This window comes from Corynebacterium genitalium ATCC 33030, from assembly GCF_000143825.1.
GTDB lineage: Bacteria > Actinomycetota > Actinomycetes > Mycobacteriales > Mycobacteriaceae > Corynebacterium > Corynebacterium genitalium.
This window is the reverse complement of record NZ_CM000961.1, coordinates 1,199,448-1,256,173: the sequence shown is the minus strand read 5'-3', so window position 1 is coordinate 1,256,173 and position 56,726 is coordinate 1,199,448. Positions and strand designations below refer to the sequence as shown.

The window sequence follows — 56,726 nt, the reverse complement described above, 5'->3', positions numbered from 1 at the left end:
TTGCCAGGATACCGCTCCTGCTGCGCCACGGCGTGCATAGACAAAAAGAACTACGCTAGAAGATGTAGACGTGCGGTGCCCCCGCAACCCGGGAAAGGCGCCGTGACGTGCAGCAAGAATCCCGTATCGGAGGTATGGACATGGCTGAAAACGACGTAGAAGTAACTGCTGGGAACGACTCCCAGCACGCGATCATTCGCGATGGAGTTGCTTCCTACATGCACGACCCGGACCCGGAGGAAACGAAGGAATGGATGGATTCCTTCGATGGGCTCCTGGAGAACTCTGATCCTGAGCGTGCGCGCTACCTCATGCTGCGCCTTTTGGAGCGTGCCGACGCAAAACGTGTTCCCCTGCCGTCGCTGACAACGACGGACTTCGTCAACACCATCCCGACCACGCTCGAGCCGGAGTTCCCCGGCGATGAGGCGATGGAGAAGCGCTACCGCCGTTGGATCCGTTGGAACGCTGCCATCATGGTGCACCGCGCGCAGCGCCCGGGCATTAAGGTCGGCGGACACATTTCAACCTACGCGTCCGCAGCGGCGCTCTACGAAGTGGGCTTCAACCACTTCTTCCACGGCAAAGACCACCCGCAGCACGGCGACCAGATCTTCGTTCAGGGCCACGCCTCCCCCGGCATCTACGCCCGTGCGTTCCTGGAGGGCCGACTGTCCGAAGATGACATGGACGGCTTCCGCCAGCAGCACTCCCGCGAGCAGGGCGGCCTGCCGTCCTACCCGCACCCGCACGACATGCCGGAGTTCTGGGAGTTCCCGACTGTGTCCATGGGCTTGGGCCCGATGAACGCGATCTACCAGGCACGCTTCAACAAATACCTGCAGGACCGCGGCATCAAGGACACTGCTGACCAGCACGTCTGGGCGTTCCTCGGTGACGGTGAGATGGATGAGCCGGAATCCCGCGGCTGCATCCAGATGGCCGCCAACTACGAGTTGGACAACCTGACCTTCGTGATCAACTGCAACCTGCAGCGTCTCGACGGCCCCGTCCGCGGCAACGGCCAGATCGTCCAGGAGCTGGAGGCCTTCTTCAAGGGCGCCGGCTGGGAAGTCATCAAGGTCATCTGGGGCCGCGAATGGGATGAGCTGCTGGAGAAGGACGAGGACAACGCTCTGGTCCACATCATGAACCAGACGCCGGACGGTGACTACCAGACGTTCAAGGCCAACGACGGCGCATGGGTCCGCGAGCACTTCTTCGGCCAGGACGAGCGCACCAAGAAGCTCGTCGAAGACATGACCGACGAGGAAATCTGGAACCTGCGCCGCGGTGGCCACGACTACCGCAAGGTCTACGCCGCCTACAAGAAGGCGCTGGAGACGAAGGACGGCAAGCCGACTGTCATTCTCGCCTTCACTGTTAAGGGTTACGGTCTGGGCCACACCTTCGAAGGCCGCAACGCCACCCACCAGATCAAGAACCTCACCGCTGAGGACCTGAAGCTCTTCCGCGACATGCAGGGCATTCCGATCTCCGACGAAGAGCTGGAGAAGGACCCGAACCTGCCGCCCTATTACCACCCTGGCGAGGACTCTGAAGAGATCCAGTACATGAAGAAGCGCCGCGAAGAGCTCGGTGGCTACCTGCCGGAACGTCGCGCGCAGTACACACCGCTTGAAGTACCGGACCTGGACAAGACTTACAAGGCCGTGTTCAAGGACTCCGGCAAGCAGGATGTAGCCACCACCATGGCGCTGGTTCGTACCTTCAAGGCGCTCATGCGCGACAAGGAGATCGGCCGCCGCGTGGTGCCGATCATCCCAGACGAGGCCCGTACCTTTGGTCTGGACTCCTGGTTCCCGACTCTGAAGATCTACAACCCGAAAGGCCAGAACTACATCCCGGTCGACCACGACCTGCAGCTGTCCTACCGCGAAGCGCCGGAGGGCCAGATTTTGCACGAGGGCATCAACGAGGATGGATCGTCGGCAAGCTTCCTCGCCGCCGCCACGAGCTATGCGACGCACGGCGAGCCGATGATTCCGATGTACATCTTCTACTCGATGTTCGGATTCCAGCGCACCGGCGACAACTTCTGGGCTGCCGCCGACCAGATGGGCCGCGGCTTCATCGTCGGCGCAACTGCTGGCCGCACCACACTGATGGGCGAGGGCCTGCAGCACCTCGACGGCCACTCCCCCATCCTGGCGTCGACGAACCCGTCGGTCATTCCTTATGACCCGTCGTTCGCCTACGAGATCCCCTACCTGGTCAACAAGGGCATCGACCGGATGTACGGCCCCGACGGCGGTGAGAACGTCATGTACTACCTCACCGTCTACAACGAGCCGACCCACCAGCCGGCCCGCCCGGACGACCTCGATGTCGAGGGCCTGCACAAGGGCATCTACCTGTACGACCGCGGTGCTGAAGACAAGGAGAACAAGGTCTCCCTCCTCGCCTCCGGCGTGGGCATGCGCTGGGCGCTGCAGGCACAGCAGATCCTGCAGGACGAGTACAACGTCGGTGCAGCGGTGTACTCCGTGACCTCCTGGACGGAGCTCGCACGCGACGGTGCTGCCCTGAACAAGGCTCGTCTGCAGGATCCGTCCGGCGAGCACGACGAGCCGTTCGCGACGAAGCAGCTCAAGCAGACCGAGGGCCCGTACATTGCTACCTCGGACTTTGCGACGGACCTGCACGAGCAGATCCGCCCGTACGTCCCGGGCCGCTACGTTGTCCTCGGCGCCGACGGCTTCGGTTTCTCCGACACCCGCGAAGCTGCCCGCCGCTACTTCAACATCGATGCTGAGTCGATGGTGGTTGCGGCTCTGACCGCGCTGGCTGACGAGGGCAAGATCGACATCTCCGTGGCCGCCGACGCAGCCAAGAAGTTCAAGATCGACGACCCGACGGCCGCCAAGCCCGACTCCGACTACAGCCCGGAGAGCGGGATGGAGTAGTCCGGGCCAACGTACCGGGTCAATGACCACCCTCGATCGCGCGAACGCCCGCTGCCCATTCTGTGCGCGGGCGTTCGTGTTTGAAGTTACGGTTGCGTTTGCCAATCGCGCGGGGGCGGTTTAGCTTAGAACCGTCTTAATATCCCGTAAGCTTTGCAAGGACCTACCATGACGACCTCCCAGCCGTACCCGAACCAGAACCCGCACCAGCAGCCGGCGGGCCAGCCCGCAGGCTCCTACCCGGCAGGCGGCCAGGCCCCTGCCCCGCAGGAGAACCAGAAGCCGGGCCGCTTCGACAACGCCAACTGGTACGCGCGCGCCGCGATGGCTTTGTCCATCATCAGCATCCCGCTTTCCAACCTTGCATCCTGGACACTTCCGCTCGCCATCATCTGCCTGTTCGTCGGTTTCGGCCTGGCAATCTACGCCCTCGTGTCCAAGAACGCACCGAAGACTGAGCGTTGGTGCGCGTGGGTGGCTGTTGGCATCTTCGCCTTCAACATCGTCGCTGGGATCATCGCGTTCTTCTTGGGATTCACGGGAGCGATCTAGCCCGCTTCACCATCCAGACCATGAATCGGGTCGCCGTTGGGCGGCCCCTTTCGCATGTTCGCTTATCGACGTCGCGTGGCAGCCTGGCCCGCTGCCGTCGATACGCATGTGCTCTTTCGCATTTTCGTGCCGTCCACACGTCAAGTAACTGGAGCCACTGCCGCAACACGCCAGCTGGCGTTTTACGAAGCCCTTCCAGACGGCACGAAAATGCGAGAATCCTTATGGATCCTAGACGGCAGGTAACCTGGACACATGGTTGAGCTCGCCATGATTTTCAGCATCCTGCTGGGCCCGCTTGGGTTGGTGTTCATGCTCGCTGCGATCCGGTACCACACAACAGGCGTCCCAGTGAGCCAGCTGCGGAAGCCCTTCGCGCTGGGATCCGCCGTGGGACTACTGGGCTTCATTACGTTTGCGCCGCTACTGGTATACGGATTCATGGCCATCGGATTCCTTGCAGCTCTGGCTGCAGGCATCGCCTCGGGGTGGCTGCTGCGGAATTCACCGCGGACCTGGTCGGCGGCCGGGCTGTTTGCCGCGACCGCCAGCTTCGCATGCATCGGTGCTGTGACCATCTGGGTAGCCATTGGGACGAAAAGCGCGCCACCGACTTCAGCTCCAGGCGACTTCGTCTTCGCAGCGTTCATGGGCGCATTCGGCGTGTGGCTGACGCTGTTCCCCTTGCTGTTATTCACGGCCGCGATCACCATTTACATCTTCCGTCCAGAACCCGCCGGACCAGCCCCGACTCCGTATGCTGGGCCAGCATGAATGGTTTGTCGGATGGGGCTGCCGCCCTGGCCCTGAGCCATGTGGTGCTCGCTGTGCCCCTGCTCCCTATCGTCGCGATTGCGGCGTGGCGACACGGTGGTTTGAAGAACATTCAGAAGCATTTGCTGCTCGGCCTTGGGGTTGGAGTCCTTGTGTGTGTAGCCGGGTTTTTCTTTGTGTGGGCCATCGGATTGATGGACCCACGACACTTAGAATCACCCTTGGCGTTCCTCGTCGTCGTAGTGCCACTGGCCATATGGATCGCTGCTAGCAACGTGGCGGGTCATTCAGTACCCGGGACTAACCGTTGGATCTCAGCCGCCTCGGCCCTTGCTGCTGGCGCTTGCCTCGGGTTCGGTTCCCCTGCATTGTTCCTGTACTACCACTTCGAACTGACATCCGGCATTGGCTCGATCGGGTTCTACAACCCCTTCGCGGCATTAGTAGGTGTCGCCTTAGTCTCATGGGCCGTAGTATTTCCGGGGACGTGGGCCGGTGCAGGGCGGGCAACACGTTGGAAACGGCCCCGGTGGCGCGATACAGATACAGGGACCCGATGGCACCATTTGTGATTGCTCAATCTTCCACGGGCGGAACCAACGGGGCGTGGGGTGCGGCGGGGCTCGCACTGCTGATCGGGATGATTCCATTCGCCCTGGTGACTACCGTGGGGTTTGCGCGCTACATGGCCGCGAAGACATCTGTCGCCGAGGCCGGAAAGGCTCTGACCATCGGCGCCGGGACAGGCCTAGTGGCCTGTTTCCCTTTCGTCATGCTTGGCGCGTTTTTCTTCAACTTCAGCTTTGTCCTCGGCATGATCTCCGTGCTCATACTGTTCGGGGCGGTTTTCTTCTTTGCGGGCAAGTTCTTATCAGAGTCGCCGCGCACCTGGTCCGCAGCCGCCCTCGTCGCGGACCAGCCGGGCGAATCGGGTCCACCACTGCCACCCGGACCACCGGAGCCGCCGTAGCCACAGCGCCCACGTTGGGGGCAAAGGTAGGTTGTTGCAAACGATAATAAATTCAGCTGCGGCCGTCTATAAGCGCAGGTCGAAGACCATAAGCGGCGCGGAACCTACTTTCCAAGTGCACTAATAGCGAAAATGCTAGATTCTTTTCCCATGAAGAAAACTGTCATTTCTCTGGCAACAGCCGTAACGGTGGGTGTTGCGAGCCTGTCTCCTGCTGTAGCAGAACCCGTGAATCCCGAACAGTCGACCCTCGGCTCGGCCGACACCGACGAGTCATCGACTTCCAGCGAACGTGACCAGTCGACGTCTAGCGAGGGCGACCAATCGTCGTCAAGCGAACGCGGTCAATTGTCTGACGGCGAAATCGCAGCCATCGTCCTTGTCCCGATCGTTGCTCTGGCCGCGATCGCTGGCGGCGCGTTCTGGGCAATCCAGAATGGAATGATCCCCAACCCGCTGCCTGGTGTTATTCCGGGTCCAGCTCCCAAGCCTGCGCCAGCTCTCGCTCCGAAACCTGCACCGGCTCCCGCTCCTAAGCCAGCGCCAGCTCCCGCCCCAAAGCCTGCACCTGCCCCGGCACCAAAGCCTGCGCCCAAACCCGCTCCCAAACCGTCCAAGTACTACCCGAACTGCCGAGCAGTCTGGAACGAACTCGGCCGCCCGATTAACTCTGGTGAGCCGGGCTACGGTAGCCACCTCGACCGCGACGGCGATGGAGTCGGTTGCGAAAAGCGCCCCCGTTAAGCGCTGACGCAGACGCAACGGTTCAGGCTAGCGGCGAAACACCGTTCATCACCCTTCCAACCTTTAGGGTGAGAGCATGAACCTGGAAGCCCGATTAGATCTGCACACTGTCGGTGTCGGTGCATGAGCGCAGTTGGAAATGCGGTGGCTTCGGCACTGTTGGGCCATCTTCTGCTCGCGGTGCCGCTTGCCGTCGTAATAGTCGTCGCAGTGCTACGACACCGCGCAACACGAACGCCGTTGACCGGCTTGACGCGACCTATTCTGGCGGGCTTGGGCTCGGGTGTGTTTTTGCTCGCCTTCTCAGTCGCGTTTCTGGTCGCTGTCCAAATGGTTGACTTCCAAGCGCTTCCAGAATTCGTGGAGACTCTGGCCCTTCCCATCCCGCTCATTGTTTTCCTGGGCATGTGGTTTTGCCTGGGTCTAATGCTGCCCACATCCCCACGGACATGGACCCCATCTGCTGCCGCTGCCGGCGGTGTATGCGTCGGATTCGCCTCGCCTTTCCTGCTTTACTGCAGCTATGAGGTGTACCGGAACCACGGTCAGAACGGATCCGCAGACATCTTCTGGATCATGCAGATCGCGGCCCTCGTTCCATGGGTCGCCTTTCCCGTTGTTCTCGTCCTGGTGGCGCTGGGGGTGTGGGTGAGGGATCGTCGACAAGCGATGCGTCCCGGGGCGACGGCGAACCGAAAACTTCTGCCCCTTTAGCCCTGTTCATCGTCGGTGGTCAAACATCGGAGGTTGCGGACCGGTCCGTCCGTCCTGCATACGGTTCCTTCCTGCAACGATCCCTGCTACCGAGCACAACGTCAGCAACGGGTAGACAAAGAGCCACCCGGCAAAAGGCATGATGAGGATGAGGGCACCGGCGGCTTGCGTGGTGCTGTAGTCGTTGTGAGGTTGCGAAAAGTAGAGGGAGTACAGCACTCCCGTAGTCAAAGCGGTGCCGACGTGGTGCCATAGCGAATGAGCGAAGGAAAAAGCGCCAAAAGGCTCGGCACGATCACGGCGACGGCGAGAATCACCGCAGCACCCAGCAGCTCCCCATCATCCATGGGCTCAGTATCGCAAAACGGTGCATGAACTGCTGCGGGATGTTTCACAACCAGACTCGCTTCGATAGCCAAAAGAAACATCTAGGCTTGAACCATGAGCCCCGAGAATCCTTTGGACCTGTTCATCGTCGGCGCTGGACTGAGCGGTGTCGACCTAGCGCACCATGTGAACGAGAATTTTCCTGACTGGAACTGGGAGATCGTCGATTCCAATAAGAAGGTCGGCGGTACGTGGGTGACCTTCACCTACCCCGGTATTCGCTCGGATTCGGATATGGCGACGTTCTCATTCCCGTTCAAGCGCTGGCCGCACAAGGGTAGCTTGGGCAGCGGCGAGAACATCCAGAAGTATGTCGAGGATGTTGCGCGTGAGGAGGGCGTATTCGACCGCTTGACGTTGAGCACCTGGGTGGAGCAGGCGAACTTCGACTCGAAGAAAGGCCTGTGGGAAGTCACCATGCACACCCGCGAGGACGGTCAGGACATCCCCGAAGGCCACACGGACGCGCCGACGGCTGAGCGCACGATCTGGACGAAACGCCTGCACTTCTCTTCCGGCTACTACAAGCACCATCGCGGCTTCACGGCGGGCATTCCCGGCGCGGACACGTTCGAGGGCACGCTCATCCACCCGCAGCGCTGGCCGGAAAACCTGGACCTAGCAGGCAAAAAGGTCGTCATCATCGGTTCAGGTGCCACAGCGATCACGCTGCTGCCAGCGCTGCATGACGGCGGTGCAGACGTGACCATGCTCCAGCGCACCCCCACCTACGTCGCTCCCCTACTCAACCGCGACAACTTCACCGCCGTAACCACGAAGATCATGCCGGAAAAGCAGGCGCTGTCCGCCGCCCGCGCGATGCACATTGTCCGCGACATGGCGCAGTATTGGATGTGCCAGATCTTCCCGTGGCCCGCCCGCGGCTACTTCATGGCGCTCAACCGCGCATACATCCCGTTCCGCGAGATCTTCAAGAATTTCAACCCGCCGTACGGCCCGTGGGACCAGCGCGTCTGCAAATCACCCGACGGTGATTTCTTCAAAGCAATGCAGGGCGGTGCGCGCGTGGTCACCGCGAAAATCAAGGAGATCACGCCCGACGGCATTTCGCTTGTCGACGCCCCTTCCCTCCCCGCCGACATCATCATCACCGCAACAGGACTGGACATCCAGGTCTTCGGCGGCGCCCGGCTATTCGTGGACGGTGAAGAAAAGACCGTTCCGGATGCCGTCGCGTACCGCGGAATGATGGTCGACGGGTTGCCCAACTTCTCTTTCACGGTGGGCTACCTGAACCAGTCGTGGACACTGCGGGCAGACTTGGTCTCCCGGTACATGTGCCGGTTGTGGTCGATGATGGATGAGGACGGCTACACCCAGGCCACCCCGCGTTTCCCGGCGGGCCTGGAAGCCGACATCCCGTTGATGAACATGGACTCCGGTTACCTCGTCCGCGCCCGCAAAGACCTGCCTACCCAGGCCGGTGTTGACCCGTGGATGTTCGCCCAGGATTACATCCGCGAGTACCGCGCGTGGGGGCACCCCGGCGCGGACCTCCGCGCGGATATGGTTTTCAGCTAGTTAGGGTGCTTAGTTTTCAGACTCGTCGATAAGCGGGTCGACGAGGCGGCGGATCGCTGTGGTCACAGCACCGGGTGCGTCGAGCGGCGGCATGTGCCCGGAACCGGGCAACACCTGGAACTTCGCCTGCGGCCACAGTTTGTGGAGTTCCTGCGACTGTGAGACCGGCGTGACTGTGTCAATGTCGCCGACGAGAATGAAGCCCGGAATGGTCGCGAGCACGTCGGCAGCGGCATGCTCGTCGTGGTCGCGGAGGTCATCGAAGAATCCCGAGTATGTATCCAACGGAGTCTCCTGGATCATGGCGGCGTGGAACTCCACGACGTCCCAGGACATTCCTGGCGCGTAGAAACCGACCGCCAGTACGGGCGCAAGCGTCTCGGTGACCACGACCCTCACGCTCTCCGACAGGATCGGCAGTGCCTGCACCATGCGGTAGAGCGCCGCGCCAGCCGTGCCGCCGAGGGCTTGGGGCATCCCGCGGTCGGTAAACGGGTCCACTGACGACGAGATCTGCACGCTACCGGCCAGATTGAGCTCACCGGCATACCGGCGCATCAACGACAGCGACACCGGCCCGCCGAGCGAGTGGCCCACCACAATGACCGGCCCGGTAATCCCGCGGTCCCGAACGACGGCAATGATGTCGTCCGCGGCGGCATCAACGGACAAATCTGCGCCCTGGTCGGCGGTGAGCCCGTGTCCCCGGTAGTCCACCAGCAGCTGCCGGACAGGAAGGTGCTGCAAAGCCCTGACCTGCATGTAGAAAGACTGCGAAGAGATGTTGAAGCCGTGAACGTACAAGACCGTCAGCGCCTCAGGTGATTCCGGCCCACACTCGTACCAGTGAACATTCAGACCGTCGTGGTTCGTGGCGCCGGTGCGCATACCGGTCAGGCCGAGGCGGCCCGAGCCGCTGTACAGCTCGCGACGCATCGCAATGAGCGTGCGCTGGGTGCCGGGGCTGAGGGCGCGCAGGTAATTAGGCATACGGGAATGGTATCTAGAATAGGGTCATGGAACTTTCACAGCGTCTGGACTTGGGCAAGCTCGGCCTCGACGCCACCACGTCGGACGAGCCGGCCCCGCTCGAAGGCGACACCATGGCCCAGCTTGCAGGGCTGTTGGTGCAGGTCGGCGCCGTCGAGGACGCTGATGAGATCAGCGGCACAGACACCCTGGACAGTCTCGGGGTCGACTCGTTGACCCGCATCGAGCTCGCCGTCCGCGTGGAAGAGCAGTTCGGTGTCCAGATCGACGAAGGGCTGTGGAACAGCTGGGCCACGCTTAGCGACGCCGCCGCCCACCTCGACCAGAACTCCTCACCCTAGGGTGAACGCCCCGATGCCTCTCGGCCCGGTGTGAACGATGTAGCGCACCAACCCATGCCCCGGTCTTTATAAGTCCAGTTCACAGCAATGTGCACGTCGACTAATGGGGCGTCTCGGGCTGAATCGTTCACACACGCGGCAGGAAGGACCCCGGCAACCATACCGGAGTGCCCAGCAGCGCTAGACCCTTGCCGAGAACCGGAACGTACCGGCAAGTTCGGTCAGCGCAGCCCGGAAGGTGGCCAGTTCATTGGCTGGGGCGTCAATGATCTCGCGGCAGCTGACGGTCGGTGCAACCCCAGCACGTCCCGGGTCGCGCGTCCACCGGGTGAACCAGCGGGTGTCCCAGATCGCGGCGTCATGAAGGTCGGCATCGTCGAGACCGGCGGCATCGAGAGAAAACTCGGAAAGCTCAGCAGGACTGAGGTGCTCGGCCATGAGCTCTTCTACGCGCAGGCGCAGGTGGCGGGGCATTCCGCTAATGGAGAGGACAGCCCGCTCCCGTGGCGCAACCGGGCTGAGGGTTGGTGCAGACAGGGCTGAGTCCAGAAGTGTGACAGTCATAGGGAAAGTCCTTTCATTGACGCGCGCATGCACGTAAGACGAGGATCGTCTTCCCCTACGTCCTCAAACGTTTCAAGAGTCTCGAAACGGCTCGGTGCAATTCTTCATGCGCTCTAGCCACACTGGCAACCCTCAACCTGCACTTGACACCCCCATTTACTCAAGTGCTAGTTGAGGGTTTTACTCGGTTTTACTCGGCTCGGCGGGCCCAGCCGCCGGCCGAGTCCTCGCCGTCCCGGTCGATGTAGACGCGGTACAGAGCGGCAAGGAACTCTTCTCGAGTCGCCGGATCGACCGCCTCTAACGCCTCGCGGACCTCGCCTTTGGTGGGCATCATTCCGTCGTCGTTAATGGGGTCATCCAGGAGGGCGTGTTCCTTGGAGAGGCGCCAACGTCGAAAAGCATCGGGCTCGAGCCGCGCGAACAGACGGTTGATTGTACCCAGCTCGGAGCTCGCGGGGACGTACCAACCCGCCCAGTAGGCGGCGGTACCCAGCGCGAACGCGATGAGCGGGGCGCACACCAGCGCAGCGGAGGGGTGCTCGAACGAGTAGAGCACCAGCGCGGTAACGGAGCCGACAATGGCAGGCACAACGTACATCTGCTGGTCGTTGAGGATGCGCGGGATGCGCCCAATGAGCACCTCACGAATAACCATGCCGCCGGTCGCGGTGATGATGCCCATGAGGATGCAGCCGATCCACGCCACCCCCGCCGAATACGCGGTGACAGTGCCGGTGGTGCACCAGACGCCGAGGATGACCATGTCCCCGTGGAAGCGGGTGAGCTCCCAGACGTACCCGCGCAGGTTGGCCAGGAATGCAACCAACGCGCCGATGAGCGCGATGGAGATGTACCAGGGGTCCGATAGCGCCGCGACGGGAGTATTGCCGATCATCGCGTCGCGCATCATGCCGCCGGCCATGCCGGAGATGATGGCGATGAGCATGAAGCCCACGGCGTCAAAACGCATGCGGCGCGCGACTGTGCCGCCGATGACAGCGTTGAGGAACACGCCAATGAGGTCGAGGACCGCGATGGCTTGGCCGACTGCGTTGTCAATGCCTCCGAAGTACATTCGGCTAGCTTAGCTGGTCAAAGATCCGCGTATTCGTCTCCTGCCACAGCGGCTTTGCCCAATCCCCGAATTCCTTGTCCGCGAGCATGACCATCGCTGTCCCCGCGCTTGTCGACGCCGACCATGCCGGCACCACCCACATGTACGTACCGGACATACCGAAGTGCCCGACAGTGTCTTCCGGCATGGTGCCGCCAGTCCAGTGGGGGCTCTTGTCGCCCTTGATCTCAAAGCCAAGCCCCCACGGGCAGGGTTTTTGCATGCCGTAACCGGGGACAATGCCGTTCAAGTCGCCGAACTGGTTGGTGAAGGCCTCTCGGAGCGTTTCTTCGGCAAGCAACGTGGGCGAAATGAGCTCGTCGGCGAACTTCACTAAGTCGGCGACAGTGGAACGCCCACCGTGGCCGGCGGAGCCGTAGATCTCGGTGTTGCCCATGCCGAGCGGCTCAAAGATGCCCTCGCGGGCATACTCGCCGAGGGTCATCCCAGTCTCTTCCTCGAGGAACTCGGCCAGCACCTCGAACCCAGCCGAAGAGTAAATGCGCCGCTCTTCCGGTGCCTTGCGGACCTCGTGCTTGAAGGCATCCAGTCCCGAGGCGTGCGCCAGCAAGTGCCGGACCGTGGACCCGTCCGGCCCGCAGGGGGTGCCCAGTTCGAAGACCCCCTCCTCCACCGCCATCAGGAACGCGTAAGCAGAGAGCAGCTTGGTCACGCTCATCAACTCGTACACACGGTCCACGTCGCCCTCGGAATCGCTAACGGTTCCCGTCAGGGCAGCGGAATACGTGACATCAGTCCAGCCAAGGTTCATGCACCCCAGACTAGCCCGCTTAACGCGGCAGCAACCCCTCAATGTGGCGAGGCCACCCATGAAGCACCCGCGACGAAGTTGGTTTTGAAGTCGAATTGAGTCGGCACGATCCGCACACCCTCATGCACACTGGGATGCATGAGCATTTCACTCGAACTAGCGGAAGCACATGTGGAGCAGATGCTTGACGACGCCATGCTCCTGGTCAACCAAGAGACCTACTCCTTCGATAAACCGGCGTTGGATGCGGGTTTGAAGGTGTTGCTGGGGCTCGTCGAAAAGCGTTTGGGCCCGTCCGATGACAAGCAGCTTCACGACGGCGACATCCGCGGCGACATCGCCGTGCTCACCTACAAAGGTGACCTGCCCGGCAACGTGGTCATCGCGGGCCACTACGACACGGTGTGGCCTGCCGGGGCCGTTGAAGCCTGGGATCCGCCCGCCCATGACGACCCGCGCGAGCGTCTTTCCGCGCCCGGGATCTTCGACATGAAGATCGGTCTGACGCAAGGCATTTGGGCACTGAAGCTGCTCAAGGATGCCGGCATCCCGCACCCGACCGTGACGTACATTTTCAACGGCGATGAGGAGATCGGTTCGCCGAGTTCGCAGCGCATCATTGAGAATGTCGCCACCGGCGCTGATGCCGCGTTCGTGCTCGAAGCAAGTGTCGACGGCAACGTCAAGGTCACCCGCAAAGGCATCGGCGACATCAACGTCACCGCCACAGGAATTGAGGCGCACGCCGGCCTCGAACCGGAGAAGGGCGCCAACGCCATTACTGCCCTGATGGAGTGGTGTCTCGAGGCGACGAAGTATGCCGACCCGGAGAAGGGAACCTCCATCAACGTCGGTGTTGTCGGCGGCGGCACCGGGGCCAACGTCGTGCCCGGATCTGCCTACGCCAAGCTCGATGTCCGCCACTGGGTACCGGAAGAAACACAGCGTCTCGACGCCGCCCTCGACGCCATCACATGGTCCGACCCTCGCGTGGAGATCACCGCCGAACGCAACTGGAACCGCCCGCCGATGGTGCACACCGAGGGCACTGAGGCTCTCTTCCAGGTGCTCAAGTCCCAGGCCGAAGCTTTGGGCCACTCTGACTTCGAGGGGGTTTCCGTCGGCGGCGGGTCCGACGCCAACTTCATCTCCGCAGTCGGCACACCCGTCGTGTGCGGTCTGGGCGCTGGTGGCGCTGGCGCCCACGCCCGGTACGAGTTCATCTACCCCGACTCCGTGCCGTTCTTCACGGCGCTGCTGGCCAACTCCATTGCAGCTATCGACGGGCCGGTCATCACCGACTAATCCCCTGGTGAATCGGATCTGAACCGCGAAAGACCTCCCGGACTCCAGCTCAATGGCTGGGTCGCGGGAGGTCTCGGTTTTACGGGACGCTAATCCCTAGGGTTTAGAACTTCGGGAGCTTGATACCGCCGATTCGCTCGAGGCAGTTCTGGATGTAGCCGTTGCGCTCGAAGCAGTTGTAGATGCCCACGAGGCCTGCCAGGCCAGCCAGCACACCGAGCGTGATCAGCACGATCTTGCCCATCGGCGAAGAGGACAGTTCGGACGAACCGGAGGAACCGTCAAAGAATCCCTTCGCGGAGCCCTCAGACGAGCCCTTTCCGGAACCTTCAGTGGAACCTTTCCCAGAACCATCAGAAGGGTTGGACGGGCCCTTCGGAGCCTCCTCGGTTGTCGTGGTCGTGGGTGACTGCGGCTCGTCTGAGTTTGTCGTCGTGGTCGGCTTCTCGTCCTGCTTATCAGTCGGCTCAGCCGCCTTGCTCGACTCGTCCTCCCGCTTCTCCGTCGGCTCAGCCGCCTTGCTGGACCCAGTGTCCTGCTTCTCGGACGTGGTCGAAGTAGTGCTCGACTCCTCGTCGTTCGTTTCAGACGTCGTCAAGGTAGAAGTCGTCGGCTTCTCGCTCTGCTCGTCAGTCGGCTCAGCCTGTTCGGTGGTCGTCGTCGTCGGCTTCTCGTCCTGCTTATCAGTCGGCTCAGCCGGCTTGCTGGATTCCTTGTCGTCCTTCTCGGACGTGGTCGAAGTAGTGCTCGACTCCTCGTCGTTCGTTTCAGACGTCGTCAAGGTAGTAGTCGTTGGCTTCTCGCTCTGCTCGTCAGTCGGCTCAGCCTGTTCGGTGGTCGTCGTCGTCGGCTTCTCGTCCTGCTTATCAGTCGGCTCAGCCGGCTTGCTGGATTCCTTGTCGTCCTTCTCGGACGTGGTCGAAGTAGTGCTCGACTCCTCGTCGTTCGTTTCAGACGTCGTCAAGGTAGTAGTCGTTGGCTTCTCGCTCTGCTCGTCAGTCGGCTCAGCCTGTTCGGTGGTCGTCGTCGTCGGCTTCTCGTCCTGCTTATCAGTCGGCTCAGCCGGCTTGCTGGATTCCTTGTCGTCCTTCTCGGACGTGGTCGAAGTAGTGCTCGACTCCTCGTCGTTCGTTTCAGACGTCGCCGAAGCATCGGTTGGTGTCGTCGGCTCGGCCTCCTCCGAAGCGGACGTTGTCGTTTTCGGAGTCAACTTCTCCTCCTCAGACGTCACCGGTGCAGACGATTCCTGGGTTGTAGGGGAGACCGGAACCGACTGTTCTTCAGTCGACTCCTCTTTTTCAACGATCTTTACAGCCGGAAACGGAGTTGCAGCTGCTTTCTTACCGCCAGGGGCGGTGTAATCCTCAGAGAGACCGCAGCGAACCAACGCGTTGATGTTTTTCTCTGAGAAAAACACCTTCGTGCTCCCCTGGACCAAGCCCTGTACGAATGCGTCGGGGTTGAGCGTTGTAGCATCCGTCTTCCGGATGGATGGTTGTACGGTAGAGCCAGGCTCACCAGTCGCCTTGAGCTTCAGCGTCACCTTAGGCAGCTTCTCGTCGCCCGGCTTCAAAATCTCTGCACCACCGTAGAACCAGCGTCCCTCGTTACTAGCTACCCACTCGGCGGGGTTATCGCCAACGTTCTTCCCGGTAAACCCCACCGGACCGACCTCGACAGGGTCTTTGCGTTGTTGCTCACCGACAAAACGAAGACGACCCCCCTCTTCAAGAACACTGAATTTACGAGGAGTGTTTTGATCAAATTCGAAAGAAGTGAGCTCGACGTTGTCCGGAAGATCGATCCACAGATTGGCTTGGGATAAACGCTTTACGGCAACCGTTTTTCCTTGCGCACTCATGACAGTGGGAAAAGCGACTGAACCGGGGTCAATTACGTACTCGAATTCCTCGCCAACCTGCACAGTGTCAGGTGCGGTTGCTTTGAAAGCGAGTGCAAAGTCATTACCGAGATCAAGGGAGGTTCTTGCAAATGCAGCGCTACCCTTCGGTTGAACATAGCAAGCAAGCGGCAGATTAACGTCAGTCGTCGTCGCCTCTTGAGCAACGGCGGAGGGAACAACCAGCGCAGATACCGCGATGGCTCCCGAGGTGAAGCCGGCGAGCGCGCGGCGGAGGTTCATCTTCATTGTGTCTCCATGTGGGAAAAGGCGAACGCCGGGCGCAACGACCGCGTTGAGCGAGGCGAACGGGAAAATGACAGGCAGTCCATAGACAGCGGTTTGACAGTTAACCGCAAGGACTTTCCTGACTATATCACCAACACGGAAACTAAATTGGCCGAGTCGGAAAACCAGGCACATGACACCGAACACACGGGTTCCATGCCTAATAAGTGGGGCCAGCGGGGCTCGAACCCGCGACCAACGGATTATGAGTCCGCGGCTCTAACCGACTGAGCTATAGCCCCTCGCAGCGAGTCAGTATATCCGCGCGCGCTCAGCCCAATGAAACCGGGCACCACACTACCGAACGAAGCCGAAAAGCGCGTACTTACTGGCGATTTGTCACTGTGAACACCTACGGGCTAAAGTAGCAAAACGTTGCACAGCAGCATTCCCGCATAGCTCAGTTGGCAGAGCATTCGACTGTTAATCGAAGGGTCACTGGTTCGAGCCCAGTTGCGGGAGCAGATTAACCCAGCACAGGAATGCGCTGGGTTTCGTCGTTAAGCGAAAGCCTCGCTCTCGACGAACAACTGCGAGCAGGTAGACTCGGGCGCATGATTCAGTTCGTCGTCGGAGCAGCAGCCGGGTACGTGTTTGGCACGAAGGCGGGGCGCAAGCGATACCACCAGATCGTCGACACCACCCAGAAAGTGGTCAATTCGCCTGTGACGCAGCAGGTTGTCCGCTCGACGCGCAAAGCCATCGCGAATCAGCTCGACCCGGAGCCGCGTATGCGCGAGGTGAAGGATCTCAAGCGCGGCAAGAAGAGCACCGGGCCGGAGCTCGAGCACGAGATTTACGAACCCGACGAGGATTAGAGCCTAAACCAGCCCCGCGACAATCCCGTCGAGGATGTCTTTTTCGCTGATCACGAAAGACACGGCTCCGTGCGCTTCGAACGCGGTCATCATCTGCTCGACGATGACAGACCCGGACCCGATGACGTCGGCACGCCCGGGGTGCACCACGGGGTTCGCCGCACGTTCCTTCGCTGTCACTGACCGCAGCCATCCGGTGACTTCCCGCATCCGCGCAAACGGGATGTCGGACATGTGGATCCGCTCGGGATCGTAGGAATCAAGGTCCTGCGCCAGCGCGCTGAGCGTGGTGAATGTTCCCGCGCACCCCACAAACGTCGCAGCCTGCGCGACAGGCACGGTCTCCGCGGCCTCCGCCATTTGCTTATCGACGTACCCCCGCGCCTCACTCGTCTCCTCCCCCGTCGGCGGATCACTGCGCAGGATGCGCTCCGTCAACCTGACGCAGCCCATTTGGGTGGAGTAAGCACCGAGGATCTCCCCCGCTGCGGTACCGACAATGAACTCAGTCGAACCGCCGCCTAAGTCGATGACGCAGAACGGGCCGCGGTCAGAATCAATGTCGAGGGTCGCGCCCGTGAACGACAGGTCCGCTTCCTCTTCCCCGCTGATGACTTCGGCTTGGGCGCCGTCTTGTATGCGGCCGAGAAGCTCGGCGGTCATGCCGAAAAAGTCGTCACGGTTGGACGCATCGCGGGTCGCGGAGGTGGCCACCATACGCACGGCGGATACGCCTTCAGCCTCCATGCGGTCGACGTACGCGGCGAGAGCCTCGCGCGTGCGCTCAATGGCTTCGGGAGCGAGGCGACCGGTGGCGTCCACCCCCTGCCCGAGACGGACGATGGTGTTTTCGCGGGTGATTTCCCGAAGCGCACCGTCCTCCTCGATGGCGCCGATAAGCAAACGGATGGAGTTCGTGCCGCAGTCCACAGCCGCGACGGTTTTCCCGGCCGTCATGCCAGGCCCTCCCCTGCTTCCTCGAGCGTGATGCCGAGATCGTCCAATGTCGGCCAGTCTTCCGGGATCGCGGTGCCGCGCATGTTGCCGTGCTCGGCTGCGAGAGCGACCGCTTCCGTGCCCAGGCGGACGCGGCCTGGCCCCTCTGCCAGCGCGTAGGCGATCAGGACGTGCAGGCACTTCACCCGGTCCGGCATGCCACCACCGGAGAAGTCGGTGCCGAGGTCCTCGATGGCGTTGCGTTCGGCCAGGTAGTGCTCGTGGGCGGCACGGTAGTCCGCCTTGAGGTCTGGGTCGGTGCCCAGACGGGATTCCATCCACTTCATCACCTGCGCGACCTCCAGGCGGGAAGCCTCAGCGGTCAGGCGTGGGTCGGTGAGGTAGTACAGGGTGGGGAACGGGGTGCCGTCGTCAAGCTTGGGCGCGGTCTTGACCACAGCCGGTTGGCCGTCGGGCGTGCGGTACGCGATGGCTAGTACGCCGCGCGGCTCGCGCCCGAGCTGGCGGGCGACAATCTCTAGGTCTTCCCTCATGGACGCTATTGTTCCACAGGTGCTTCAGCCGGCTCGGCCGGTGGTTCCTCGGGCGCAGGTGCCGGTGGCTCTTCGGGTGCCGGAGGCTCTTCAGGCGCGCCCTCGGTCTCGGGTTGCTTTTCCGGGATCTCGCGGAGCGAATCCCATATCACGGTGTGCCACGGGGTGTCCGGGTCAATCTCGTCACCGCGCGACGTTGTGATTGCATCCGACTGCATGCGCGGGTCGATGATGCGCCACGCCGTCTCACCGGGCGCCATCATGCCTAGGCGTCGGCGGGCTTCCTGTTCAACGTAAGCGGGATCGTTGTAACGATCGATTTTCTCTTCGAGCTCAGTTTTTTGCTGCTTCTTCGATTCGATCGACGCTTCCAACCGGGCGATCTCTTCGCGGCCGCTGTAGTAGTTGCGCAGGGGCACCGCGATAGCAATCAGCACGATCAGCACCACGGTGATCAGGACGGCCACGCCGACAATGTCGCCTTTGAGCATCTCCATGCGGCGCGGTTTCTTCGCGCGCGCCTTGGCCCGTGCGGCATCACGGCTGGCAACCGGCACCGTCCGTGGTAGACGGTGCGGGGCGCGGCGTGCGCTGCGCTCGTTCGCGCGTTCAGGGGTGCGCTGCGGGTCACGCTGCGTTCTACCGCCGCGTGCGTTACGCTGCGCCGCGTCGCGCCCTGAGTCGCGTGGGGATCGTGTGGCCATAGTGAATACGAAGTGTACTCGCGCCCACCCCACGACCCCGCGCGACGCGCTGCGGGGCAACGCTCAGAACATTGCCCCGGAAACGAACGCTACTTGTTGTAGCGCGGGAAAGCGTTGCGGCCGGCGTACACAGCAGCCGGGCCGAGCTCTTCCTCAATGCGGATGAGGCGGTTGTACTTCGCCACACGCTCAGAGCGGGCCGGAGCACCAGTCTTGATCTGGCCGCAAGACAGCGCGACAGCCAGGTCGGCGATGGTGGTGTCCTCGGTCTCGCCGGAGCGGTGGGACATCATGGTGGCGTAGCGGTTGCGGTGCGCCAGCTCGACAGCGTCGAAGGTCTCGGTCAGGGTGCCGATCTGGTTGACCTTCACCAGCAGAGCGTTCGCAGCGTTCTGCTCGATGCCCTTGGCCAGGCGGTCCGGGTTGGTGACAAAGAAGTCATCGCCAACGATCTGCACCTTGTCGCCCAGCTCCTCGGTGAGCTTGACGTAGCCGCCCCAGTCATTCTCATCCAGCGGATCCTCAATGGAGACGATCGGGTACGCCTCAACGAGCTCGGCGTAGACCTTGGCCATTTCCTCTGCGGAGTGCTGACCGCCCTCGAAGTTGTAGGAGCCGTTCTCGAAGAACTCGGAGGAAGCCACATCGAGAGCCAGGGCGATGTCGGCGCCCGGCTTGTAGCCAGCCTTCTCGATGGCCTCAACGATCAGATCAAGTGCAGCGCGGGTGGAGTCGACCGAGGGGGCGAAGCCGCCCTCATCGCCCAGGCCGGTGGACAGGCCCTTGTCCTTAATCACGGACTTCAGAGCGTGGTAGACCTCTGCACCCTGACGCAGCGCCTCGGTGAAGGTGTCGGCACCGATCGGGGCGATCATGAACTCTTGGACATCCACGCCAGAGTCTGCGTGTGCGCCACCGTTGAGGATGTTCATCATCGGCACCGGCAGGACGTGCGCGTTCGGGCCGCCGATGTAGCGGTACAGCGGCAGGCCAGCGGAGTCAGCAGCAGCCTTGGCATTCGCCATGGAGACACCCAGGATCGCGTTAGCACCGAGGTTCTTCTTGTTGTCGGAGCCGTCCAGCTCAATCATGGCCAAGTCAAGGACACGCTGGTCATCCGCCTCAATGCCGGCAATGGCATCCGCGATGGTTTCGTTGACGTTGGTCACGGCGTTCTGGACGCCCTTGCCGCCGTAGCGGTCGCCGCCGTCGCGAAGCTCGTGCGCCTCGTGCTCGCCGGTGGACGCGCCGGAGGGCACCGCAGCAATGCCGTGGGAACCGTCGTCGAGGAAGACCTCAACCTCAACGGTCGGGTTACCGCGCGAGTCCATGATTTCACGTGCGTACGTCAGCATGATGTCAGCCACTGAAAATCTCCTTTGATCAGAGGTGGGATTGTCCGCCCCCGATTCTTCCAGAAAAACTGCCCCGCCGTCTGCGCTCGCGACTATCGGTGCGCGGGCTGGTCCAGCGCGTAGTTCGCGGCGGCGTCGCGGACGCGGATGACGTAATCGTTGGAGTGGTTGTACCCCAAGATCGCCGCCTGCCAGTCCTCCGGCGCAGACAGGTCGCGCCCGCCAAAGCAGAGCAGGTTGGCGGCGGTCAGCGCTGCATCGTCGATCTGTTGCGGGTCGGCGTAGCCGTCGCCGTTGGCATCGCGGCTATAGCGGGACCAGGACTCGGGAATGAACTGCATCGGGCCGACCGCACGGTCATACTCAGTGTCGTTGTCGTAGTGGCCACCGTCAGTGTCGTCAATACGCGCGAAGCCTTCGCTACCGTCCAAGGCGGGACCGATGATGGCGGGGTCGGCGACACCGCTCTCGTTTAGCCGGGCCGGGTCGAACATCCGGCCCGTATAGGTGCCATGGCGCGTTTCCACCCAGCCGATACCGGCAAGGGTGTTCCAGTGCAAGTTGCAGGTCGGCCACGACTCACGGGCAATAAGTTCAGCGTTGCCGTAAGCGCGCACTGCCTGGGGGTCGATGCCGGTGGACTCGGCAATCGGGGCGGCCCACTCAGCGAGGAGGTCAGAGGTTCGGCCGGGGCCGTGGACGTCGATAAGCGGCGGCGATTGCGCTGCTGCGGGCGGGAGGTCCGTAGGCACCGGTTGACGTTGCTGCTGGGACACCGGGTTGCCCATGCTGCTGAACAGCCAGAAAACGATCGCGATGATGAGTACAATCGCCATCACCACGCCCAGAACCGCACCGCACCCTCCGGCACGCCCGTTTTGCCGACTCGGCGGCGGGGATTTCGGGGCGTAGTAGCGGGGCGCAGTCACGATCGAACACTCTACCGCGCGGGCTCACCAATCCTTGCATCCCCAAAGAACTGCCAAGAAAAGTGCCCCTGCAGCAACAGTTTCCTCTTCCGTCACTGCGCGCGACGTCCCTCCAACGGCCGCATTGGTGACCAGCCGCTAGCGCATCGCTTAACGACGGCTACCCCCGCCCGTAATCTCTCGCTTCTTTCCTTCGGCCCACAACCGGACCTGTTCAGCTTTAGCCACGGTGCCGGTGCTGCCGTTGAACAGATAGGGCGCACGGCTCTTCATCTTGTCCACGAACGCCTGCGCGACATCAGCGAAAGAGAAAGCTCCACGCTGGTTTGCGATCTCAGCGTGGAAGAGCACCTGTAGAAGCAGGTCAGAGAGCTCCTTCTTCATCTCCTCGTCACCCTGCTCTGTGCGTACAGCATCCGCGAACTCGGCCGATTCCTGCTCAAGGTACTCCAGCAAAGACTCATGGGTTTGGCCCATTTCCCACTCTCCGCGGGTGCGCGCCGCGCGCATGACCCGCTGCGCCTGATACACCGGATCCAACAGCGAGGACACCTGCACGAGTTCCTCGCCCGCCTCCACGCGTTCTTGCACAACGGGATCGTGGAGATCGGTCGTGACCAGCCACCCTTGCCCCTCGGCATCCTCCCCGCGAACGAGGTCACCGAAGTTCCACCGGGCCGCAATGGGCACCTCGTCAGTGAAGATGACAGGACCCTTCACCCGGCCGGCGACACCGATGGAGATCATGTCCGGCCATCGAGGATCCAAAACCAGAACGCTCATAAGGCTATATATTAGCGGGGAGAGACGTTTTCAGACTCATCCGCGGAAGGCGCGGTCGTTGAGCTCCCGGCGCGCTTGCTCCAGCGCGACCAGGTCAGAGAACAAGGCGTTGTACGCCATCTCATCATCGCTCGGCCGCATACGCTGCAGCTGCGACTTCAGCTGCGCGATCTGGTTACCCACCCTGACCTCCTGGAGACGGGAGAGCACAGAGTCGGCGTAAGCGCTCGGGTCCGCCGCATGAATTTCTTCGACCGCGAGCTCAGAGACGAAGTTTCGGCCGGTCACATCGACCATTTCTGCGGCGACATTCGCGATCCACGCTGGGCCGGCACTCTCTGAAGCGCCAGCATTGGCCGCTCCGCCCACCTTGGCCATGGCGTCGCGGACGGCCCGGTACGCCGGATCGGTGAATGCGTCCGGGTTGATGCCGTCGAAGTAGCTGCCGGCAGCCTCCGGATACTGCAGCGCCACCTTGATAGCCTCACGCTGGGCCCACAGGCGCGGGTCCTGCGGGTTAGGCACCTGGAAGGCGGGAGCACCCGGCGCGCCGGAGCCGCCATCGGAAGCTGCGGGGGTCGCGTTCTCCCACGCAGAACGCTTGTTGCCCTTATTCGACGGGTTCTTCGCTTCCTGGCGGACCTGGCGGATCACTTCATTCGGGTCCGGCCAACCGACCCATCCTGCGAGCTGGCGGGCGTACTCGGTTTGCAGTGGGGTGTCGCGGATCTGGGCGACGACGGGGACGGTACGCCGCAAAGCTTGCAGGCGCCCCTCCGGAGTATCCAGCGAGTAGTCCTTGAGCAGCGATTCAATGACGAACTCGAACATGGGAACGCGGCTGGCCACCAGATTCCGCACCGCGGAATCGCCCTTAGCCATGCGCAGATCGCACGGGTCCATGCCCTCCGGAGCGACAGCGACGAAAGACTGGCCGGTGAACTGCTGGTCACCCTCGAAAGCGCGCATGGCAGCTTTCTGGCCGGCCTCATCACCGTCGAAGGTGTAGATGAGCTCGCCACGAAAGTAATTGTCGTCCAGCATGAGACGGCGGATGATGCTCATGTGGTCCTTACCGAAGGCCGTGCCGCACGCAGCGACAGCGGTGGTGATGCCGGCGGCGTGCATCGCCATGACATCGGTGTAGCCCTCGACCACGACGCACTGGTGGCCTTGTGCGATGTTCTTCTTCGCCAAATCGAGGCCGAAAAGCACCTTGGACTTGTGATAGAGCATCGTGTCCTGGGTGTTCATGTACTTGCCCATATTGTCGTCATCGAACAACTTGCGGGCACCGAAACCGATGACGTTGCCGGCGACATCCTTGATCGGCCACAGCAGGCGGCGGCGGAACTTGTCGATGGGACCGCGGCGCCCCATCGTGGACAAGCCCGCCTCTTGCAGCTCCTGCGCGTCAAACCCCTTGCGCAGCAGGTGCTTGGTCAACGTGTCCCAGCCGTCGGGAGCGTAGCCGCATTCGAAGTGGTAAATGGTGTCTTTGTCGAAGCCGCGGTCGAGCAGGAACCGTCGCCCAGGCTCAGCCTCCGGAGTCTCCAACTGCTCGCGGTAGAACTCGTGCGCAGCCTTGTTGGCGGCGAGCAAACGTGCGCGGGTACCGGGCTTCACATCGCGGGCGCCAGTGGATCCGCCCTGGTAATTGATGTGGTAGCCGATCTCCTCCGCGACCGCCTCGACTGCTTCAGGGAAAGAGAGCTGCTCCATCTCCATCATGAAGGAGAAGACATCGCCGCCTTTGCCGGTAGAGAAGCAGTGGTAGTAACCGCGGGCGGGGCGCACGTGGAACGACGGGGTCTTCTCATCCTTGAAGGGCGACAAGCCTTTCAGAGAGTCATGCCCGGCAGGCTTGAGCTGAACGTACTCCCCCACGATGTCCGCGATGTTGGCGCGCTCACGGATAGCCTCGATGTCACTATCCGGAATTCTGCCCCTAGCCATGGCGCATATAGTACCTGCGCACCCGGACACGCGGAATAGCGCTGGATTGGGCGGGGCAATGCGCCGTCGTAAAGCATGCGGAGCATCCTGCACACGAGTGCGTAGGACCCATCCCGAACTGAGTCGCACCTGCCGCACTTCTCTCACAAGTTTCAAACGCCTCAAGTGGCGCATGTTGTTGAGTTCGGGATGGGCTCTAGCCCTCACTAAACGACACCCCACCTTGCTCGGGATGCGGGCAGGGGCCTAGCGGAGAGCGGCGTGAACACTCACAATCAATGTATGGGGAACATCGGGGATGAACAGCCGCGCAATCTTCTCGGCTCTGAACGCGCCGATCGAGCGGCTGAGCTACGCCACCGTCTCTACCAAGAGCTCAGTGCCACGAGTCTCTATTGGTCAGGCAACGGGGCCCATCAAGACGCTGTAGCGAATCGGCCACTGTCCCTCGTCGCGGATAAAGCACTCGTTGATCAGGCCTGGTTTCGCGGTTTACCAACCCATGAGAAGGAAACCGTGCGCGGTGCCGCTGCCGTTCTGGCGACGCGGAAAGCTGTCTTGGTCGGACGGTGGGCGGCAGCACAACACGGTATGTGGACTCCGACGCCCGGCGGCGGGCCCGTGGACCTTGTGCTCCCTTCTGGCTCGGTGCCTCCGAAATCCAAATGGCCACAGTTGACCCGCTACCACCAGTTCCCGATCAAAGACGACGACATTGTCGAGCTTGACGGTGTCCGCACAACCACACCTCTACGCACGAGCATTGATCTCCGCCGCCTCGAAGGCCGGGTGGGAGGGTTTCTTGCCGTCACTGCCCTGCTCAATAGCGGCATCCCTCTCAAGGAGATCGTCGCTTACAACCGATCTTTCGAGGATCCCCTCCCCCGAAACCACCACCTCCCTGTCTCCGCAGACTGGGATCCACCGCGGTTCTCCGACTTTGGAACCTGCCTGGCCTACGCGTGGATAGCCGAGGACGGCATGTGGGTGCGGGGCAACGTTGATCTGGGAAAGGGGTGGACCGCGCCCATCGTCGTTGATAGCCGCCTCATTGTGCTTATCGACGACGATCCCCTCCGCATACCCGCCAGCAACTGGACCACAGCTCCAATCCCCTCACCCCAAGAACCCCATTTATGCGCTACCGCACGGGGCTATCGGATCATCTTCTTTACCACCGACCAAGTCACGCGCAGCAAGACAGCGTTTATCCGCCGGATTCGTAGTGAAAAGCTCAGGTACGGAGGTGGCACACCCTAAATGCGATTAGTGAGCAGCCATAGGCGGGACCAGTGTTAAAGGAGTGACTCAGTTCGGGATGGGTCCTACGCCGCCCCCACCGACCCATGCCTAGGTGAAGAAGCCGGCGAGGCCGTCGGCCTTCTTTGCTGTGCGCTCCAAACGCGACTCCGTCATCGAGGCGATCTGGTCGATGATGACGCGCTGGCGCTGCGCATCGGTGGAGGCGTCAGCCCACCAGGCGGCGAACATCGTGTCCAGGGTGCCCGGCGCGCCCGCCAGCAGGTAGTCATAAACGCGGGTGATGCGGTCGCGCTGCCTGTCCTGCCGCGCGATGTGGGCGGGCATATCCATCACGTAGAGCACAGCGACGGTCTTGAGCAGACGGACCTCAGCCTCCGGTTCAGGCGGGATGACCAATTCCCCGTGCATGCGCCCCAGTTTCGCGCCCTCGGGCTTCGCCGCGAGCGTCGCGGAAACCACCGCACCGACATAGCGGCCGACCAGCTCCGATGTCATCCGCTTCAAATTCACGTACCCCTGGAGTGAGTAGTCGAAGTCGGCAGCTTCGCAGACGGTGGGGAGCGATCGGAGGCGGGCTGCGGCGTCGATAAGCTCCTCGGCCGTACCGCCAAACGCCGCCGCGCCCTTCTGCGCGAGCGCGGCCAGCTCCACGAGATCCCACAGCACCTTGAGCGTAATGCGTCCGGACAGAATGCCGTCTTCGACATCGTGGACGCTGTAGGCGATGTCATCGGAGCAGTCCATGACCTGCGCTTCCATCGGCGGGCGGTCGTCGACGTGGCCTTCACGCAGCCACGCGAGGATCTCCGCGTCCTCGTCGTAGGCGCCGTACTTCCTGTTCACGGTGCCGTCCGGGTTGGTCCGCGTGCGCGGGTACTTGCAGGCTGCGTCTAGGGCGGCGCGGGTGAGGTTGAGGCCGTGGGATGTGCCGTCGATAAGCAATTTCGGCTCGAGGCGCGTGAGAATGCGCAGCGTTTGTGCGTTGCCCTCAAAACCGCCGCAGCCGTGCGCGAGCGCGTTGAGTGCGACTTCGCCGTTGTGCCCGTACGGCGGGTGGCCGATGTCGTGCGTGAGTCCCGCCATTTCGCACAGGTCTGGGTTGAGGCCCAAGCCGGAGCCGATTCCGCGGGCGATCTGCGCGACTTCAAGCGAGTGCGTCAGCCGGGTACGTGGGGTGTCGCCGTCACGCGGGCCGACAACCTGCGTCTTGTCAGCGAGCCGGCGCAGGGCCGCGGAGTGAAGCACACGGGCCCGGTCCCGCGAGAACGCGTCGCGAGAGTCCACGCTCTCGGCGAGCTGCGAACCTTTCTCCCCCTCCGTGACGCGCCTGGCGGTGTCGGCAGATTCATACTGGTAAGCCATCGCTCACGAGCCTAGACGCGGTCTTACGCTTTCGCGGACGGACAACGGCGTGTCTGGCACCAACCGCGCTACCCTAGTGGGCATGACTCCGCGTAACTTCCCGCGTTCCATCCGCATCGCCCTTGCTGTGCCTGCGCTTGCCGGCGCCGCCGCTTTCTCTGCTGCACCGCTGGCGTACGCTGCGTTCAGCGGTGACGAGCAGGTGCTCGCGCAGACAGCGACTGCGCTGTCCCCGACCGGTTTGTCCGAGAACGTCACTGACGACGCCGGGGTGCTCAGCGGCGCCGAGAAGCAGCAGATCGAATCGGCGATCCAGCAGTTGAAGCAGGACAAGCAGCTCAACGCGTATGTCGTCTACATGGACTCCTTCGGTGGCCAGGACCCCGCCGAGTGGGTGCGCGAAGCCATCACGGACAAGGGCCCGAACACGGCCGTTTTGGCGATTGACACGGAGGGCAAGTTCAACGTCAACGCGGGCAGCCAATGGAGCAGCGGCGACGTCGACAACATGTACGATGCGGCGTACAGCCAGCTAACCGGCAAGAACTACGGCGCTGCCGGTTTGAACGCGATCAATGCCGTGAACGGCTCCTCCGACGGCGAGGGCGCGGCGCTCGTTGCTGGTGGCCTGGGTGCGGCAGCTCTCGCCGGCGGCGGCTTCTACATGTACGGCCGCAACAAGAACAACAAGCGCGACCGGAAGCAGCTTGAGTCCGCTAGGGCCCTGGCCCCGGGCGACACCGAATCGCTCGGCCGCTTACCTACGCACACCTTGGAGGAACTCGCGCACGATGCGCTCGTCCAGACCGACGAGTCCATTCGCTTGGGCAAGGAAGAGCTCGAGATCGCTTCCGCAGAGTTCGGCGCCGACCGTGTTCGCCCCTTCACTTCCGCCATGAACCAGGCCACGTCTGAGCTGCAGCGCGCATTCAACACCCACCAGCGGCTTGGCGACGCTATCCCGGAGACCGAGCCGGAAAAGCGCGCGATGCTCATCGACATCATCTCCTCCTGCGGCCAAGCCGAAGAAGCGCTCAAGGCCAAGGCGGAGGAGTTCCAGGAGATGCGCGGCGTGCTCATGAAGGCCAATGAGGAAGTGGACGCGATCTTCCAGCGCACTGTCGATTTGCGCGCCCGCATTGAGCCGGCCCGTGCGACGCTGAGCGACCTGCAGTCGCGTTACGACGAGCAACTGCTCTCCTCCATCACCCAGAACGTCGACATCGCCCAAGGTTCGATTCAGGAAGCGGAGGGCCAGCTCGAGCAGGCGCGTGGACTTGCCTCGCAGCCTGCGGGCCAGCAAGGCGCACTCATCGACATCCTCCGCGGCGCCCAGCACGCGGTCGAGGTCGCCGACACCAACCTGCGGGCCATCGAGCACGCAGAGGCAAATATCTCCACCGCCCGCACGAACCTTCCCGCACTGATCCAGGAGATCCAAGACGAGCTGCAGGAGATTGAGCAGCTCAAGCAGCAGACGAACCAGGGCGCGCGTATCGACGTCCGCGCCCTCGACGCCGTCTCCTCCCGCGCCCGCGAAGCACTCTCCCAGATGGGCAACCGCCCCGAGACGGACCCGTTGGCGCTGTACACCGAGCTCACCCACCTCGACGCCGACATTGACGAGCAGATCGACCAGGCCCGTGGTGTCGCCTCCGACCAGCAGCGCCGCCTGCAGCTTTTGGACCAACAGCTCCAAGTCGCTAACGCGCAGATCCAAGGTGCAGAAGACCTGATCAACTCCCGCGGACGCATCATTCGCTCCCGTGCCCGCACCTTGCTTGCGGAGGCAAAGCGCCAGTACGCCGAGGCACTCAACCGCCGCACTCAGGACACGAAGAACGCGATCGAGTTCGCCCGCGCCGCAACCGACTCCGCTCGCCGGGCCGTCAACGCCGCGAACGACGACATCACCTCCTACCGCAACCAGCAGACCACCCAGTCCATGAACACCATGGCCAACGCAATTATCTGGGGGTCCATCCTCGGTGGAGGCGGCGGTGGCGGCTTCGGTGGAGGAGGCTTCGGCGGTGGCGGCGGTGGCTTCTCCGGAGGCGGAGGCGGCGGTTTTGCCGGCGGCATGGGCGGTCGCGGCGGCAGCTTCTAGCTCGCTGCAACGACCGAAGCCGAAGCTTGTACGACAGCCCCGCTTCAGAGCAGGGGCATGGTGAGCGGGGAAGGACTCGGATCCATCCCGAACTCAACCTCACCAGACACTTAGGCCACGCCAGCTGCACGCCCCGTGAAGCGCTAAAAGCCCGGGGCAAGTGTGTCAGGTGGTGCTCTTGTGACTGAGTTCGGGATGAACGCTAGCTTTCGCTGACTCAGTACAGCGTGCGGCGGGCTGGCGTGTCTATCAGCGTCAACGCCCAAGTGAGAAACACCAGATCCGCAAACGGCATGTCACGGGTCTGAGTGACGGCGAGGTCGAGGCCATTCTTCGGTGAGGTGGTGGCGCAGGGGGCGCCAGAGACGTCGATAAGCGTGCGGGTTTTAGAGAACGCACCGCCCCGCTCGAGCGTGTACGTGCGTGAACCGCAGCGTGCGGTCAGGGTTCCCACGCCGATGCCCCGCGTGCGGACCGAGAACTTCTCCCCCGTGTCGCGCACCTCACCGGTGACCTTCCAGCTCATTGCCCCGGCCGAGTGCTTGACTTCGATGCTGACGTCGTCAGCAGACAAGGTGCCAGTCCCGGGATCGTAGACGGCCAGGGGCGCACCGGTTTCGCTGAGCAGCGAATCCCCACGCCACGTTGCAGTGATCATGGAATGAGCAGCCAGACTGCGACGACGAAGACGCTCAAGAACACCATGAGCCCGATCAGCGCCGTCGTGTTGACCATTTTCCGATACTCAAGCACCAGGCGCGACACCCATGCCAGCCCGACGATGTGGTCCAGCGGCAAAGCCGTTTGGCTGTCCGGGTCAGCTGGGCTCGACGGGTGGGCAAGTTCGCTCGAGGTGTCGAACTCCAACACCGACCGGCGCACGCCATTGTGATCGGAGGTGAATTGGGCGACCTTGTTGCCGTTTGCGTCGTCGATGATCCAGTTCTTCGACGACTCGGCAATGAGCGTGTACGGCTCGCCGCCGATCATCACCGGGATCTGCTTATCGCGCTTGAGCGATGCCGGGGCCGACACGATTTCCTGGCCAGTCTCTGCGGCGGTCGCTTTGGCTCCGGCTTCGGGGGTGGAGATGAGGGTCCAGGTGGAGCCGTCGGAAAGCGTGGCGCTGTCGTGCCTGAACTCCGCGAGCGTCTCCGGGCCTGCCTCTGCGAGCAGCTTCGGGGCGTCCCTGTCCGTGCGATCCCAGCTGACGTAGTGCATTAGCACCCCACCAGGCGGGCGGCGAGGTAGCTTTCCAGCTCGTCGAGCGGCACGCGCTCCTGCTCCATCGTGTCGCGCTCGCGCACGGTCACGGCCTTGTCCTCGAGCGAATCGAAGTCGAACGTGACGCAGAACGGGGTGCCGATTTCATCTTGGCGGCGGTAGCGGCGTCCAATCGCACCAGAGGTGTCGTAATCAATGCTCCAGTGCTGGCGCAGCGTTGCCGCGAGTTCCTCTGCCGGGCCGGAAAGCTCCGGCTTCTTCGACAGCGGCAGCACTGCGACCTTGATCGGCGACAAGCGCCGGTCGAGCTTCAGAACGACACGCTTATCGACGCCGCCCTTCGCGTTCGGTGCCTCATCCTCGTGGTAGGCATCAATCAGGAAGGCCATCATTGCGCGACCCAAACCAGCAGCGGGCTCGATGCAGTACGGGATCCACCGCTCGCCGGATTCCTGGTCGAAGAAGGACAGGTCTTCGCCGGATGCTTCCGCGTGCGTCTTCAGGTCGTAGTCGGTGCGGTTGGCCACACCTTCAAGCTCGCCCCACTTGGAGCCCTGGAAACCGAATGCGTACTCCAAGTCGACCGTGCGCTTGGAGTAGTGGGACAGCTTCTCCTGCGGGTGCTCGTACAGGCGCAGGTTCTCCGGGTTGATGCCCAGGTCGATGTACCACTGGTGGCGGGCATCGATCCAGTACTGGTGCCACTGCTCGTCTTCGCCGGGTTTGACGAAGAACTCCATTTCCATCTGCTCGAACTCGCGGGTGCGGAAGATGAAGTTGCCCGGGGTGATCTCGTTGCGGAAGGACTTACCCACGTTGGCAATGCCGAACGGCGGCTTCATGCGTGCCGACGTCATGACGTTCTTGAAGTTCACAAAGATGCCCTGAGCTGTCTCTGGGCGCATGTAGTGCAGGCCCTCTTTGTCGTCGACGGGCCCAAGGTAGGTCTTCATCAAACCGGAGAACGCGCGCGGCTCCGTCCAGTTGCCGGGCTGGCCCGTCTCCGGATCGTTGATGTCCGCCAGGCCGTTAGCCGGCGGGTGGCCGTGCTTCTCTTCGTAGGCCTCCAGCAAGTGGTCTGCGCGGTAACGCTTGTGCGTGTGCAGCGACTCCACCAACGGGTCCGTGAAGACCTCGACGTGGCCGGAGGCGACCCACACCTGCGGCGGCAGGATGATCGAGGTATCCACACCGACAACATCCGCGCGCGACTGCACCATCGTCTTCCACCACTGGCGCTTCAGGTTCTCCTTCAGCTCCACGCCGAGCGGACCGTAATCCCAAGCAGAACGGGTACCGCCGTAAATTTCACCAGCCGGATACACCAACCCGCGGCGCTTGCACAGATTGACGACGGTATCGATCGCAGTTGTTGCCATGGGCAGTTCAACTCTCCTCTTACAGGGTGCTTGGAAATATCTGGTCCAAGTGTAGCCGGTGCCCCGAACACCGGACTGGCCCGGTGCAGTAGGGGCACGACGATAGGCTAAAGAAGTGAAAATGAGACCATTTTGTTATTAGACTGGAATAAAATAAGGCGTTTGTTGATGTATAAACATAAGGATGTCTTGAAGTCGAGCACGAAAAGGAGGGGTGCACATGGTCGAGCCGCAGCTATTGCCGCAGTGGCCGGAGGACAAGCTGGCCCGCACCTCCGAGGTCATTGGGGCTCTCGATTCGCCGTTGCGGTTGCAGATTATTCTGCTCCTCAATCAGCAGCCCCATGTCGTCCACGAGCTGGTCACCGAACTGGAGAAGTCCCAGCCGTTGGTGAGCCAGCACCTGCGGGTGTTGAAGAACGCTGGCCTGGTCAGTGCGACTCGAACCGGGCGCGAAATGGTCTACCGGCTGGCCATTCCGTCCGTCATGAGCATCATCGAGTCCATTTCCGGTTTGACCGAGCAGGATTCCCGCGACGACCTGGCCGCCCGCCGCGCAGCTCGCAAGGGCCCGGACTTCGTTGATGCCACTGGCAGCGTCGGATCGGCGAGTGCTTTCGGGCCGATCGGCGACCACACCCCTGACGCGGACCCGGGCTTGATTCCTGACGGTCCGTCACCGAGCCTATAGAGCATGAACTCTCGCCCATCCCGCCGCGAACCGGCGCCGAAGATCGGTGCCCGCAACACCCGCCAGCGCAGCGCGGTCATCGACGTACTGCGCGACATCGACCGCTTCGCGTCGGCCCAAGCAATCCACCGAGAGCTCAGCGACCGCGGACAAAAGGTCGGCTTAACGACGGTCTACCGCACCCTGCAAACCCTCGCCGACATCGGCGCCGTCGACGCCCTGAACTCCAACTCCGGCGAAACCCTTTACCGCCACTGCCTCACCGACCGGCACCACCACCACTTGGTGTGCACTTCCTGCGGGCGCAGCGAAGAAATCGAAGGCGGCCCCGTTGAGCAATGGGCCCAGCACGTGGCCCGCCAGTACGACTTTGAGATCTCCGGCCACGACGCCGAGGTCTTCGGCCTCTGCCCCGCCTGCCGCTAGTTCGCGGCAAAGATCTACGTGCGGCTATTTCGTGCCGCTATTTCGTGCCGCCGAAACGGCGGTCCCGCTTCGCGTACTCCAGCACGGCATCGTAGAGGTCTTCCTTGGTGAAATCCGGGAAGAGAATGTCCCGGTACACCATCTCCGCATACGCCGACTGCCACAACAGGAAGTTCGACGTCCGCTGCTCCCCCGAGGGGCGGAGGAACATGTCCACGTCCGGCATGTCCGGGCGGTACATGAACCTCGCCAGCGTCTCCTCTGAGATCTCCCCCGGTGCGAGTTTTCCTTCGGAGGCGAGCTGGGCGATGGTGCGAGTGGCGTCGATAAGCTCTGCTCTACCGCCGTAGTTAATGCACATCGCGAGCGTGAGGCCGGTGTTGTTCTTCGTCATTTCCTCCGCAGCCTCAAGCTCGCGGATCACCGAGCGCCACAGGCGCGGGCGGCGGCCAACCCACACAATGCGCACGTTCTTCGCATGCAGCTGGTCGCGCTCGGCGCGCATTACCTCGCGCGAGAACCCCATGAGGAAGCGGACCTCCTCACGCGAGCGGCGCCAATTCTCCGTCGAGAACGTGTACGCCGACAACCACTCCACCCCGCCCATCTCAATGCACGCATCGACCATGTCCATGAGAACCTTCTCACCGACGCGGTGGCCCTCCGTGCGGGGCATGCCGCGCTCCTGCGCCCACCGGCCGTTGCCGTCCATGACGAGCGCAATGTGGCGCGGAAAGAGTTCTGCCGGGATATCGGGGATGGCGTTCTGAGTCACGGATTCATTATGCCTGCTCCATGATCTTCAACGAAGACACTGCCGCCTCCAGGTGATACTGCAGGTGAGCGGTAGCAAGGCGGTGCGTTTGCGCTGCCGTCGTTTCGGTGAGGCGGTCCGCGGCGGCTGCGTCGTGGCCGTTGGTGAGTAGCCACATGATGTGGAGCGTGTCCTCCTCCACATCGAACGCACCGGGAGGCCGGCAGTTCAAACACGTGGCCCCGCCGAGTGCCGGGTGAAACGCGTGGTGGGGGCCGGGTTTGCCGCAGTTCGCGCAGTCGAACAAACTCAAACCCCAGCCAGCGTGGGCGGCGGCGCGGAGGATGAACGCGTCGAGCACCATCGTCGCCTGCTGCGCATCCTGGAGCCGCTTAATAGCCGTGCTGACCTCCGCGAACAAGGCTGGATCTGCCTCGCCCGCATAAGAGAGTCGTTCCGCCGACTCCAGCACGGCGCAGGCTGCTGTGTACCGGTCGAAATCCTCAATGATGCCGCTGCCGTAATAGGCGACCGTGTCCGCCTGCGTGATCGTGGCGAGGTTGCGGCCCGGGTACAGCTGCACATCAAGATCGACGAACGGTTGCACGCGCGAACCGAAACGGGACTTTGTTTTCCGCACCCCTTTAGCCACGCTGCGGACCAGCCCGTGGTTCTGGGTGAGCAAGACAACCACGCGATCAGCCTCACCGAAATCGTAGGTGCGCACGACGAAGGCGCGGTCGCGGAAACTGGGTTTAGAAGCCAAGGCGCCCCAAATGCTTTGGGTCCGACTGCCAGTTCTTCAACACCTTGATCCTCAGATCGAGGTAGACATTGCGGCCGAGCAGATCAATGATCTGCTTCCGCGATCGCTGGATGATCCCGCTCAGGCGACGGCCGTCACGGCCCTCGATGATCGTCTTCTGGCCAGGGCGCTCAAGGTACATCACCGCGTAGATCATGGCTCGCTTCGGGGTATTGCCGTCGTCGGGGTCCTCGTACATTTCGTCGATCTGGACGGCGACAGAGTGCGGCAATTCGTCGCGCAGTCCCTTCAGAGCCTCTTCCCTGATGAGCTCTGCGATACGGGTCTCGGTGTCCTCATCCGTGACGTGGCCCTCCGGGTAGAAGCGCGGGCCTTCGGGGAGGTGCTTTGTCAGGACGTCCATCAGCACATCCAACTGAATCTGTTCCGTCGCGGACACTGGGACAACGTCAACGTCGTCACGGCCAGTGACCTCGGTAAGTAGGTCGTGAAGCTTCAACAACTGCTCGCCGACCTGATCCTTGCCGGCCGCATCGAGCTTGGTCACGATCCCGACAATCGGCGTGTTCGGCTTCGTCTCCTTCACCGCGTCCAAGATCCAGCGGTCGCCCGGGCCGATTTTCTCGTTCGCCGGGACTGTCAGGCCGACCACGTCTACGTCCGCGAACGTGTCTTTGACCACGTCATTGAGACGCTCACCCAGCAGCGTGCGCGGGCGGTGCAGCCCGGGGGTATCTACCAGCACGATCTGCGCGTCCGGCCTATTCACGATGCCGCGGATCGGATGACGCGTCGTTTCCGGCTGATCCGCCATAATGGCGATCTTCTCCCCCACCAGCGCATTCGTCAGCGTCGACTTGCCCGTATTCGGGCGGCCCACAAAGCTGACGAACCCGGAGCGGAAACCCTCGGGCGTGTCCGTGAACTCGTTCGGCAGCGCGTCGACTTCTGCTTCTGCTGCCGGACCTGTTTCTGGCCCAGCGATCGCTTGATCGAAGAAGTCCGCCGGGTCGTGCTGGTTGTCAGTGGGCTGGGAGGTCATATTTTCCAATCGTACGGGCCGGCAGGGGGTTCACCGGTTAGGGCGCGGTTTGGCCGCCACGCGTCGGCGCGGGGGGCTTCGGGCTCGGGCTAGATACTTTTTCAGTATCGCCTTTCGCGCTTCGCCCGCAGCGTTTTCGCAGGTGGGATTTCGACGGGATGGCTAGAAGGCGATACTGAGAATCTAGATCTTCCCCCAGAACTAGATTTCGGTGACCTCGAACTGTAGACGCGGGTTGGCGTAAGCGTCCTGGGACTCGATCAAGAGGAGCTCAGGCGAGTCTGCCTTGTAGGTGTTCTCCAGCAGATCGAAAACGGAAGAAGCAGTCTTGGCCAGGGCCTGCTTCGCAGCGTCAGGCGCGCCTGCAGCCTCAATGTAGTGGCCGGTGAACAGCGCGCAAGTGACGTCACCGGAACCATTGCGCTTGAACGGCAGACGCGGAGTCTGCACCAGCCAGCGCCCGTGGTTGTCCACGACGAGCATTTCGATGGTGTTTTCCGGCTGGTCGGGCCGGTTGACCGAGGTAACCAGGACGGTGTCAGGCCCCATAGCGCGGGCGGCTTCAACGGCGTCGAGTGTGGAATCGATGTCTGAAGCCTCTTTACCGGTCAGGTAGCCCAGCTCGAACTGGTTCGGGGTGATGATGTCCGCCACCGGAACCACCTTGTCCCGCAGCAGTGGCGGGATGTTGTCGGAGACGAAGCAACCGGACTTCTCGTTGCCCATCACCGGGTCGCAGGAGTAGACCGCGTTGGGGTTCAGGGCTTTGACGCGAGCGACGGTGTCGACGATCACGTCGGCGATATCGTCACCACCCTGGTAGCCGGACAGCACGGCGTCGACACGGGCAAGGGCACCACGGGCTTCGATGCCGTCGACGATGGAGCGGACCTCCTCCGCGGGAATCATCGGGCCTTTCCACTCGCCATAACCGGTGTGGTTGGAGAAGTTGACGGTGTAGACCGGCCAGACCTCATGGCCGATGCGCTGGAGCGGGAACACCGCAGCGGAGTTGCCAACGTGGCCGTAGGAAACCGCAGACTGGATCGACAAAATGTTCTTCATGCGTTCCATTGTGCGCGCCGAGGTAGCTGCTACACAAAAGCGAACAATCCGGCCTTCTTCTCCGCTACTCCCCCGGTGCGGGACGGTAGGTACGCGAGGTGCCTGAGTTACTCAGTTCGGGATGGTCCTGACGCTCGTCGGACTCAGTGTCCTCACGCTCCGGGATGAGCCGTTCAGGAACCTCGATCAGCACGGTGCGTACCTTGATGCGGCCACGACGGTCGCGTCCGCCTTCGGCGGTGAAGAGCAGCTCAGAAACCTCAACAGAAGAACCTGGCAGCGGGACACGGCCGAGTTCGTAGGACAGCAGACCGGCGACCGTTTCGACGTTGTCTGTGATTTCCTCGGTGAATTCAAGCGTGAAGCCGAGCTCGTCGGAAAAGTAATCCACAAGGTCGTCGAGCGGGAGGCGTGCTTGGGCGCGGAAAGCCCGCGACGTAGCGGCCACCTGGGCGAGGGTGTCCCGCGGGTCCGTGATCAGGGTGGACCCTTCGACTTCCGTGGTGTCGGCAAGTTCTTCCGAGTCGACCGGCTCGATGGGTGCTTCCTCATCCTCGTCGTACTCGTCAGCGATCTCACCGACAATCTCCTCGAGAATGTCTTCCATGGTGATCAGGCCGGCGATGCCGCCGTATTCGTCGACAAGCACTGCAATGTGAGTCTGCTCCTGCTGCATCTCTTGAAGCAGGTCGTCGAGCGGCTTGGAATCCGGCAAGAACATCGGCTCGCGCATCAGATCAGTGACGGGCACGCCGGTACCGCTATCGGTGCGGTTGTAGGTCTTCTCGATGACGTCTTTGAGGTAGATGATGCCCACAATGTCGTCGACGCTCTCCCCGATGACCGGGACACGTGAGTGGCCGGAGCGGATCAGCAGGTTCGCAGCCTGGCCGGCGGACTTCTCCGACTCGATCCACACGATGTCCGGGCGCGGCACCATGACTTGGCGCGCGTGGGTGTCGGCCAGGTCGAAGATGTTCTGGATCATGCGCCGCTCGGTCGTTTCCACCACGCCTTGCTCTTGGGCGATGTCGACGGCTTCGCGCAGTTCCACATCGGTGGCGTAGGGGTTCTCTAGGTCCTCGTCGCCAGGGGTGATCACGTTGCTCACCCAGATGAGCAGCTTCGACAGCGGGCCGAGCACTGTGTAGACAACGGTGAGGATTTGCGCTGCCCGCAGCGAGATCGCGTACGGATTGAGTTTGCCGGCACGGCGGGCATTCATGCCGACGATGCCGAAGCGCAGCAACGTCACCGCGAGGATGGCGGCAGCAATGGCCCAACCGCGCGACGGAATGAGCTCAAAGGCCGCCAACAAAGCGAACACGGCGGCGACTGTGTCCAGCACCATCTGGATCAGCGCCAACAGACTCAAGTGATTCGGCTTCGAGTCGACAACGCGCAACAGGGCCGCGGAACCGGAGATGTCGTCCTTGGCCATCGTCTCCACGCGGGCGCGCGAAATGGGCACCAAGGCAGACTCGAGCATTTTGATCACGCCCGCTGCCAGCAGCGAGATGATCGAAATCAGGCCGAAAGTGATCCAGGAATTCACAGGTGGTTACTGCTCCCCGCCGCGGTTGTTGTCCCGTTCCTCGACAAGCCCGTCCAGCTCTTGCCGGTCAGCTCCCGAGGGGAAGGCATGCCGGCCGTCAGGTTTGGGCTGGTACTCGATACCGCGGGCTGAAAGGTCGTCGTACCAGTCGGCGAGGATCTCGTTCTGCAGGCCGAACATTTCCCGCTCGTCGGCGGGTGTCGCGTGGTCGTATCCGAGCAGGTGCAACACTCCGTGGACAGTGAGTAGCGCCATTTCGTGGCCCAGCGGGTGGCCCGCAGCCTCGGCTTGTTTCCGGTCGTAGTCCGGGCAGAGGATAATGTCGCCGAGCATCGCCGGGCCGATCGCGGCTGCGTCGGGGCGCGCGGAGCCGGGGCTGAGCTCGTCCATCGGGAAGCTCATCACGTCGGTGGGGCCGGGCAAGTCCATCCAGCGCATGTGCAGATCCGCCATGGTCGGTGAGTCGACGCAGGTGATGGTCACCTCGGTGTCGGGGTGGACGTCAAGGGCGGTGAGGGCGAAGGATGCGACGTCGACAAGCATTTCCTCGTTGACGTCGGTCTCACCGGATTCGTTGAGGACTTCGATGCTCATTCCTTTTCCTCCTTCTCCTGCCGCGGCCCCGGCGAGGCGGCAGCAGCATGCTTGCCAGTCGGCCCGGCGGGTGCTGCAGCCTCGGCATCCCAGCGCTTAGCGCGCTCAGCGTCGTACGAGTCGTAGGCGGCGACGATGCGCCCGACCAGCTGGTGGCGCACCACGTCGTTGGCGCCGAACTCCTGGAAGTGGATCTCTTTGATCCCGCGGAGGATCTGGCGCACAACCCGCAGGCCGGAGACAACACCGCGGGGTAGATCCACCTGCGAGATGTCGCCGGTGACCACCATTTTGGACCCGAAGCCCAAGCGGGTGAGGAACATTTTCATCTGGGCAGGGGTGGTGTTTTGCGCCTCGTCGAGGATGACAAAAGCGTCGTTGAGCGTGCGTCCGCGCATGTACGCAAGCGGGGCGACCTCGATGATGCCGGCTTCCATGAGTTTCGGGATCATCTCGGGGTCGAGCATGTCGCGCAACGCGTCGTACAGCGGCCGCAGGTACGGGTCGATTTTGTCGTTCAGGGTGCCAGGCAAAAAGCCCAGCTTCTCCCCTGCCTCCACAGCGGGGCGGGTGAGGATGATGCGTTTGACCTGCTTGGATTGCAGCGCCTGCACTGCCTTCGCCACCGCCAGGTAGGTCTTACCGGAACCAGCGGGGCCGATTCCGAACACGATCGTGTTCTCGTCGATCGCATCGACGTACTCGCGCTGACCTGCGGTCTTAGGGCGAATCACCTTGCCTCGCCGGGCGATGATCTCCTGGCCGAGAATGTCGGCGACGGACTCCGGCGCATCCGAGGCCATGATGTCCACTGCGTGCGTCACCGCGTCGGCTGTGATGACGATGCCGCGGCGCGCCATCGCCTCCACCTCATCCAACACGCGGGCAGCGTAGGCGACATCCTCGACCGGCCCGCGCAGCGTGACGTTCGTGCCGCGCGCGAAAACGTCCGCACCAAGCAGGTCGTTGAGGGTGCGCAGGTTCTCATCATTAACGCCCAAGATCGCCTGGGCGTGTTCAGGGTCGAGCTCGTGCGAGCGTGTGACCAGTTCTGCCATGCGGTTCACACTACCAGCGGTGCGTCAACGCACCGATCGCGCTCAACGCGGCCAGCGCGGCACTCGCGGTGCGCAGTACTTCCGGCCCCATGCTTATCGACGCCGCAGGGATCCCCGCAAGTTCCTTCTGCCCGATCCCGCCTTCAGGACCGACAATGAGATACAGGTGGTCGACGTCAAGGTCTATGTCTTTGATGCTGGTGGATGCATCTTCGTGCAGGACGTAGGCGGCGTGGCCGCGTACGAGTTCCGCGAGCTGGTTCGTGGTCACCGGCTCACGGACCTCCGGCACCCAGGCGCGGCGGGACTGCTTGGCCGCCTCCCGGGCAGTGGCCTGCCACTTCTCTACGTTCTTGGCCACCTTCGGGCCCTGCCACCGTGCGATGGTGCGGTGGGAGATCCACGGGATGATCTCGTCTGCTCCACCCTGGACGGCCAGATCGACGGCGAGTTCGGCGCGTTCCGATTTCGGAATGGCCTGCACCACCGTCACCCGCGGCCGCGGCTGTGGAACGTCGTCCACGCGCACGACCTCTCCCACCAGAGAATCCTTGCCAGTGATCTCGGTGACGGAGATTTCGGCGGTGCGGCCGGAGCCGTCGATAAGCATGATGTGCTCGCCGGGTTCAATGCGTTTGACCGTGACGGCGTGGCGTCCTTCTGGGCCGTCGAGGCGGCCCGCGGCCGGGTCGTCGCAGAGAAAGTACGGCAAGCTCATGACTTTAGCGGCGGAAACGGTCCCGGAGCCGGCCGAAGAAGCTCTCCTCGCCGGGAGCTTCTTCTTGGACGTGGGCGGATTCCTTGCACCCGTCGCGCAGGTCCTCGAGCGCGCGACGCTCGTCCTTGGTCAGCGTCTCCGGCACGACGACCTGAACGTGGGCGATCATGTCGCCTGCGCCCTCGGCGCGCAGACGCGGCATGCCCTCGCCCTCGAGGACGATCTGCTCATTCGGCTGCGTGCCTGCCGGGATCTCGATCGTGGTGGTCTCGCCGGCGAGATCCTCGACCTCGAGGCTCGTGCCCAAAGCGGCGTCGTACATCGGCATCGAGACCTTCAAGTGCAGGTTCTCCCCGTCGCGGACGAACACCGGGTGGTCCTCGGTGGTGACCTCCACGTACAGGTCGCCGGCAGCGCCGCCGCCGTGGCCGACCTCGCCCTGGCCCGCCATGCGGATGCGCATTCCGGAGACAATGCCAGCCGGAATGTTCACCGTGATGTCGCGGCGGGAACGCACGCGCCCCTGACCGCCGCACTTCTGGCACGGGTCGGTGATGATCTCGCCGAAGCCCTGGCACTTAGGGCAGCTCGATGTTGTCATGATGTTGCCCAGGAAGGACTGCTGCACCTGCTGAACCTGGCCTTGCCCGCCACAGTTATCACAGGTGACGGGCTTGGATTCAGACTCGGATCCAGTGCCGCGGCAGTGCTCGCACACCACTGCGGTGTCGACGGTGACGTCCTTGCGGGTTCCGGAGTACGCCTCCGCCAGCGAAATGCTGGTGCGCAACAGTGCGTCGTTTCCGGGCTGAACGCGCGAGCGCGGGCCGCGGCCGCCGCCTGCGCCAGCGTCACCGAAGAACGCCTCGAAAATGTCACCGAAGCCGAAGCCGCCACCGCCCGGCGCGGCGGCCCCCTGCTCCATCGGGTCCCCGCCACGGTCGACGATCGCCCGCTTCTGCGGATCCAGCAGCACCTCCTGCGCCACGGAGATTTCGCGGAACTTCTCCGCGGCTTCATCCGTGTCGTTCACGTCGGGGTGGTACTTGCGTGCGAGACGTCGATAAGCTTTCTTGATCTCCGCATCCGACGCGTTCTGGTCAACCCCGAGGATGCCGTAGTAATCGCGGGCCATCTAAATCCTTTCCTCTCCGGCGAGAATGTGGCTAATGTACTGCGCCACCGCCGCAACCTTTTGAATCGTACCGGGGTAGTCCATGTACGTCGGGCCGAGGACCCCCAGACCACCCAGCGTCTCGCCCGCCGCACCGTAACCCGTGGTCACGATGCTGGCCTTGCTCAGCTCCTCATCCTCATTCTCCTGCCCGATCACCACCGACACATTGCCCAGCTCAGGCAGGTTTGCCAGTAGCTTGAGCACGACAACCTGCTCCTCGAGTGCCTCGACCACGCTAAGCAGATCCGTGGTCATCGGGACAAGGTTCGCTGCGCCTGCGATAAGCACACGGTCGCTTGGCTTTTCGACGAGCGTATCAATCACCACAGCAATCGCCCTGGTCACATGATCCGGGGCGTCTTGGGCAATCGTCGCCAGGGCAGTCGACGCATCCGACATCGTCTTGCCCTCCAAGACGCGGTTGAGTAGATCCCGCAGCTGCGCGGTCTCCTCATCACTGATCGGACCGGCGAGCTCGACGTTGCGCTGGTCCACGCGGCCGGTGTCAGTAATGAGCACGAGCAGCAACCTCGTGGGGGTGAGTGCCACGACCTCGCAGTGCTTCACTCGGGAGACACTGAGGGTCGGCAGCTGCACCACAGCCGCTTGGCGGGTCAGCTGCGCGAGCAGGTGGGCCGAACGGCGCATGATGTCCTCCAAGTCCACAGAGGACTCGAGGAAGTCGGAGATCGCGCGGCGCTCCGGCAGCGAGAGGGGCTTGACGTCGTTAATGGCATCGACGAAGGCGCGGTAGCCCTTCTCCGTGGGTACACGCCCCGAGCTCGCGTGCGGCTGGGCGATGAAGCCCTCCGCCTCCAGCACCGCCATGTCGTTGCGGATCGTGGCGGAACTGACGTTCAGTTTGTGCCGCTCCACCAGGGTCTTCGACCCGACCGGCTCCTGCGACGCGATGTAGTCCGCGACGATCGCGCGCAGCACCGCCTGTCTACGGTCGCGTGCGGGACCCGCCATGTTTAGCACTCTCCTTTGTTGACTGCTAAACCGAGTGTAGCGCTGACTTACTCGGCGGCCAAGATGTCGGTGACGATGCCGTCGGCAAGCAAACGGCCCTCATCCGTGACCGCAATGCGCTCACCTGTTGTGAGAAGACCGGCATCACGGTGCTTGCGGAGCACCGCTTCAGCGCCTGGCTGGATCCAGCTGCGCGGGATGCCCTCTTTGAGGCGGAGGCCGAGCATGATCTGCTCGAAGTGGTGCTCGGCATCCGTGATGGTTTCCTCACTGGCGATGGGCAGCTGACCCGTCGCCAGTTTCTGGTTGTATGTTTCCGGCCGCTTGACGTTCATGAACCGCGTCCGGCCGACATACCCATGCGCGCCCGGGCCGGCACCCCACCAGTTCCCGCCGCGCCAATAGATCAAGTTGTGCTGGCACTCTCCGCCCGGCTTGGCCCAGTTGGACACCTCGTACCAGCCGAACCCAGCTTCTTCCAGCGTGCTGGCGATGAGTTCGTAGCGGTCCGCGTAGGTATCCTCGTCCGGGGCCGGCAGCTGGCCCTTGTTGATCTTCCGGGCCATCGCGGTGCCGTCCTCCACAATCAACGAGTAAGCGGACACGTGATCCATCCCGGCGTCGAGGACGTGGTCGAGGCTCTTCTTCACATCATCTTCCGTCTCTGTCGGGGTGCCGTAGATCAGGTCGAGATTGACGTGTTCAAACCCGGCCCGTTGCGCCTCCTTTGCCGCGGCGACAGCACGGCCGGGGGTGTGCTGGCGGTCCAGGATCTTCAGCACCGGCGTGCTTGCAGACTGCATCCCCAACGACACCCGCGTGAACCCCGCCCTTTTGAGACCCTCGAAATATTCCGGGCTTGTCGACTCCGGATTCGACTCCGTAGTCACCTCCGCATCCGGTTTCAACCCGAAGGTTCTTTTGATAGTGTCCAGGATCCTGCCCAGCCCGTCCGCCCCTAGCAGCGACGGCGTGCCGCCGCCGATGAAGACCGTGTCGACCCCACCGGTGAGGTCTGTACTGGCCGCGCCCATTTCCAACTCACGCTCCAACGCGTCCAGGTAGGCCGCGTAGGAAGTCTCCGTTTCCGACGGTGTATAGGTGTTGAAGTCGCAGTACCCGCACCGTGTCGCACAGAACGGGACGTGGACGTACACGCCGAACCCGCTCGAGTGGTCCCTGTCCGCGCCGCGCCCACCGTCCGCGCCCATCACCTCTAAGACGCGCACACCGTTCGCGCCCCTGCCGCGGCTGGAAGTAGAACCATCAGAATTGGCCATGGGGTCAACTCTAAAGCCCGCCAAGATATCGTTTGCATCCTTGCCGGTTCAAGCTCTAAAAGCGCAGGTCAGATTTAGCTTCCCCGACAAGGATGCAAACTATATCTGGAGGCGGGCCAGGACGGTGCCCATGGGCGGTTCCGGCGGGGCCAGTGAGGCCGATGTGGCCAGTGAGGTTAGTGAGGTTGAGTTCGGGATGCCTCCTAGCACCGCGGCGCGCCCTACGCGCGCCCTGTGGGGCCTACGCGCCGCGGCGGGAACGCTTCGCCGCGACCTTGGCGACGATGGCGTCGACACGCGCGCGCTCCTCCAGGAACGCCGGCGGGTTACAGCCGCGCATAGCACGGGTGAAACCCGGGTGCTCAGCCACGACGGAGTCGAGCCAGCCGTCGACGGCAGACTCAACGAGTTCACCGACACGGAAGTAAAGCTGCGGCAGGGACACCGCCGCGAGGTTCTGGGCGACCATGTCCGTCTGCTCGAGGGTGTACTCGACGACTTCACCCAGGTGCTGGACGATCAGGTCGGTGCGCTGGGTGCACGCCTCAGACATGTCTTTGACCGGGGCGGGCGAGCTGAGCGGGAACAGCTCGTACAGCGCGGAGGCGTCGAGAGTTTCCGGCTCCGGGATGCGCTCCTCCAACGGCAGTGCGGCGGAGATAGAGCCCGCCCGCACACCGGAAACGAGCGCCTGGCGCAGGCCGATCAGCTCACCGACCACGCGGCGCGCATCGGTGCGGGCGTCGTCGACGATCTCGGCGAATTCGGCGAGGCAGTCGTCGGTCAGTTCGCCGTCGTAGTCGGCGATCGCCTCGGCGATGTGCTCGATGTATTCGACCACTTCATCGCCGATATTGTAGACCTCTTGAGTGAGCTCGCGGTGGCGTAGCGTCGCAGCAGTCCGGTGCACACTCGCCTCCTTCTGGCTTCCCTGGCTGACACACCGTCAGTGTCGGTGGTTGACTCTATGCCAGAAGTTCACAGGTACCCGTACGGCACGCCGAGAAGTTATCCGTAGAGCTTCCGCATCTGGTGCGCGAAGCTCTCCAACACGGCCGGACGCTTGACTTTCAGGGACGGGGTGAGTTCGCCGTCTGCTTCGGTGAGATCGCGCGGGAGAATGCGGAATTTCTTGATCGCCTCAGCCTTCGAAACAGCGTGGTTGGTGCGGTTGACGGCGTCTTGGATTTCCATGCGCAGGTCGTTGCGTTTCGCCAGCTTGTAGGTGGGGGCGTCTGGGTCGATGCCGCGGGCTTCCTTCCAGGATGTCAGGGCGTCCTCGTCGAGCGCGATGAGCGCACCGATGAAGGGCTTTCCGTCCCCGACGACGACTGCCTGGGAGATCAGCGGATCCTGGCGCAGCAGTTCCTCGAGCGGCTGCGGGGCGACGTTCTTGCCGCCGGACGTGACCAGCAGATCCTTCTTGCGGCCGGTGATCGAAATGTTTCCCTTCTCGTCGATTTCGCCGAGGTCGCCGGTGTGAAAGTAGCCGTCGATAAGCGCTTCTTTCGTGGCCTCCTCATTGCCCCAGTACCCGGTGAACACGCCCGGGCCGGCGAAGCAGATCTCGCCCTCGTCGCTGATTTTCGCCGTGTAGCCCATCATCGGTTTGCCCACGGAGCCGATCTTGCGGTCGTCGCCGAAGCTCAAGGCGGCGGCGGAGGAGGTTTCGGTCAGGCCGTAGCCCTCGTACACCGGCAGGCCAGCGCCGCGGTAGAAGTGGCCGAGCGGCACGCCGAGTGCGGAACCGCCGGAGATGCCGTATTCCATCTTGCCGCCGAGCGCCTCGCGGATCTTGGAGTAGACCAGCTTGTCAAAGACGGCGCGCTTGAGCTTGAGCCCCAGTGACGGCCCGCCCGCATCGAGCGATTCGGAGTATGCGATGGCGGTCTTTTCGGCCTCGGCGAAGATCTTCGCACCGATCGCGGAGCCATCCGATGCTTTACGACGAGCAGCATCGCGCACCTTCTCATACACGCGCGGGACGCCTAGAACCAGATCGGGCTTGACCCGCTGGAACTCGGCCGCGATGGTGGACACGTCCTGCCAGTGGGACTGGGTGGTCTCGCCGAGGGTGGCGGCGAGGTGGACCGAGCGCGCCATGACGTGCGCGAGCGGAAGGTAAGTGACCACCTTGTTGCCGCGGTGGGCTACCTGGCCGGCCGGGTGAGCCAACAGACCGCGGACCTGGAAGATCCAGTTTAGGTGGGTGATCATGCACCCCTTGGCGCGGCCGGTGGTGCCGGAGGTGTAGACGAGGGAGGCGATGTCATCGTGGGAGATGCCCGCGATGCGCTCGTCGAGTTCCTCGTCAGAAACGGAGCGGCCGGCTTCTTTGAGCTTGTCCATGCCGCCGTCGTCGAAAAGCAGGATTTCGCGCAGATGAGAGTTGGTGACGTGCTCGAAGAGCACACCGTGGTCGTGGGTCTTGCCAAGGGCGATGACCGCGCCGGAGTCTTCGACGATCCACTGCACCTGCTCGAGCGAACTGGACGGGTAGATCGCTGCGGTGGTCAGCCCGGCGGCCATGATGGCGAAGTCAGCGACCGGCCACTCGTAGCGCGCGCCGGAGAGCAGCGCGATGCGGTCGCCCTTCTGGGCACCGAGAGCAATGAGACCCTTGGCCGCTTCACGGACCTCCGCGACGAACTCGGCGGCGGTCACGTCCACCCACTCGTGGGCTTCGGGCTTGGTGAACAAGACAATGTCCGGCCGCTTCTCAGCATTAGCTACTAATGCCGAAAAGCAGTTTTCGTCGGGGGCGACGGTGAACGGGGCATCAACAGTGAAGGTCTTCAAGGTCATGGGGAGCTCCTTTGGCACTCCTAGGCCATAAGTTTGGCCACACAAACAGTTTTGTGTGGCCAAAATAACAGGAATCTGTTCCCCGTGTGAAGTTTTAGCGGTAAAGTCTATCGATCTGCTTCTTGTACCGCTCGAAGACGACGTTGCGCTTGATCTTCATCGTGGCTGTCATCTCGCCGGACTCCTCGGTCAGATCCTGGTCGAGGATCCGGAACTTCTTGATTTGCTCTGCCTGGCTAACACTGCGGTTGACCTCGTTGACGGCGTCCTGGACTTCAGCGCGCAACTCGGCACTCTTCCTCACCAGCTCGCCGATTTCCATGTCCTCGGGGATGCTGTGCTCCTTCTTCCAGCGCGCCACCTCTTGGTCGTCGAGGGTGACCAGCACACCGACGAAGGGCTTGCCGTCGCCGACCACAAGCGCCTGGGAGATCAGCGGGTGGGAACGCAGGATATCCTCCATCGGTCCGGGGGAGACGTTCTTGCCGCCGGCGGTGACAATCAGGTCCTTCTTGCGCCCGGTGATCTTCACGTATCCGTCTTCGTCGATCTCGCCGAGGTCACCGGTGACAAACCAGCCATCGATAATCGCTTCGTCGGTGGCTTTCTGGTTGTTCCAGTAGCCCTTGATCACGCCGTCACCCTTGAAGCAGATCTCACCGTCTTCATTGATCTTGACGGAGTAGCCGTTGTTGGGCTGGCCCACAGTGCCAATACGGATGTGCTCCGGGTTGTTCACCGTCGCAGCAGCGGCGGTCTCGGTCAGGCCGTAGCCTTCGTAGATGGTCAAGCCCAGGCCGCGGAAGAAGTGCAGCAGCTGCGCAGAAATCGCGGAGCCGCCGGAAATGGTGATCACGGCCTTGCCGCCGACAGCGTCGCGCAGCTTCTTGTACACGAGCTTGTCAAAGACCTTGTGCTTCGCCTCCTGCAGCTTGGACGGCCCCTCGGGGGTGTCCATGGCCTTGGAGTATGCGATCGCAGCCTTTTCCGCCTGCAGGAAGAGACGAGCGGCGATCGGCGAGGAATCCGCCGCCTTGTTGTACGCGCCATCGCGGACTTTTTCGTACACGCGCGGGACAGCGAGAATCATGTACGGCTCGAACCGCTGCAGCGCCATCGGAATGGTGCGGGTGTCAGACCAGTGTGTCTGGTGGGCACCGCCGATGGTGGCGGCAAGGTGCACGGCACGCGCGAGAACGTGCGCCAGCGGGAGGATGGTCACGTAGCGGGTGCCCGGCTTCGCGGCCAGTCCGGAGCCGATCGGATTGTGCAGCAGGGCCATTGCCTGGGATGCCCACACCAGGTGGGTCAGCAGGCAGCCCTTCGGGCGGCCGGTGGTGCCCGAGGTGTACACGATGGACATCAGGTCGTCGTGGGAGATGTTGGCAATGCGCTCGTCGATGACGTCATCGCCGATGCCGCGGCCGTCCTCCACGAGCAGGCCCACACCGCCGGTAGCGAAGGCAAGCGAGCGCTTCAGCTGCGTCGGAGAATCGACCAGCGGGGCCGTACCGTCTTCACGCAGCACGAGGTTGTTGTACAGCGCACGGTTCGCTTCCGTGTCGCAGACTACGATTTTCGCGCCCGAGTCCTCGACAATCCACTGCACCTGGCTTGCCGACGACGACGGGTACACCGGAACACTCACCGCTCCGGCCGCCATGATGGCGAAGTCCATCAGCGCCCATTCGTAGCTGGAGTCTGCCATGAGGACCACGCGGTCACCCTGCTCAACGCCGTTCGCCACCAGGCCCTTCGCCACTGCGCGGAACTGAGCGATGAACTCTTTTCCGCTCACTTCCTCCCAGTCATGCCCGGAGGGGCGGGAGAAGATCGGCGCGCTCGGGCGCTTCTCAATGGTCTTGACGGCCAGGGTGAGGCAGTTGTCGTCCGGCGCGAGTTCGAACCCCGCCGGGGTGCTGTAGATTTTGGTCTCGGGAGAAGTCATAGTCACACAATACTCCCACTGTGACCTGCGACAATTCTTTCCCAGCCAAAAATTGCGTTCTTTGGCAGAATGGCTCAGTGTGGCTAACACGGAACTCCTCGAGAAACTAGCAACCGCCTATGGTTTCGGCCTGACCTACCGGGGCATGAACAACGAAATTGTGTCTTCGCCCCATTCATCCATGGTGAAATTGCTGCGCGCGCTCGACGTTCCGCTTTCCGACGATCCTGCAGACGAGGAACTCCACGAAGCCCTCGGTGCGTGGCGTGTGCACTGGGATACCCGCCCCCTACCTCCCGTTGTCATCGCCCGCGAGGGCGAAGAGACCCACTTCAACGTGCACGTGCCGGAGGGCGCTCCGGCCGATGTGTGGATCACCCTGGAAGACGGCTCCACCTCCGAGGTCTACCAGGACGAGAACTGGGCAGCTCCGACGTTCCATGACGGTGTGAACTGGGGCGAGGCCACATTCCACACGCGCGGGGATGTGCCGATGGGGTGGCATACGATCCATTTGTCGTCGAAAAGCGATGAGCGCGAGATTGAGGAAACCTGCACGCTGGTGGTGACTCCACGTGTGCTGACGACCAACCTGGAGCTGCTGAAGGACCCGGTGTGGGGTGTGATGGCGCAGCTGTACTCCGTGCGCTCGGAGAATTCGTGGGGAATCGGCGATTTCCACGATCTGGCTGAGCTCGCGGAGGTCGTCGCGGCGCAAGGCGCGGACTACCTGCTGATCAACCCGGTGCACGCCGCAGAACCGTTCCCGCCGGTGGAGGATTCGCCGTATCTGCCCACCTCACGGCGCTTTGTCAACCCGATCTACATCGCGGCGGAAGACGTGCCTGAGTTCGCGCAGCTGGATGAGGAGACCCGCGAGGAGATCGCCGAGCTCTCAGCTGAGCTGCGCGCGATGAACCGCTCGCCGGAGTTCATTGACCGCGACACGATCTTCGACACCAAACTGGCCATCCTCAACGAAATGTTCTACATCTTCGAGGAATCTGACCAATCAGCCTTCGACGAGTATGTGGAGAACCAGGGCGAGGGCCTGGTCAACTTCGCCCGCTGGTGCGCCTACACCGAGCTGACCCGTGAGGACGAGCGGCGCCACGCGGTCATCATCACCGAGGAGTACGACGACCTCGCACAGTTCTACATGTGGCTGCAGTTCCTCGCCGACACTCAGCTGGCGCAGGCGCAGCGTCGCGCCAAGGATGCCGGGATGCGCATTGGCATCATGACAGACCTGGCTGTCGGTGTTCACCCTGGCGGAGCAGACGCCAACACGTTGGCCGACGTGCTTGTCCAGGACGCATCCGTGGGTGCCCCGCCGGATGGGTACTCCCAGCAGGGCCAGGACTGGTCCCAGCCGCCGTGGCACCCCTTCAAGCTGGCCGAAGCGGGATACAAGCCGTGGCGTGACCTGCTGCGGACCGTGCTGAAGAACTCCGGCGGCATCCGCGTCGACCACATCCTCGGCCTGTTCCGCCTGTTCTGGATTCCGCGGATGGAGTCCCCGCTGGACGGCGTGTACATGAACTACGACCACGAGGCGATGCTGGGCATTCTCGCCCTCGAGGCGGAGCGCGCCGGGGCCGTCGTGGTCGGTGAGGACCTGGGCACCTTCGAGCCGTGGGTGCAGGACGTGCTGCGTGACCGCGGCGTGCTGGGCACGTCTGTGATCTGGTTCGAGCACTCCCCCGCCGGCGATCGCCCGATGAACCCGGAGGAGTACCGCAACCTGTCGATGAGCTCCGTCGGCACGCACGACCTGCCGCCGACCGCCGGCTACCTCAAGGGCGCGCACAACGAGCTGCGCGACGCCCTCGGCATTGTTGAGGACTCCTTTGAAGAGCTCGACGCGAAGGATGTCGCTTGGCAGGGCCACGTCTTGGCAAACGCCCGCGATCACGGCGCGTTCGAGGGCACCCCGCTGGCCGACTACGACTTCGACAACCTCGGCCGCGACGAGCGCGGCGACGCCGAAGAGCTCGTGCTCGGCCTGACGCGCTTCATCGCCGGTACCGGGTCGGCTTTGACCTGCACCAACCTCGTGGACATGGTGGGTGATGTGCGGATCCAGAACCAGCCGGGCACCAATGCCGAACAGTACAAGAACTGGTGCGTCCCGCTCTCCAACTCCGACGGCGAACCGGTGCTGATCGAGGACCTCACCAGCATCGACCTGTTCGCCCGGGTGGCGGAGGCATCTGCGCGGCGCTAACCCGGGCTAGAGCAACGGGTTAGAACAACCCGACGATCCCCGCCACGAGCACCAGGGCAATGAGGATCCACAGCGCCTGCGTGACGCGGCTGCGGGGGTACTTCCTGCGCTCCTTAGGCAGACGCATGTCTTCTTTGCGCAGGTCTTCCGGGTTGGCCATAGCGCCTTAATCTACCTTCGGTTCCTTATCGCCCAAAACTGCTGCCACCCAGTCCACCGCGCGCACCATTCCCACCGCCGCGATGCCGGCAGCGGGCAGCGCGAACGCCAGCACCATGGGCACCTGCACCCATGGGCTGGACTGCGTCAAGCTGAACCCGATGTCAATCATTGATCACTAAGCTTAGACCGCATGAGCAACCCTGTTGAGGTGACCTGCCCCGCCGGGACGATCATCGGCCGCGTCGACGGCCGCATCGCCCACTTCCATTCGATTGAGTACTCGCACATTCCGGCCCCCTTCGACGATGCGGAACCAGCGCCAACGGGCAAGCTTATCGACGCATCTACGCCCCACCCCGAACGCACCGCCCTGACCATCACGGCCCCGCTCGGGGCGACAGACACTGATGACCTGCCCGTGGTGGTCCACATTCATGGTGGCCGCTTTGAAATGGGCAACCATGAGGATGCAGCAACTCCCGGTGACGCCTTGGCCTCAAACGGCGTGATCCTGGTCCGGATCGGATACCGCCTGAAATTGGAGGGGCTGGTCCCCTTCCACGACGACAGGGTCGCGCACTTCCGCGCCGTCGACGACGTGTCCCTGGGACTGGAATGGGTGCAGAAGAACATTGAGGCGTTCGGTGGTGACCCTACTAACGTGACGCTGACCGGCCAGTCCGCCGGCGCGAATGTGGTGCTGTGGCTGATGCGGCGCGACCATTACCGCGGCGCGTTTCGGCGCGCTGTGGCCCTCTCCCCTGCCTTCCCCCGCCTGACCTTCGAGCAGCGGAAGAAGTTCATTCGTGCCGGTGCGGGGATCCCTCTGACCCGCGGTTCCCTCAACGCTGCGAGCCCGAAGCAGCTCAGGCGCGGATACAACGCAGTGCGCACCCGGTATATCACCGATATGGCGCTTGGTCCCGCTCCACTGGATACCGCAGAGATGGCCGAGGTGGACTTGGTGATCTCCTCCGTCGATGAGGAGATGTTCAATTCCAGTGCCATCCACGACACCTTGAAGACCGCGCGGCTCAACATGGCCGCGCCCGGCATCGGCATGGGCCTCAAACGGGAGCAGTACGTCCCTTTCTTCAAAGCGCTTAAAGCCCGCAACCCGAAGCACATCAACGGGGAGTTCTTTTCCGCCAACCTGATCCGCCGCTGGGTCGACCAGGTTGCCGAGGGTGCGCCGGGCCGAGTGTGGCAGGCCGAGCTGACCTCCGACGCCCGCACCCGTGCCCGCCACTCCGCCGATTTGGCACCGCTGTTCGGCGCCCCGCCGTACCGTGCGGGCGAAGGCCTCAATGGCTGGCTCATCCGCTACGCCCACACCGGCGAGCCTGGCTGGCCGGAGTACAAACCCGACCGGACCGTCCTGCGGGTTGACCTCTCTGGGGAGAACGCGGAGCTGGTCACCGACCCGCTCGGCTACCTGCGCGGCGTGTTCCGGGAGGTCTAGCCCGCCAACCCCAGTGTGCGGACTACTGCCCCTCGAGCACTGCACGCAGTTCGGGGCGGGCCAGTTCTTCCACCAACCACGGGGAGAAGACCGCCGGCATCGCCTCAGCGGCGGTGATGAGATCGGCGGGGTTCACCCCCTTAGTGCTGTCCACCTCATCGGGATTCGGGGCAGCTTCGGCACCGCCGGCAAGGCGCACGACATAGACGGGGCAGATCTCGTGCTCGACGATCCCAGAGGAGTCGACAGCCCGGTAGCGGAAGTCCGGCAGAACGCAGCGCAGATCGGCCAGAGCGGACGCCGGCAGGCCGAGCTCTTGCTGGGCGCGGCGGACAACGGCATCCTCGGTAGCTTCGCCTGGGGCGGGGTGACCGCAGAAGCTGTTCGTCCACACACCCGGCCAGGTTTTCTTCCCTAACGCGCGGCGGGAGATGAGGAGGTGGCCGGAGGCGTCGAAAAGCCAAGCGGAAAACGCCAAATGCAACGGCGTGTCCGTCGTGTGGACCTCGAATTTGTCGGCGGTGCCGGTGGGGCGGCCGTCATCGTCGCACAGAACTACCTGCTCCATTAGTTGTTCAGGTTCCCGGTGAAGACGACGTTGCCGATCTGGAATTCAGCATCGTAGAGGTTGCCTGTGCTCACGTCGAACGCGAACTGGAGATTGGCGGTGGCGCCCTTGCCCAGCGGCATGTCCAGGCCTTCAATCTCAATGCCGGCTTCCTCGGCGCTGAGGCGGCTGGCGTTGTCACCGGAGTACGTCAAACGGGGCTCACCGAGTGCCTCGGGGGGCATGATCGCGTCGGCAGTGTTCGTCACAGCGATGGTGACCACGGTGCCACCGTTCGGGGCGGACTTGGTGCCCTGCCACTTGTAATGGACGCTCATGCCGGGATCTTCCACGATTTCACCGCTGATCTCGTCAGTCTCCTCCGGTGAGACGTCGTTGGTTTCAAACGCCTCCGGCTCTTCGGTCGGCGTGGCCACACCCGTCGTCGGGGTCAGGGTGCCTTCCTGGTCCACGATGCCTTCGTCGTCGACGCAGGCGACGAGCGCAAGAGAGCTCGCCGCGAGGACAGCGGCAATGCGTAGTGGGGTACGGGCCATGGGGCGCCTTTCTGCGAAAAGTTTCAAACCAACAGGTCCCCTCACTGTACAGCGCCGACAGCACGGATCCGAACACACGCGCACCCAGGTGTATGTTGTGGACACGTGCAACCTCTTTTCCGCGTCATGAAGAGCGCCTCCGCCCTGTGGCCGTACTACCTCGGCATCGTGGTGATTTCCTCACTGACGGTCGCGCTGAACTTGCTCACCCCATTCATTCTTCGCGAAGCGACGGACACCATTGTCGACGGTGGAAGCTTAACGACGCTCACGTGGCTGGCCGCCGCCCTCCTGTTGACCCAATCGTTGTGGACGTTAGGCCGCAACATCGGCGGTTATTTGGGCGATGTCGTTTCCGCGCGCATCCGGCAGGTGCTGTCCACCCGCTACTACGCCAAACTGTTGTCGCTGCCGCAAAGCTACTTCGACGGCCAGGTGACAGGAACGATCATCGCGCGGCTGGACCGCTCGATCATGAACATCACGCAGACGATCCAGAGCTTCTCCAACTCTCTGCTGCCGATGTTCCTCCAGCTCATTGCGATTCTGTGCATCACGGCCTTCTACTACTGGCCGCTGACCGTGCTGCTGCTCATGCTCTTCCCGATCTACTTGGTGCTTACGGCGTTGACCTCAAAACGTTGGCAGAAGTTCGAGCAGGCCAAGAACGAAGAGATCGACCTGGCCAACGGCCGCTTCGCGGAGGTCGTTGGCCAGGTGAAGGTGACCAAGTCTTTCGTTGCGGAGGCCCGGGAGCTGGATTCCTTTGGCACCCGCTACGGCGAGACGATCAACCTGACCCGGCCGCAGTCCCGTTGGTGGCATTCAATGGACGTCGGGCGCAGCATGGCCATGAACGTCATCTTCTTCTTCATCTATCTTGTGCTGTTCCGCGAGACCTTGAACGGCCGCTTTTCCATCGGCGACATGGTCATGCTGGTCCAGATGGTCACGATGGCCCAGCAGCCGGTGCAAATGATGAGCTTCCTGGTGGACTCCGCTCAGCGCGCCATCGCCGGCTCCCGCGACTACTTCAAGGTGATGGACGAGCCGACCGAGGAAGCCGCCAACTCCCAGATCGTCGCTGCCACAGAGGCATCCGATGTTCCGGAGGTGGACACCGCCGCCGTGCCCGCCCTGCAGGAGGGCGAGCCGATGGTCGCCTTCGACAACGTTTCCTTCGCTTACACGCCCGGTGAGCCTGTGCTCGAGGACGTCAGCTTCACAGCCCGCCACGGGGAGAAGATCGCGCTCGTTGGAGAATCCGGCGGTGGCAAGTCCACGCTGGTCAACCTACTGCTGGGCCTATACCCCATTACGCAGGGCCGCTTGAAAGTCTGCGGCAAAGACATCGACACCGCCGATATTGAGCGCGTCCGCGCTTCCACAGGCGTGGTCTTTCAGGAACCGGCGTTGTTCTCCGGCACAATCCGGGAGAACATCGCGTACGGCAAGCCCGATGCCAGCGATGCCGAGATTGAAGACGTGGCTAAGCGCGCCAACGCGCACGGCTTCATCTCGTCCTTCAAGGACGGCTACGACACGGTCATCGGCGAGCGCGGTTTGCGTCTGTCCGGCGGCCAAAAGCAGCGCGTTGCGGTCGCCCGCGCGATGCTCAAGGACGCGCCAGTGCTGGTGCTCGACGAGGCGACATCGGCGTTGGACACCAAATCCGAGCGCGCCGTTCAAGCGGGCCTGGACGAGTTGATGAAGGATCGCACCACCATCATGATCGCCCACCGCTTATCGACGATCGCCGACGTCGACACCATCATCACCTTCAAGGACGGACGGATCGACGAGATGGGCTCACCCGCCGAGCTGGCAGCCTCCGGGGGCATTTACTCGGAGCTACTGGCACTCACTGCGTCCAGCTCGGCCGCTGACAGGGAGCGGCTCAAGGCGTTCGGGTTTCAAGATGCCGCCGACACAGATGACACTGACGACGCAGACGGCGCCGACGACTAGCCATTACTGCATCTCGAAGGTGTCCACCCACTCCTGAGCTTGTGCAGCCTCCTGCGGCCGCTGCTTGGTGAACACGATGGTGTGCCCGTCTGGGTCGGTGGCGGTGACATCGGTGGTGTACCACGGAGTGTCTACCGGTCCCTCCACGGCGGCTCCGGTCGCCCGGATTGCCTCGGCGATGGCACCTAGGTCATCGTCGTGGGCGGCGAACGTCACCGAGGATGAGCCCGGCGTGATGTCGCCGGAGGGGACTGCGAGGATGTCTTGGTAGCGCTGGCGCCGGAAGTGGATCAGAGCCGGGCTGCCGTCCTCATCTGGAATGGTGGCCAGGGAAATGAAGCCGGCGGCGTGGTAGAACTCCTCCGCAGCACCGAGATCAGTCACAGGTAAGGTCACGAACATGGGCATCGGGTAGATAGAACGATCAATCATGTCCGCGAGAATAAAGTTTGCCGTTACGGCAAGGTCAAGCGCTAGCGTGGAAGCTATGAAATTCCCTAGCCTTGAGACCCTCCGCGCCCGCGGTACCCGCAAGTGGACCCAGTTCGGTGAGATCTGAGCCCGATTCAGCGCGTTTTTCGAGGGTCCTGGGAGTTGACTTGCCGGATACGGCTCCCTTCCATAACCCACGCTGGAAGGTCCGGATTGATCTCACCCAACACGGACAACAGGTCGTTGACGCGACGTCGAACGTCTACGTGGAGTAAGTGCTCGTGATGGGAGATCCTGTTTCTCAATTTAGCAATGCGAGCATATCTTGCCCCGAGGCTTCTCCTCCGCCCCGGATCGGCAATGTTCACGCTCCCTGCGTTCGGAAAAGCCACGTGCAGATGTTCCACCCAGATGTCCTCCGATGTCTGCTTCGCGGCAGCATCTTGCTTCGCACCTGCCCCAAGAAGCTTGACCCACGTTCCCATAGTCAGCTGGGCGAGCACGTCGTCATGAGTAATGGCCGCATTCCTTCGAGGATGTCCAACTTCGCGGTCTGAGGCTTGCTGTCGTGCCCACACACGCGCACGGCCCAGATCCTTGCCAATAAGCGAGTACAAGCGGGGTGCTGTTTGATCGTCTAAAGCCCAGTCGAATACGTTGAGGTATCCGGGTTGTCGGCTGTTCCACACGCGTAATGCTGAGTTCAGGGAATTACGGGTAAGAACCTCGAAATGTGCGAGCTGAGGTACGAAAGCTCCAGCCAGGGCAGTACTCCACTGATAGAGTTCGATCGCCCTGTGAGTATCTTCACCTGCCTCGGACATGTAAGTGTGAAATCGTGCTTCACCAAGAAGTTGGCCCCAAGCCGGCAACTCACCCACAATTCCCCCTTGCAGTAGTTCGTGGCGAGTATATAGAATTGGGGCCACGGGCGGCGATGTAGATCGTCGCATCTTCTCACAACCCGGTCCTCGTGACCGGGTTGTTGTATTTCCAGCCAATGTTGGAAGGCGTAAGTTGGGGGTTAAACGACAAAATGTGTGTCTGGCTCGGCGTGTCGTGGGGGTTAGATCTGGCCTTTTTGGATGCCGATTGAGTGGTTGTAGTTGGTGTCGATAGCGTTGTCGTAGAGGGCTGGTCGTCCTGTTTGGTGGTCGGCTTGGTTCTCGTTGTGGGCCAGGGTTGTTACTTTGGCGAGTTGGTCCTGGCCCCAGTTGGACTGCCTGGCGATTCGTACGGGATCGCCAGGCAGTTCCGTTTTCA

General features: G+C 62.7%; 52 protein-coding genes, 2 tRNA genes and 1 pseudogene. 18 read left to right on the top strand and 37 right to left on the bottom strand.

The annotated features are described in order from the left end of the window. The first annotated feature begins 134 nt into the window (after positions 1–134). The 7 genes from aceE to HMPREF0291_RS05905 all read left to right on the top strand — a co-directional run bounded on the left by aceE (position 135) and on the right by HMPREF0291_RS05905 (position 8,610). Positions 135–2,927 carry a pyruvate dehydrogenase (acetyl-transferring), homodimeric type gene (gene aceE / locus HMPREF0291_RS05930; protein ID WP_005289412.1) on the top strand — a complete coding sequence of 931 codons (2,793 nt, stop codon included), beginning with the start codon at positions 135–137 and terminating at the stop codon, positions 2,925–2,927. A 168-nt stretch (positions 2,928–3,095) separates the two neighbouring features. Beyond that, a complete protein-coding gene (locus HMPREF0291_RS05925; protein WP_005289410.1) occupies positions 3,096–3,479 on the top strand; it encodes a hypothetical protein in 384 nt (127 codons plus the stop codon). A gap of 255 nt (positions 3,480–3,734) precedes the next feature. After that, entirely contained in the window at positions 3,735–4,253 is a 519-nt protein-coding gene (locus tag HMPREF0291_RS05920) for a hypothetical protein (RefSeq protein WP_005289406.1), read from the top strand. A gap of 556 nt (positions 4,254–4,809) precedes the next feature. Then, positions 4,810–5,223, top strand: a complete 414-nt coding sequence (locus tag HMPREF0291_RS05915; RefSeq protein WP_040423570.1) for a hypothetical protein — start codon at positions 4,810–4,812, stop codon at positions 5,221–5,223. Positions 5,224–5,451: 228 nt separating this feature from the next. Continuing rightward, a complete protein-coding gene (locus HMPREF0291_RS11570; protein ID WP_005289402.1) occupies positions 5,452–5,967 on the top strand; it encodes an excalibur calcium-binding domain-containing protein in 516 nt (171 codons plus the stop codon). A gap of 249 nt (positions 5,968–6,216) precedes the next feature. Next, a complete protein-coding gene (locus HMPREF0291_RS05910; RefSeq protein ID WP_156774813.1) occupies positions 6,217–6,681 on the top strand; it encodes a hypothetical protein in 465 nt (154 codons plus the stop codon). A gap of 441 nt (positions 6,682–7,122) precedes the next feature. Further along, positions 7,123–8,610 carry a flavin-containing monooxygenase gene (locus HMPREF0291_RS05905; protein ID WP_005289395.1) on the top strand — a complete coding sequence of 496 codons (1,488 nt, stop codon included), beginning with the start codon at positions 7,123–7,125 and terminating at the stop codon, positions 8,608–8,610. A 9-nt stretch (positions 8,611–8,619) separates the two neighbouring features. On the opposite strand, the gene HMPREF0291_RS05900 is transcribed toward HMPREF0291_RS05905, so the two are convergent. Then, positions 8,620–9,600: an alpha/beta fold hydrolase gene (locus HMPREF0291_RS05900; protein WP_005289393.1), complete on the bottom strand. Its 981-nt coding sequence runs from the start codon at positions 9,598–9,600 to the stop codon at positions 8,620–8,622. Between the two features lie 26 nt (positions 9,601–9,626). On the opposite strand from HMPREF0291_RS05900, the gene HMPREF0291_RS05895 reads away from it, so the two are divergent. After that, positions 9,627–9,941, top strand: coding sequence for an acyl carrier protein (locus HMPREF0291_RS05895; RefSeq protein WP_005289392.1), 315 nt, complete (start codon positions 9,627–9,629; stop codon positions 9,939–9,941). A 180-nt stretch (positions 9,942–10,121) separates the two neighbouring features. Here the strand turns inward: HMPREF0291_RS05895 and HMPREF0291_RS05890 are convergent, their stop codons facing one another. The 3 genes from HMPREF0291_RS05890 to HMPREF0291_RS05880 form a co-directional block, all read right to left on the bottom strand. Further along, complete coding sequence (locus HMPREF0291_RS05890) at positions 10,122–10,505, bottom strand: hypothetical protein (RefSeq protein WP_050748795.1); 384 nt, start codon at positions 10,503–10,505, stop codon at positions 10,122–10,124. A gap of 190 nt (positions 10,506–10,695) precedes the next feature. Further along, on the bottom strand, positions 10,696–11,583 hold the full coding sequence (locus HMPREF0291_RS05885; RefSeq protein ID WP_005289387.1) for a trimeric intracellular cation channel family protein: 888 nt from the start codon (positions 11,581–11,583) through the stop codon (positions 10,696–10,698). Between the two features lie 4 nt (positions 11,584–11,587). Beyond that, entirely contained in the window at positions 11,588–12,394 is an 807-nt protein-coding gene (locus HMPREF0291_RS05880; RefSeq protein WP_005289385.1) for a serine hydrolase domain-containing protein, read from the bottom strand. A gap of 138 nt (positions 12,395–12,532) precedes the next feature. Between HMPREF0291_RS05880 and HMPREF0291_RS05875 the strand changes: the two genes are divergently transcribed. Beyond that, entirely contained in the window at positions 12,533–13,699 is a 1,167-nt protein-coding gene (locus HMPREF0291_RS05875) for a M20/M25/M40 family metallo-hydrolase (protein ID WP_005289383.1), read from the top strand. A gap of 103 nt (positions 13,700–13,802) precedes the next feature. On the opposite strand, the gene HMPREF0291_RS05870 is transcribed toward HMPREF0291_RS05875, so the two are convergent. Together HMPREF0291_RS05870 and HMPREF0291_RS05865 are read right to left on the bottom strand one after the other, a co-directional pair. Beyond that, positions 13,803–15,848 (bottom strand): hypothetical protein, encoded by a 2,046-nt coding sequence (locus HMPREF0291_RS05870; RefSeq protein ID WP_005289381.1) that lies wholly within the window; start codon positions 15,846–15,848, stop codon positions 13,803–13,805. Between the two features lie 207 nt (positions 15,849–16,055). Then, positions 16,056–16,129, bottom strand: a tRNA-Ile gene (locus tag HMPREF0291_RS05865). Between the two features lie 147 nt (positions 16,130–16,276). On the opposite strand from HMPREF0291_RS05865, the gene HMPREF0291_RS05860 reads away from it, so the two are divergent. Both HMPREF0291_RS05860 and HMPREF0291_RS05855 read left to right on the top strand, forming a co-directional pair. After that, a tRNA-Asn gene (locus tag HMPREF0291_RS05860) sits at positions 16,277–16,349 on the top strand. Positions 16,350–16,441: 92 nt separating this feature from the next. Continuing rightward, positions 16,442–16,705 (top strand): integrase domain-containing protein, encoded by a 264-nt coding sequence (locus tag HMPREF0291_RS05855; RefSeq protein ID WP_005289379.1) that lies wholly within the window; start codon positions 16,442–16,444, stop codon positions 16,703–16,705. 3 nt (positions 16,706–16,708) lie between these two features. Here HMPREF0291_RS05855 and HMPREF0291_RS05850 read toward each other — a convergent pair whose 3' ends face one another. From HMPREF0291_RS05850 to dnaG, 7 genes are all read right to left on the bottom strand, one after another. Beyond that, positions 16,709–17,662: a Ppx/GppA phosphatase family protein gene (locus tag HMPREF0291_RS05850; protein WP_005289377.1), complete on the bottom strand. Its 954-nt coding sequence runs from the start codon at positions 17,660–17,662 to the stop codon at positions 16,709–16,711. Continuing rightward, on the bottom strand, positions 17,659–18,195 hold the full coding sequence (locus tag HMPREF0291_RS05845) for a DUF501 domain-containing protein (protein WP_005289375.1): 537 nt from the start codon (positions 18,193–18,195) through the stop codon (positions 17,659–17,661). Before HMPREF0291_RS05845 ends, HMPREF0291_RS05850 begins: the two co-directional genes overlap by 4 nt. A 5-nt stretch (positions 18,196–18,200) precedes the next feature. Continuing rightward, entirely contained in the window at positions 18,201–18,899 is a 699-nt protein-coding gene (locus tag HMPREF0291_RS05840) for a septum formation initiator family protein (protein ID WP_005289373.1), read from the bottom strand. A gap of 89 nt (positions 18,900–18,988) precedes the next feature. Further along, complete coding sequence (gene eno / locus HMPREF0291_RS05835) at positions 18,989–20,266, bottom strand: phosphopyruvate hydratase (protein WP_005289372.1); 1,278 nt, start codon at positions 20,264–20,266, stop codon at positions 18,989–18,991. An 80-nt stretch (positions 20,267–20,346) separates the two neighbouring features. Next, the gene (locus HMPREF0291_RS05830; protein ID WP_040423566.1) at positions 20,347–21,090 is read right to left on the bottom strand and encodes a lytic transglycosylase domain-containing protein; all 744 of its coding nucleotides are present in this window, start codon (positions 21,088–21,090) and stop codon (positions 20,347–20,349) included. Positions 21,091–21,333: 243 nt separating this feature from the next. Then, positions 21,334–21,966, bottom strand: a complete 633-nt coding sequence (locus HMPREF0291_RS05825; RefSeq protein WP_005289368.1) for a MazG nucleotide pyrophosphohydrolase domain-containing protein — start codon at positions 21,964–21,966, stop codon at positions 21,334–21,336. Between the two features lie 36 nt (positions 21,967–22,002). Further along, positions 22,003–23,922: a DNA primase gene (gene dnaG, locus HMPREF0291_RS05820; protein ID WP_005289364.1), complete on the bottom strand. Its 1,920-nt coding sequence runs from the start codon at positions 23,920–23,922 to the stop codon at positions 22,003–22,005. Positions 23,923–24,204: 282 nt separating this feature from the next. On the opposite strand from dnaG, the gene HMPREF0291_RS05815 reads away from it, so the two are divergent. Continuing rightward, entirely contained in the window at positions 24,205–25,182 is a 978-nt protein-coding gene (locus HMPREF0291_RS05815) for a hypothetical protein (protein WP_005289363.1), read from the top strand. 90 nt (positions 25,183–25,272) lie between these two features. Here HMPREF0291_RS05815 and HMPREF0291_RS05810 read toward each other — a convergent pair whose 3' ends face one another. Continuing rightward, complete coding sequence (locus HMPREF0291_RS05810; protein WP_005289361.1) at positions 25,273–26,547, bottom strand: deoxyguanosinetriphosphate triphosphohydrolase; 1,275 nt, start codon at positions 26,545–26,547, stop codon at positions 25,273–25,275. 82 nt (positions 26,548–26,629) lie between these two features. On the opposite strand from HMPREF0291_RS05810, the gene HMPREF0291_RS05805 reads away from it, so the two are divergent. Beyond that, positions 26,630–28,654: a TPM domain-containing protein gene (locus HMPREF0291_RS05805; RefSeq protein ID WP_005289359.1), complete on the top strand. Its 2,025-nt coding sequence runs from the start codon at positions 26,630–26,632 to the stop codon at positions 28,652–28,654. 217 nt (positions 28,655–28,871) lie between these two features. On the opposite strand, the gene HMPREF0291_RS11300 is transcribed toward HMPREF0291_RS05805, so the two are convergent. Genes HMPREF0291_RS11300 through HMPREF0291_RS05790 form a run of 3 tightly spaced genes read right to left on the bottom strand, consistent with a single transcriptional unit; the run spans position 28,872 to position 31,257 of the window. Next, complete coding sequence (locus HMPREF0291_RS11300; RefSeq protein ID WP_005289357.1) at positions 28,872–29,312, bottom strand: hypothetical protein; 441 nt, start codon at positions 29,310–29,312, stop codon at positions 28,872–28,874. Then, positions 29,309–29,875 carry a hypothetical protein gene (locus HMPREF0291_RS05795; RefSeq protein ID WP_005289355.1) on the bottom strand — a complete coding sequence of 189 codons (567 nt, stop codon included), beginning with the start codon at positions 29,873–29,875 and terminating at the stop codon, positions 29,309–29,311. The genes HMPREF0291_RS11300 and HMPREF0291_RS05795 overlap by 4 nt, the downstream gene beginning before the upstream one ends. Continuing rightward, on the bottom strand, positions 29,875–31,257 hold the full coding sequence (locus HMPREF0291_RS05790; RefSeq protein ID WP_005289354.1) for a glycine--tRNA ligase: 1,383 nt from the start codon (positions 31,255–31,257) through the stop codon (positions 29,875–29,877). Before HMPREF0291_RS05790 ends, HMPREF0291_RS05795 begins: the two co-directional genes overlap by 1 nt. 220 nt (positions 31,258–31,477) lie before the next feature. Between HMPREF0291_RS05790 and HMPREF0291_RS05785 the strand changes: the two genes are divergently transcribed. Continuing rightward, a complete protein-coding gene (locus HMPREF0291_RS05785) occupies positions 31,478–31,948 on the top strand; it encodes an ArsR/SmtB family transcription factor (RefSeq protein ID WP_005289352.1) in 471 nt (156 codons plus the stop codon). 3 nt (positions 31,949–31,951) lie between these two features. Beyond that, entirely contained in the window at positions 31,952–32,374 is a 423-nt protein-coding gene (locus HMPREF0291_RS05780) for a Fur family transcriptional regulator (RefSeq protein WP_005289350.1), read from the top strand. Between the two features lie 37 nt (positions 32,375–32,411). Here HMPREF0291_RS05780 and HMPREF0291_RS05775 read toward each other — a convergent pair whose 3' ends face one another. The 14 genes from HMPREF0291_RS05775 to HMPREF0291_RS05710 form a co-directional block, all read right to left on the bottom strand. Further along, positions 32,412–33,149, bottom strand: a complete 738-nt coding sequence (locus HMPREF0291_RS05775) for an isoprenyl transferase (RefSeq protein WP_005289348.1) — start codon at positions 33,147–33,149, stop codon at positions 32,412–32,414. Between the two features lie 7 nt (positions 33,150–33,156). Further along, positions 33,157–33,894: a DNA repair protein RecO gene (gene recO / locus HMPREF0291_RS05770; RefSeq protein ID WP_005289346.1), complete on the bottom strand. Its 738-nt coding sequence runs from the start codon at positions 33,892–33,894 to the stop codon at positions 33,157–33,159. Beyond that, entirely contained in the window at positions 33,884–34,936 is a 1,053-nt protein-coding gene (era, locus tag HMPREF0291_RS05765; RefSeq protein WP_005289344.1) for a GTPase Era, read from the bottom strand. Before era ends, recO begins: the two co-directional genes overlap by 11 nt. A 201-nt stretch (positions 34,937–35,137) precedes the next feature. Beyond that, positions 35,138–36,010 carry a pyridoxal kinase PdxY gene (pdxY, locus tag HMPREF0291_RS05760; protein WP_005289342.1) on the bottom strand — a complete coding sequence of 291 codons (873 nt, stop codon included), beginning with the start codon at positions 36,008–36,010 and terminating at the stop codon, positions 35,138–35,140. Positions 36,011–36,065: 55 nt separating this feature from the next. Then, positions 36,066–37,556, bottom strand: coding sequence for a hemolysin family protein (locus HMPREF0291_RS05755; RefSeq protein WP_005289341.1), 1,491 nt, complete (start codon positions 37,554–37,556; stop codon positions 36,066–36,068). A 6-nt stretch (positions 37,557–37,562) separates the two neighbouring features. Continuing rightward, positions 37,563–38,150 carry an rRNA maturation RNase YbeY gene (gene ybeY, locus HMPREF0291_RS05750; RefSeq protein WP_005289339.1) on the bottom strand — a complete coding sequence of 196 codons (588 nt, stop codon included), beginning with the start codon at positions 38,148–38,150 and terminating at the stop codon, positions 37,563–37,565. After that, a complete protein-coding gene (locus HMPREF0291_RS05745) occupies positions 38,147–39,208 on the bottom strand; it encodes a PhoH family protein (RefSeq protein ID WP_005289337.1) in 1,062 nt (353 codons plus the stop codon). Before HMPREF0291_RS05745 ends, ybeY begins: the two co-directional genes overlap by 4 nt. 10 nt (positions 39,209–39,218) lie before the next feature. Beyond that, positions 39,219–39,926: a 16S rRNA (uracil(1498)-N(3))-methyltransferase gene (locus tag HMPREF0291_RS05740; RefSeq protein WP_005289334.1), complete on the bottom strand. Its 708-nt coding sequence runs from the start codon at positions 39,924–39,926 to the stop codon at positions 39,219–39,221. A gap of 4 nt (positions 39,927–39,930) precedes the next feature. After that, positions 39,931–41,061 carry a molecular chaperone DnaJ gene (dnaJ, locus tag HMPREF0291_RS05735; protein ID WP_005289332.1) on the bottom strand — a complete coding sequence of 377 codons (1,131 nt, stop codon included), beginning with the start codon at positions 41,059–41,061 and terminating at the stop codon, positions 39,931–39,933. After that, positions 41,062–42,075 carry a heat-inducible transcriptional repressor HrcA gene (gene hrcA / locus HMPREF0291_RS05730; RefSeq protein WP_005289329.1) on the bottom strand — a complete coding sequence of 338 codons (1,014 nt, stop codon included), beginning with the start codon at positions 42,073–42,075 and terminating at the stop codon, positions 41,062–41,064. It abuts the gene before it with no gap. A 47-nt stretch (positions 42,076–42,122) separates the two neighbouring features. Continuing rightward, a complete protein-coding gene (gene hemW, locus HMPREF0291_RS05725) occupies positions 42,123–43,286 on the bottom strand; it encodes a radical SAM family heme chaperone HemW (protein WP_156774896.1) in 1,164 nt (387 codons plus the stop codon). Between the two features lie 310 nt (positions 43,287–43,596). Then, positions 43,597–44,265 (bottom strand): hypothetical protein, encoded by a 669-nt coding sequence (locus HMPREF0291_RS05720; RefSeq protein ID WP_005289323.1) that lies wholly within the window; start codon positions 44,263–44,265, stop codon positions 43,597–43,599. Between the two features lie 98 nt (positions 44,266–44,363). Next, positions 44,364–46,160 (bottom strand): AMP-dependent synthetase/ligase, encoded by a 1,797-nt coding sequence (locus tag HMPREF0291_RS05715; protein ID WP_005289320.1) that lies wholly within the window; start codon positions 46,158–46,160, stop codon positions 44,364–44,366. 94 nt (positions 46,161–46,254) lie between these two features. After that, on the bottom strand, positions 46,255–48,108 hold the full coding sequence (locus tag HMPREF0291_RS05710; protein ID WP_040423563.1) for an AMP-dependent synthetase/ligase: 1,854 nt from the start codon (positions 48,106–48,108) through the stop codon (positions 46,255–46,257). 79 nt (positions 48,109–48,187) lie between these two features. Here HMPREF0291_RS05710 and malQ point away from each other — a divergent pair, with 79 nt between their 5' ends. After that, positions 48,188–50,335, top strand: a complete 2,148-nt coding sequence (gene malQ, locus HMPREF0291_RS05705; protein ID WP_005289316.1) for a 4-alpha-glucanotransferase — start codon at positions 48,188–48,190, stop codon at positions 50,333–50,335. Between the two features lie 19 nt (positions 50,336–50,354). Here malQ and HMPREF0291_RS11970 read toward each other — a convergent pair whose 3' ends face one another. Together HMPREF0291_RS11970 and HMPREF0291_RS11785 are read right to left on the bottom strand one after the other, a co-directional pair. Continuing rightward, positions 50,355–50,495, bottom strand: a complete 141-nt coding sequence (locus tag HMPREF0291_RS11970) for a hypothetical protein (protein WP_005289314.1) — start codon at positions 50,493–50,495, stop codon at positions 50,355–50,357. A gap of 6 nt (positions 50,496–50,501) precedes the next feature. After that, positions 50,502–50,666, bottom strand: a complete 165-nt coding sequence (locus HMPREF0291_RS11785) for a hypothetical protein (protein ID WP_005289311.1) — start codon at positions 50,664–50,666, stop codon at positions 50,502–50,504. A 21-nt stretch (positions 50,667–50,687) separates the two neighbouring features. Between HMPREF0291_RS11785 and HMPREF0291_RS05695 the strand changes: the two genes are divergently transcribed. Next, positions 50,688–51,959, top strand: a complete 1,272-nt coding sequence (locus HMPREF0291_RS05695) for a carboxylesterase family protein (RefSeq protein ID WP_005289307.1) — start codon at positions 50,688–50,690, stop codon at positions 51,957–51,959. A gap of 22 nt (positions 51,960–51,981) precedes the next feature. Here the strand turns inward: HMPREF0291_RS05695 and idi are convergent, their stop codons facing one another. Beyond that, positions 51,982–52,527, bottom strand: coding sequence for an isopentenyl-diphosphate Delta-isomerase (idi, locus tag HMPREF0291_RS05690; protein ID WP_005289304.1), 546 nt, complete (start codon positions 52,525–52,527; stop codon positions 51,982–51,984). Continuing rightward, positions 52,527–53,063: a hypothetical protein gene (locus HMPREF0291_RS05685; RefSeq protein ID WP_005289302.1), complete on the bottom strand. Its 537-nt coding sequence runs from the start codon at positions 53,061–53,063 to the stop codon at positions 52,527–52,529. Before HMPREF0291_RS05685 ends, idi begins: the two co-directional genes overlap by 1 nt. 105 nt (positions 53,064–53,168) lie before the next feature. Between HMPREF0291_RS05685 and HMPREF0291_RS05680 the strand changes: the two genes are divergently transcribed. Then, the gene (locus HMPREF0291_RS05680; RefSeq protein WP_005289299.1) at positions 53,169–55,031 is read left to right on the top strand and encodes an ABC transporter ATP-binding protein; all 1,863 of its coding nucleotides are present in this window, start codon (positions 53,169–53,171) and stop codon (positions 55,029–55,031) included. Positions 55,032–55,034: 3 nt separating this feature from the next. Here HMPREF0291_RS05680 and HMPREF0291_RS05675 read toward each other — a convergent pair whose 3' ends face one another. Further along, positions 55,035–55,463, bottom strand: a complete 429-nt coding sequence (locus HMPREF0291_RS05675; RefSeq protein ID WP_005289297.1) for a VOC family protein — start codon at positions 55,461–55,463, stop codon at positions 55,035–55,037. A gap of 1,066 nt (positions 55,464–56,529) precedes the next feature. Then, positions 56,530–56,726: pseudogene (locus HMPREF0291_RS05665) on the bottom strand (IS256 family transposase); the annotation flags it as partial.

Bases quoted from the DNA above. Each gene is read 5' to 3' on its own strand.
- aceE (WP_005289412.1), top strand. From the start codon at position 135: ATGGACATGGCTGAAAACGACGTAGAAGTAACTGCTGGGAACGACTCC.
- HMPREF0291_RS05925 (WP_005289410.1), top strand. From the start codon at position 3,096: ATGACGACCTCCCAGCCGTACCCGAACCAGAACCCGCACCAGCAGCCG.
- HMPREF0291_RS05920 (WP_005289406.1), top strand. From the start codon at position 3,735: ATGGTTGAGCTCGCCATGATTTTCAGCATCCTGCTGGGCCCGCTTGGG.
- HMPREF0291_RS05915 (WP_040423570.1), top strand. From the start codon at position 4,810: ATGGCACCATTTGTGATTGCTCAATCTTCCACGGGCGGAACCAACGGG.
- HMPREF0291_RS05905 (WP_005289395.1), top strand. From the start codon at position 7,123: ATGAGCCCCGAGAATCCTTTGGACCTGTTCATCGTCGGCGCTGGACTG.
- HMPREF0291_RS05900 (WP_005289393.1), bottom strand. From the start codon at position 9,600: ATGCCTAATTACCTGCGCGCCCTCAGCCCCGGCACCCAGCGCACGCTC.
- HMPREF0291_RS05895 (WP_005289392.1), top strand. From the start codon at position 9,627: ATGGAACTTTCACAGCGTCTGGACTTGGGCAAGCTCGGCCTCGACGCC.
- HMPREF0291_RS05890 (WP_050748795.1), bottom strand. From the start codon at position 10,505: ATGACTGTCACACTTCTGGACTCAGCCCTGTCTGCACCAACCCTCAGC.
- HMPREF0291_RS05885 (WP_005289387.1), bottom strand. From the start codon at position 11,583: ATGTACTTCGGAGGCATTGACAACGCAGTCGGCCAAGCCATCGCGGTC.
- HMPREF0291_RS05880 (WP_005289385.1), bottom strand. From the start codon at position 12,394: ATGAACCTTGGCTGGACTGATGTCACGTATTCCGCTGCCCTGACGGGA.
- HMPREF0291_RS05875 (WP_005289383.1), top strand. From the start codon at position 12,533: ATGAGCATTTCACTCGAACTAGCGGAAGCACATGTGGAGCAGATGCTT.
- HMPREF0291_RS05870 (WP_005289381.1), bottom strand. From the start codon at position 15,848: ATGAAGATGAACCTCCGCCGCGCGCTCGCCGGCTTCACCTCGGGAGCC.
- HMPREF0291_RS05855 (WP_005289379.1), top strand. From the start codon at position 16,442: ATGATTCAGTTCGTCGTCGGAGCAGCAGCCGGGTACGTGTTTGGCACG.
- HMPREF0291_RS05850 (WP_005289377.1), bottom strand. From the start codon at position 17,662: ATGACGGCCGGGAAAACCGTCGCGGCTGTGGACTGCGGCACGAACTCC.
- HMPREF0291_RS05845 (WP_005289375.1), bottom strand. From the start codon at position 18,195: ATGAGGGAAGACCTAGAGATTGTCGCCCGCCAGCTCGGGCGCGAGCCG.
- HMPREF0291_RS05840 (WP_005289373.1), bottom strand. From the start codon at position 18,899: ATGGCCACACGATCCCCACGCGACTCAGGGCGCGACGCGGCGCAGCGT.
- HMPREF0291_RS05830 (WP_040423566.1), bottom strand. From the start codon at position 21,090: ATGGCGATTGTACTCATCATCGCGATCGTTTTCTGGCTGTTCAGCAGC.
- HMPREF0291_RS05825 (WP_005289368.1), bottom strand. From the start codon at position 21,966: ATGAGCGTTCTGGTTTTGGATCCTCGATGGCCGGACATGATCTCCATC.
- dnaG (WP_005289364.1), bottom strand. From the start codon at position 23,922: ATGGCTAGGGGCAGAATTCCGGATAGTGACATCGAGGCTATCCGTGAG.
- HMPREF0291_RS05815 (WP_005289363.1), top strand. From the start codon at position 24,205: ATGGGGAACATCGGGGATGAACAGCCGCGCAATCTTCTCGGCTCTGAA.
- HMPREF0291_RS05810 (WP_005289361.1), bottom strand. From the start codon at position 26,547: ATGGCTTACCAGTATGAATCTGCCGACACCGCCAGGCGCGTCACGGAG.
- HMPREF0291_RS05805 (WP_005289359.1), top strand. From the start codon at position 26,630: ATGACTCCGCGTAACTTCCCGCGTTCCATCCGCATCGCCCTTGCTGTG.
- HMPREF0291_RS11300 (WP_005289357.1), bottom strand. From the start codon at position 29,312: ATGATCACTGCAACGTGGCGTGGGGATTCGCTGCTCAGCGAAACCGGT.
- HMPREF0291_RS05795 (WP_005289355.1), bottom strand. From the start codon at position 29,875: ATGCACTACGTCAGCTGGGATCGCACGGACAGGGACGCCCCGAAGCTG.
- HMPREF0291_RS05790 (WP_005289354.1), bottom strand. From the start codon at position 31,257: ATGGCAACAACTGCGATCGATACCGTCGTCAATCTGTGCAAGCGCCGC.
- HMPREF0291_RS05785 (WP_005289352.1), top strand. From the start codon at position 31,478: ATGGTCGAGCCGCAGCTATTGCCGCAGTGGCCGGAGGACAAGCTGGCC.
- HMPREF0291_RS05780 (WP_005289350.1), top strand. From the start codon at position 31,952: ATGAACTCTCGCCCATCCCGCCGCGAACCGGCGCCGAAGATCGGTGCC.
- era (WP_005289344.1), bottom strand. From the start codon at position 34,936: ATGACCTCCCAGCCCACTGACAACCAGCACGACCCGGCGGACTTCTTC.
- pdxY (WP_005289342.1), bottom strand. From the start codon at position 36,010: ATGGAACGCATGAAGAACATTTTGTCGATCCAGTCTGCGGTTTCCTAC.
- ybeY (WP_005289339.1), bottom strand. From the start codon at position 38,150: ATGAGCATCGAAGTCCTCAACGAATCCGGTGAGACCGACGTCAACGAG.
- HMPREF0291_RS05745 (WP_005289337.1), bottom strand. From the start codon at position 39,208: ATGGCAGAACTGGTCACACGCTCGCACGAGCTCGACCCTGAACACGCC.
- HMPREF0291_RS05740 (WP_005289334.1), bottom strand. From the start codon at position 39,926: ATGAGCTTGCCGTACTTTCTCTGCGACGACCCGGCCGCGGGCCGCCTC.
- dnaJ (WP_005289332.1), bottom strand. From the start codon at position 41,061: ATGGCCCGCGATTACTACGGCATCCTCGGGGTTGACCAGAACGCGTCG.
- hrcA (WP_005289329.1), bottom strand. From the start codon at position 42,075: ATGGCGGGTCCCGCACGCGACCGTAGACAGGCGGTGCTGCGCGCGATC.
- hemW (WP_156774896.1), bottom strand. From the start codon at position 43,286: ATGGGCGCGGACGGTGGGCGCGGCGCGGACAGGGACCACTCGAGCGGG.
- HMPREF0291_RS05715 (WP_005289320.1), bottom strand. From the start codon at position 46,160: ATGACCTTGAAGACCTTCACTGTTGATGCCCCGTTCACCGTCGCCCCC.
- HMPREF0291_RS05710 (WP_040423563.1), bottom strand. From the start codon at position 48,108: ATGACTTCTCCCGAGACCAAAATCTACAGCACCCCGGCGGGGTTCGAA.
- HMPREF0291_RS11970 (WP_005289314.1), bottom strand. From the start codon at position 50,495: ATGGCCAACCCGGAAGACCTGCGCAAAGAAGACATGCGTCTGCCTAAG.
- HMPREF0291_RS11785 (WP_005289311.1), bottom strand. From the start codon at position 50,666: ATGATTGACATCGGGTTCAGCTTGACGCAGTCCAGCCCATGGGTGCAG.
- HMPREF0291_RS05695 (WP_005289307.1), top strand. From the start codon at position 50,688: ATGAGCAACCCTGTTGAGGTGACCTGCCCCGCCGGGACGATCATCGGC.
- idi (WP_005289304.1), bottom strand. From the start codon at position 52,527: ATGGAGCAGGTAGTTCTGTGCGACGATGACGGCCGCCCCACCGGCACC.
- HMPREF0291_RS05685 (WP_005289302.1), bottom strand. From the start codon at position 53,063: ATGGCCCGTACCCCACTACGCATTGCCGCTGTCCTCGCGGCGAGCTCT.
- HMPREF0291_RS05675 (WP_005289297.1), bottom strand. From the start codon at position 55,463: ATGATTGATCGTTCTATCTACCCGATGCCCATGTTCGTGACCTTACCT.